The following is a 57,130-nucleotide window of genomic DNA, read 5'->3' as shown; positions in this document are numbered from 1 at the left end:
CACCACCCCCCTTTTAATGATATGTATTCTCATTAAGCTTATTTCTCTTTAATTGATCGTTAGTTATTATGTACTACTATCTCTGCTTTTTTGATCTGTGACAGTTCAGGGTGCGGAATGTGGGTTAAAACTACGTAAAGGCTATCATAGACGGTTCTTTGATAATTGACTGCAAACTGATAGGCATCTTTTAATAATTCATCAGCAGGAAATATTTTTAACTGTATTTGCTGAAATAAATCAAGTATCATCTCAGCTTCGTGATTAGTTAAACCTTGAAATCGCTGTATTTTCCAAACAATATTACCAATTTCTGCATAAATTAAGTCTGGTGCAATCAAGGTAATTTGTTGTGCTTGATAAGCATCAAGAATTTTATTTGCTTCTAATGAATAATCTTGAGCAATAAACCATTTAATGGCTACACTGCTATCAATGACAATTTTATCTGTGATCATCTCTCTCTATCTTCTCGTAATAATTCTGTCAAATCAGAAAATTCTCCATATTTTTGCTTTAAGTTTTCTTGCAGGGTATGTATTTTTTGAACAATTTCAGTTTTTTCTATGTTGTTGCGTTTACCAAGATTAACCTGATTAATTCTTTCATCAACAATTCTATTAATTAAGGATTCTAAATCCTGTAAAGTCATTTTGGCAATAGATTGGTTTAGCATTTTTGGTCAATCTCCAGTGGTAACACAAGGGTTTTCTTAACTACAATTTATATACTATACCAGTAGTTTATAGTTTACTCAATCAACTTAGCTTTATTATAGCATACATATTTACTAAGATGATTTGATTACAAAAATGAGACAGTTTATTCTTGATATTTGAATGGGCGTTTTTCTATTTCTTCAATGGGTAATAGTAGGGTTTCTTCGATATAAGAGCGAATTTCTGGGGAACTAAGATGTAAGCAATATGTAAGTAATAAATTAGCATCATAATAGTCCCTGAGTATATTAATATCTTTATACATTAATTTCCATTGTTCTTGTAAATATGGATTTTCATAAAAAACCAATCTCTTGCTTAATTCTGAAGATTTAACTTCTGATTTTTGACTACGAATACTTGAAATACAAATGTTACTATTTTCTTGATATTGACTTAAATCTCCAATTATTAAGTCTTTAAATTCATCTAATGTAAATGTAAGTCTGGATATTATGTTATTACCCATATTTAAGCATCTAAATTTTATTTCATCAAAACCTTTATTCTCAATAATATTGTTTATTTGCTCAAAAGATAATGATGATATAAATATTTCAAACTGCAAATTACATATTTTATCATTCAAAACATTTGTCTTCAAAAAACTTAGCATCTCAAGATAGTTCTCATAAACATCCAATATATGTTTATCTATAAAATTAGGTAGTAAAGGATAAATATCCTGGATTACAAAATTTAAAAATTTTGGGTGATACTTGATATTTTTTATCTTCATGGAAATACTAGGCATTGTTTTATTAATATAATCCCTAAGTCTACTAGCATAGTAGTTCTCTATTTCTTCAAAAAAAGAATTTACTACAAATTCAAGTCCTTTAAATAAAATCTTGAAAGATTTATCAATTCTAGAAGCAAGTTCATAATATTTATTGTTGTCTTGATTGTTAATGTTTTCATTAAATCTTAATAAATATGCTAAATGCACTGCTATAAATGCTGATTTTTTATAGCATTCAGAAACAAAAAATAATTTTTGATTAATGCTGTTCAAGAAAGATTGTATATTCTGATGATTGAGAATAATATCGTCAATTTTACTTTTTAAAATGAGTATATTGATATTATGGTTCTGAACCAATAAATTAAATTCATATATAGCCTGTATCCTGATAATAGTATGTAAATAATAACATTCATCTCGCTTTTTAATCAAACAGCTTGATAGTAAATCATTAATCACTCGCTTCTGTCTATTCTTAGGTACATCCCAAAGTAAACAAGATAACCATATCTCTGGTAAATTAATATCTTGATTAGGATAAACTCCTACACGACAGAGTAAATTATAAGCCTGTAAATTATCATTTTTGAGTTTATCAAACTGAGATTTTACAAGTTGTTCTAAAGAACGATGTCTTAATAAGTCCTCACTGTTATCTTGCCAGTAAGCCTTTAAATCTCCTTTTGACTCCTTTAAAATATCAGCAGCAAGCAAAGACATAGCCTCAGCATTACCGCCATAATTTCGCCATATTGCATTTAAATAATCATTATATATTATGATCTGTTTATTTTCAAAATACTCTTGCCATGTTTTTTCATTTAATCCCTCTAAATCATAATTATAAAAAGTTGACAACCTGAAAATTTTATGCTCATAAATCTGCTCACGACTTGTAATAATGGTAATCCCTTGAATATTTTGATTAGCAAGTATTTCCAATAAATCTACATAATTCTGATGTGGTTCTATAAATTTACCATTTTTAAGAGCAGGTTCAAGATTATCAATTAAAATACCAATTTTTTGCTTCTGTAGTTGCGTTGTCAGTTGATCCAACATATTACCAAAATTTTGTGCTGGTGTAATTTTAAAAGTTTCTTTTAATTGAGATATTAACCATTCTTCAAGTGATTTAATGGTTTGAGATGTTGTACCTACATTAAGTTTTAAATAATCGCAACGTTGAATTTTAAACCAATTTTCAGCCAAGGTTGTTTTACCGATACCACCCTCAGCTTTAATCAAAATAACTTTTTTACCTTCATTAACTAGGTTGTTGATATTTGCTATATCTTCCTCACGTCCTAAAAAATTAGGATCTTTAAATATAGGATTTTCAATTTCCTCAATTTCAGTTTCGTTTGCTGTTATATCAACAATATCTTGCCAGTCTAAACCTAGTTTTCTGCAAATTTCCTCAAAATTCCAGCGTTCAATTGGTATCTGACGAAAGAAATTAGTAACAGTTGAACGAGAAAGCTCTAACTCTATAGCTAAGGCTGTTTGATTTAAGCTATTACTTCGCAAAGCTTTTTTTGCTTTCTCGATACCCTCTATAGATGCAGTAAGCGATCGCCCAGTCATATTTTAACCACAGAACTTTTAATTATTATAGCTAGAGTATTATCAAAAGTCATACACTCTCATACACAAAGTCATACACCCTAGATAACTTACTCAGACGCTATCTCAGACACCAACCCTCGAAGCTAGTTGATGTAGTCACTCAACACGCACAAAGCTATGAAATCTACCTACATTAACAGCCAATGCTACTACCAAGGTAATAACGGCGTTCTCCTTCCTGCTGTCACCACAGTTCTCAAAGCCACACAAACCCAAGAGTCCCGAAATGGACTTTACTATTGGCGGAAAAAAGTTGGAGATGCAGAAGCAAATCGTATTACTAATACTAGTCGTATTCGGGGAAATGATTTACACAAAATGATTCAGCACCATTTCCAAACTAACTCACTGCAACCTATAAACAACTTTATTCAACCTTATTGGGATAGCATTCAGCCTTTACTTAAAGATATTAGCGACGTGCAACTAGTTGAGCAAGTTGTACCTAACTATGTGGAAACTTACGCAGGTAAAGTTGATTTTGTGGCGCGTTATCAAGGTATTCCCCATGTCATTGAATGGACAACAGCCGAAGAACCAAAGGAGAAACTAGGAAAGCTTTATGATAAACCTTTACAGCTAACTGCTTATACTGGTGCAATTAATAGACAATATCAAACTAATCTATTTGGTGATAAAATTAATAATGCTTTAATTGTTGTGGCTTTACCTGATCAAGAAGCAGAAGTTTTTCAGTTTGATCGTACAAAGTTAGTTTATCACTGGAATCAATGGTTAAATAGGCTGCAAAACTTCCAATCTGTAGCTGCGGCGTGATGCGTGCCATCGCTCATACTCTAGCAAAAATTGGTAAAACTTGCACAACAACTGTTATTTTTAGTGGTGTATTTCTAGCGTAGCGTTATCAGCGCTATCCTAGAAATAGCAAACTTCAAGGAGAGAGCAAATCATGGAAGAATTACTATAACTCAGACAATTAGTGGTTTCTGGCAACCTAAAAGCGGCTCTATCTTTAATTGATGAATTAGAAGAAATGAGCAAAGAAGATAAAATCAATAAAATTTATAGCTATTGTGTAGTGCTTTTAGTCCATTTAATTAAACAACAGGCATAAAAAAGGACAACTCATGCTTGGGATGTTTCCATTTGTAATGCTATTGACGCAATTGATCGGATCAACAAACGCAGAAAAGCTGGACGATATTACATGAACAAAAAAGAAATAGAAGAAATTTTACCAGCAGCTTATAATCGAGCTTTAGATAATGCTTCTTTAGAAGCTTTTGGCGGAATTTATGATGAATTAACCTTGAGAAATATGGTAGATCAAGAATTAATTATCAAACAGGCATTAAATTTTATTTAAAATTAAATAAAGCGCGAACTTAATTAATCAAAAAAATTCTTTTCCTATTAACTATCTACAATTAATAAACAAAATCAAGAGGAATAATATGGAACTACAAACTTGCATACATACTCATACACCTGGAGAATATTTAGAAGTTAGAGGAAAAAGCACTTTATATTGTTGCAGTTTTTATCATTTTATTAATTCAATCAAAAAAATTATTCAGTCTTGAGGTACAAATTTATCTACGGTTGACTTCCTGATTCCTATACCTAACTAAGATCGGAAATGCTATAAACTTTTCAATTATTCTCAGGGTTTGGGGTTTCTGTCGGGGTTTCTATGGGTGTAGGTTCTTCTGTGGGTGTTTCTGTGGGTATTGGCTCTGGTTCTGGGGGATTTTCTGCTATGATAGTTAGTTCATAATCTACGGTTTCTGAGGCTGTGGAAACAACCACAAATTCATAAAATCCTGTTTCTGGTAATGTATTAGATATACTTCTTTCTTGAGAATCTTCTAAAAATGCAGTTTTCCCAGTAGGAGAATAAATTGATATTAAAACTTTTGAATTTGCTTTTAGTTTAACTTCTAAATTTTGATTTTTGGCTAGTCCAGCAATGAAAACTTTACCTCTTCCTGGTTTGAGACTCCCACTCACTGTTTTACCGGTAGCACCTTCAGGAAAGACTAATCTTTGAAATGCGCTTCTGTCAAGAATGGCGTTAAGTTGATCGTTGACAAATCCATACCAAACTTGTCCAATGGGTTGTTTGATAAAATCTTTACTTCTTTTTTCAGGAAATTTACTGAAAAAAGCAACATCCCCCAAATCATACAAAGAACGACTAGCAACGTTAATTTTATTAACTTCGGCTTTCCAGTTAGTGAGGACTGATAATGTATAAGTTCCTAGTTGACTACGGGATTCAGAACTGAGTTCTGACAGTTGTTCTAGAACTTCAGCGGCGGTTTGATCCCATTTTGCGCGTAACTTCTCATCTTCTGGACTATCGCTGAGAATACGCCCTTTTAAACTGGGGTATTTTGCCCAAAATAGATCGTTTGTAATTTTAACATAGAAGTTATAATTTATGTCTAATTCTTCACGGCGATCGCTTAATTTTTGTTTACGTTGTTTTTCCGCTGGTGAAAAATTAACTTCTGGTTTTACTGATTCCCTAGAATTGGGGTTAGATGTAATTATTGAGTGACTCCCGTTTAAATTATGACTGCGGTTTTTGAATCCCCACGTAAGTAAGCCACCGCTGGTAATTACAGCAAAGGTAATTATAAAAACATTTGTTGCCGTCCAAATACTCGGTTGAGGAGCAGTGGGAGTAATTTTAGGTGGGGAAACTGGGGTTTTCGGGGGAGAAAAAGCGATAGTTGCGGCGGTGGGGGGTTGAGTTTGGGGATAGTTAATAGGTTGAGGATTAAGGGCTTGCAGAACTTGACTAGCTGTTTGATAGCGATTACTGGCAATTGGTGATAACATTTTATCAATAATTTGCCCCAATGTAACACTTAAGCTAACTTCCCTTCGCCACTGCCAACTCAGATTATAAGTATCAATTAATTCTTGTGGTTCTTTACCTGTCAATAATACTAACATAGTGGCAGCTAAAGCATATAAGTCACTTTGGGCAGAAACCATACCCGTTTGCATTTGTTCTGGCGGGGCAAATCCCATTTTTCCCAACAAAGTTTCACTGGGAGAAGGTGTTTTTGCCCCTGTTTGATAATATTGAGAAGCGACATTTGCGGCTACTTGTTTCACGCCACCAAAATCAATTAAAACAGGTAATTGATCACTATTTCTCAACATTAAATTATCAGGAGAAATATCACGATGAATAACACCAAGAGAGTGAATATATTCCAGAACTGGTAAAATTTGCTGTAATAGTTGACGAATTTCTGTTTCTGTAAATTTTAAACCGCGTTGTTGACGATGTTTTAATAAAGAATTAAAAGTTTCACCATCTACATAATCTTGAATTAAAAAAAGACTTTCTTTACCTTGTAAATTAATTGGTAATAATTCCCGAAATCTAGGAATTTGGGAATGTTGTAATTTATAAAGAACACTTGCTTCCCTTTGAAAAAGTTCCGCTGCTTTTTGGAGCAGGTCAGGAGTTTGTATTTGGGGAGAAAATTCTTTTAAAACACAATTTTCTTGAAAACGGTTAATATCTGCGGCTAAATAAGTCCGGCCAAATCCTCCTTGGCCAATTTGCCGAATTATAACATAGCGATCGCCTAAAATTTGACCTGGTTGAATATGGTGATTTACAGATGTTGGTATATTGGCAATTTTCTCTCCACATTGACGACAAAAGCTACTACCAGGGGGATTTTGATGTCCTTGAGAACAATAAAGATTAGTCATCTGTCATTTGTCATTTATCAATTGTCAACTTAGAGACTTAGCAATTAGAAGTCGCGGCTATACAAACAATGTCCGCAGCGGCGGACTCAGGAAAAATTAGGAATTTCAAACCGATTTAGGTGGTTTTTACCTGTGTAAAGCGGTTTTTAACCCCAATTTAACTAGCTATTTTATCAGATGCGATCGCATACCAAATCTGTAAAAAAGTTTTTTGATTCAGTTGACCGCGTTTTTGACCAGGAAACAAGGGTTCAAAGGTTCGATATGTGTCCGTACGTAAATCTCGGAAAGATTTATATTTACCCAATTTACCAGCTTTAGCCAGTTGTTCCCACCGTTGGGAATCTTGTTGACTATAATTACCTATTTTCCGTCTAGCTGTTTGACTTAAATTTGCCTTTTCCAAATTATTTAATAACTGATTAGCAATGTTGCTCCATTGTTCCCGTAAAGCAGCATCTTCTGGTTTTTCCGTTAATTTCCGTCCCCTCAGATTCGGATTTTGCATATAGAAAATCTCATTAACTGTATTGGCGAAAAATACCCCAGAAATTTCTAATTCTTTAAGACGACTCAAAACCTCTTGAATACTGCGTTTACTATTTTTTCCACCCCCAGAATTATTAATAGCAGGTATCTTGGGAACTGCAAATTCAGGAAATGTAATTGATGATATCTCCTTCACCGCAAAATTACTCAAAGCGAACATACCCACACCTGTTAATAACACCCCCGTTGTCATCATCAAGCTAACAGTAAAAGGACGTAACCATGCTGGCATAGGTATTTTCTGTACAAATAATGTCGTCTTATTGTGGAAGCTACCACCGATAGTACGGACTTTTTTGATACCTGGTGCGACTATTTGAGTTTTCAGCTTAGTCATATCAGGATGGGAATGATTGTGAGAATTTATCATAGTTTGCCCCCTAGATGCCATAGATGCCAAAGGTAAATCTTTAATAACTTGTTCAGCCTTTTGATAGCGATCGCTGGGCTTATGGGCTAACATCTTTCTTAACACAGTCTCTAACTTGGGACTCACCTTAATTTCCTTACCCCAAAGCCAAACCCCATTAAAACCATCATAAAGTAAATTTGGTTGTTTCCCCGTAATTAGCACTAAAGCTGTCACCGCTAAAGAATAAAAATCGCTACTTTTATATACCTTTCCTTGAAGTAACTGTTCTTCCGGTGCATAGCCTTTTTTACCTAATAAAGTTCCATTTCCCGCCAATTGCGTCCGCAAAAACCCTTGATAAGCTGGTAACTGTTTCACACCCCCAAAATCAATCAACACGGGTAAATTATCACTTTGGCGTAAAATCAAATTATCCGGGGAAATATCGCGGTGAACAATATCTAAACCATGAATATAAGCCAGCACCGGAAGAATATTGTGCAGTAAATTAATCACCTCCTCCTCACTAAAACACTTTCCCCGACTTTGACGCTGTGCCAATAATTGGTCGTAATTATCACCCTCAATATAATCTTGCACCAAAAAGAAAAGATCCTTAATTCCAATTTTTACCTGAAAAGCGGAGTGAAAAAACGGAATTTGGGAGTGTTGGATTTTTTTCAGAACACTCGCTTCCCGTACAAACAAGTCCTTGGCCTTTTGTAAATCCTGGGGTTTGACAACTTGGGGCGCAAATTCCTTTAAAACGCAGATTTTCCGAGATTTTTGCCTATCAATAGCCAAATAACTGCGTCCAAAGCCACCTTGTCCTAATATACGTCCAATTTCATAACGATTATCAATAACTTGCCCCACAGTCAAGGGTAGTGATTCACCGCAAAAAGTACAAAAACGGTGATTACTATTATTTGCGTGTTTTTGACTGCAATATACTTGCATAATACTACGAGATAAATTAAGTCTAATCAAGTTATACAACATCACCAGAAGGATTTACGCAATATTTGCTCACGGAGTATGAAAATAAAAATTCCATTATAAATATTAATAATTAGCAATATTCTGTAATTTTGAGTAAATATCTATTTTTAGGGTTGACATCTCAAGATTTTTGTTCTATTGTCATTATAATGATTAAGTCTAGCCTTTTAAATCTTAAAAACTTAATACTAATTAAAATTACCCGAAAATTACCCGCGTTCTTTGGTCTTTATTTAAAAATATAAATAAAATATATTGGAAATTTAAGATCAACGAACCACAGAGGACACAGAGGACACAGAGGACACAAAGACGGAAAAGAAAACTTTGAAAAAATTTGATGCAGTTTTACGGGAAAATGGTATGATTACCAGTCTATTTTCGACATGATAAACATAAATTAAATAAATCTAGTCAACAGCATAGTTTTTACCTGAGATAAATTATGAAATCCCCAACGGAAACCCAAAATATAATTCAAGAACTCACCAACTTTATATCTCTTCCTTTAAAGGAAAAACTTCAACGGTGTCCTGATGATGATCTAGAAATAACTGTGATCAAATTATTTCAGAAAGTCGCAGCCAATGTACCTGCATATCAAGAATTTTTAGCAAAAGCCGGAATTAAACCAGATACTATTCAAACTTTAGCAGATTTTCAGAAAATCCCGAAAATTAATAAGGAGAATTATCTAGCAAAATATCCTGTATCTCAATTGTGTTATCATGGAAAAATAGAAAACTGTGATTTTATAGCTGCTTCCTCCGGTTCTACAGGAAAATCAACATTTTGGCCGCGTTTTTTAACAGATGAATTACACATAGCCACCCGCTTTGAGCAAATTTTTCATAATAGTTTTTACGCAGATTCTCAAACTACTTTAGCAGTAATTTGTTTTTCCTTGGGAACTTGGGTAGGAGGAATGTTTACTACTAATTGTTGTCGTTATTTAGCTGCTAAAGGTTATCCCCTGACCGTCATTACTCCAGGTAATAATAAACCGGAAATTTTGCGAATTGTCCAGGAATTAGGAACTAACTTTCAGCAAGTTGTATTATTAGGATATCCACCATTTTTAAAAGATGTCATTGATACGGGTCTTGCTCAGGGAATGCAATGGAAACAATATAATATTAAATTGGTAATGGCCGGAGAAGTATTTAGTGAGGAATGGCGAAATTTAGTCGCTGAAAGAATGGGTTCTGAAAATCCCTGTGATGATTTTGCTTCTTTATATGGAACAGCAGACGCGGGAGTTTTAGGAAATGAAACCCCTTTAAGTATATGTATTCGACGGTTTTTAGCGCGTACTCCCGCAGCAGCCAAAGCATTATTTGGAGAGTCCCGTTTACCTACTTTAGTCCAATATGATCCTAGCAGTCGGTTTTTTGAAGTTGAAGAGGGAAATCTCCTATTTTCTGGGGATAATGGAGTTCCTTTAATTAGATATAGTATTCTTGATCATGGTGGTTTAATTTCCTATCCAGAAATGCTAGAATTTTTAGCAACTTGGGGTTTTAATCCTCTCATAGAATTAGAAAATCATCGCGGAATTAATCAGTTACCTTTTGTCTATGTTTTCGGACGTTCTAACTTTACAGTTTCCTATTTTGGCGCAAATATCTATCCAGAAAATATTACAGTAGGTTTAGAACAACCAATTATTAGAGAATGGGTAACGGGTAAATTTGTATTACAAGTAAAAGAAGATTTAGACAAAAACCGCTTTTTATCTGTAGTCGTCGAACTAGCACCAGGAATAGAAGATCAAGAACAGAAAAAATCATCTATTACTAACTCTATTCTGACCCAATTATTACGTCTGAATAGTGAATTTGCTAATTATGTTCCCCCCCAATATCAAACCCCCTTAGTAGAATTAAAACCCATTGGTGATCTTGAATATTTTCCCATAGGAGTCAAACACAGATATACTCGAAACAACACGAGTAAATAGGTAAGAATTGAATATCTCAAACTTTGTTTATTTGCGTATCTGCGCGAAACAACAATAATAATAACGCAACGCAACGCAATGTTTAAGACATTATCAAACTCCTACCTACAATCAAGTTATTTGCATACTGCTTACAAAGTTTGCCAACCAGTACCTTGATAACCATAATCAAAGATATCAGGATGCAATATTTCTGCTAATATCTCCACAGAATCTACCAATCGTGGACCAGGACGGTTAAAATAAGCATTACCATCGGTAATGAAAACCCTTCCACTTTGAACAGCGTGGAGTTTTTTCCATTCTGGACGTTGAGTTAATAATTCAGCTTGTTGCTGAGTCCGTTGCAAATCAAAGCCACAAGGCATGAAAATAATTACATCTGGGTTACTAGCTACTAGTGTTTCCCATTGTACATGAACAGCGGGTTTACCCATCAAACAAAACAATGATTGTCCCCCTGCTAAATTAATTAATTCAGGAACCCAATTTGCAGCAGCTATTAAAGGATCAGTCCATTCAATACAAGCTACCCTCGGCATTTCTGCATTAGAAAGCCCCTGTAGTTTGCGCTTGCAAATTTTAATACGGGCTTCTAAGTTATCCAGTATTTGTACTGAATCTACGCCGAAAGTGCGACTAACTCGTTCAATATCACCCCAAACATCTTGTAATGTGTTAGGCTGTAAAGATATAATTTGGGGTGAACTGTGGGTAAGTTGGGCAACTGCTGCTTCTACTTCTGGTAAAGTAACAGAAAAAGCATCACATTGGTCTTGAGTGACAATGTGGGTAGGGTGCAATTTCTCCAAAACATCAACTTTGATCTTGTGAATACTTAAAGCAGATTGTAGTACATCATTGACTTGATTATGAACAGAGTTCTTACTAGCATGACCATTAAAACGTGCTTGGGTACAAACTGGACGATTTACGATTTCTGGAGGATAGTCACATTCATGAGACCTGCCTACTATAGCATCAAATAAACCCAGTTTAGCGATAATTTCCGTAGCACTCGGAATTAAAGAAACAATTCTGATATCGTTATTTGTACTAATCATAGTTCCACCCCCTGCTAATAGGAGTTCAGGAGTTAAAAATAGAAAATGGTGTTAAGTTTTTTTAACAGACGTTTCTACTTTCATTGTGGCATATTTTCTGAGGGTGGGTATCTATCTTGAGGATGTTAGTATTTTTATTTTTCGCTAAGATGCTAAGGTACAAAGTTTTATTCTAGACACGAATACGCAGTTACCCATCTTAATTAGTAATTATATTAGTAATTATATTTCAATCTGGGGATTTTATCTGAATTTAGATATTCAGATCAATAAGGTTCATGAATTGATTTACATTCCCAAAACAGTCCGGGTCTTACTATTAAAATTTGCTCATTTGGCATCATTAATTCCCAATAAGCCAGCCCAGAATCATCTTCTAAATCTGGTTCTAAAATTAGTTCGTAATGATCCTCAAATGATAAAGTAAGTTTAAAATTATGATTACCACCAAGCGCAAAATTAGTTAGTTTTTTATTTTCTAAATACTGTAACGGTATTTTAGCAAGTTCGGCAGCGTTTTGATAATTTGCGTACATATATGAATGACTGAAAATATTATCTCCTAGCATTAAATACCAAGGTGTAGCCCTAGTGCTAAGTTGCCAGCTTCCTTTGCGTAAATGTGCTAATCTAGGATGATTGTAGGCAGTCATTTCACCAAAATCTAACAGTAATTCATCACCATAACTAAATGCAATTTGATGGCAAGTTTCGCCAATAATTGGTTGAGTAATTTGATTTAGATCTAGTATTGAATTAGCAAGAGATGTTTTAGGAGTCATAATTAATATCCTCTAAAAATTCTTTAGCCTTCTGACGGAGTTCTGGATAAGTAAAATAACCTCTATCATTTAAAGTTCCACCATAACCATTTGTTTTTTCTTGCTCCAGAAATCTACCAAAAGCTTTTCTTTCTTTCCCTAACATACCAAATTCTCTCGCAATTGCATCAAGGTTAAGATCACCTTTTTTACCCATAAATATAGATAAACCCTGATTTTATATTCTAACATCAAAATATCATAATTTGTCAGAAACAGGATATCTAGGATTTAAGGATTTACAGGATAGGGATATTAAAAACCTACAGATACCTTCATGTTCTTCGCTTCTATCCCTACGGGACGCTACGCAAACGTAGTTCATTTTTGACTAAGGGTAATTCATAAATTACCCCTGTAAGCGGGAAATTATACTGGTAAAATTAGGATCAATTTACATCAATTCTTAATAGTTGCAATTACTTTTGCTGAATCTGGTGAATTTGAGTCTTTGTTTAGTTGGGAAGAAGATCAATCTTGAGTTATTGAATATTACAGCACTTCCCGGTGTTATGAGGTACATATCTAGCGGGCAAGATGCCCGCACTACAAGAGTTTCATGATTCAACTTTGTACCTCATAAGAGCGGAAACCGCTGTAAATACTCAATAAATCCTTATTGTTTTGTAAAAGGCTAAGATATCAATGTATAGTTTTGAGATTGTAAAGTAATTGTAAGAAGGGTGTAAAACAAATTGACTACTATCGGAAGTTATCACGTAAAAGTTTTAATTGAATCCAACGCTGAGGAAGTTGCTTTTATTTCTCCAGCAACTATTGATGATATGCCCACAAATTGGTCTTGTAACTGGTTAAATATTTGCAATGAAACAGCCTTCTACTGTCAAAATATAGTTAAACTTGTTTATAATGATAAAATCTGGGGATTAATAAAATATAGTCTTTATCCATATACTTATCCTGATCCGAGTCCCCCTATATTTCTGGAAATAAATAATTTAGAAGCACACCCTACCAGTCGAGGAGATGTTGCTACAAGATTAATTGAACCTATTGGTAAATGGTTGATTTGGTATGCAATAAAGGTTGGTTTCGAGTTTTGTGAACCAAAACCAGAAGCACCGCTAATTATACTAGATGCTTTGGATAAAGCTGTGCCATACTATAGAGATAAGGTACAAATGGAGTATCTTGGTTTATCATGTAGCACACCTGGAGAAGATTTATATGGCTTCAGATTTTCACGAACCGCAGCAGCAGAATTTTGTCAGCGACATGAAACAATATGGGGAGAACCCAAGCGATATGAGTAGTGACGAAATAATGGCAGGGTCAAAAGAGATAATGACTCATGCTCAAAGACAAGCTTTTCTGAAAACATCTTATGCAGGAAAGTTATTTGGTGTTGCACATTTACTTCCCGAAGTGATAGAGGTAACAGAAGAAAGATCAGAAAATTTACCACACTTAAAAGAATTGTTTCTTGATTTTGCAACTACAGAAGCATTAAAAAATAACACATTACAACCTTACACCATAGAAATGTCGGAAACTGCTCATACTTTAGTTAAAGGTGTAGAATTAGATGATCAGTAAACGTCCTAAATACCTTGTGACTTTGGCACATACTAGATATAATAGGTTACAATTCAACATGAGGTTAAGATGATCAAGCTTAATACAGAGCAGATGTTATATCTGTTTTACGCTCATGCTTACTCTGAGGAAGCTACAGTTACTAAAGGTAACGTAAAATCTTACTTACCAACACAGTACAAAGGAGAATGTGAAAAAATATATGAATTTCTGCGAAGATTGGAACTAATACAACAAATCACAAAGGGACGTTTTTCTGTAACAGAACGAGGTAAAGAAGCATTGCTTCAAAATTTTAGTTGTACTGATTATCAGTTTGATTCTATCAAGGGTCCGAAGGTCTTAAATACTTTGGTCAAATTTATGCAACAAGCTACTCAGTCTCCTTTTTTGGAAGATATGACATTTGATGGATTTAAGGATAAATTTAAAACGCTGTACTTTGAAGAAAGAAAAGCAAAATCATTAAAAGGTTTTGCTATAGTTCACAAACAAGAAGTTTCTAAAAAATTCATAGATAAATATTCTATTTCTCAGGAAAAATTTGAAGAAAATTTTGAATTGCTGAAATCCGCAGGAGAAATCACAGAAGGAAGAGATGACGACCTTATTGAATGGGTGGAGTAGTTTATGGGTATAGGGGAAGACACAGGAAAGAAAGAGCAAATTAGAGAATTTCTTGCTCGTGTTAATCGTGGACTAGGATTTATTGAAGATATTTGGGTCGAACGTGAAGTAAAAACACCAGGAACAGAGGGACAGTATAATTTGGCAAGAGGATTATCTGGAAAACCTATATCTAATATTACTGATCTTCTTAAAGATGATATAAAACATACTTTTGATAATAGTCTGTTTACTTTTAGGTTTATAGCAGCCGATCCTGGTAGTGGGAAAACCACTTTACTTAACTATTTACGTGAATTGATCGAAATAGAACCTATTTATCGCAAGTATTCAGTTATTGTTTATTTTCCATTTAATGCGTTACTTGCTGATGCGAGTGGTGAAAGCTTTGGAGTAAAATTATATTCCTATATATTAACCAAAACTTTCTGGGTATTAATGAAAGATAATTCTAATTTATCTATAAATATTGGGAAAGCATCTGAAAGTTTTTTGTCCAGATTAATGGGTAAAGAAAAAGTTGCTCAGATAAAACTAAATAATGATAATGCAATACTTTTTGCGAATCAATTAAACATTTTTCTATCTGAGATTAAGGTAAATTTTAAAGATTTATTCTTTTCTGTTGTTCAAGAGATTTTAAAGTCTGAACCACAGGCAAATTTTGTATATCTAATGGACGAACTAGATTCACTGAAACCCGATTATTTAGATGATGCTAGAGCAATTATCAGAGATTTAATAAATGAGACTTGTAATATTAAAAAGCCACGTTTGATGGTTTATATAGTAGGTCAATCACGGCAAGTTGACTCTTTCATTGAAAAAGATGCAGGTTTATATAGCAGAGTTATTAATAATTTGATAACGCTTGTTCGTTTTCGTAAAGAGGAATGTTTAAAAATTAAAACACTAATAGAAGAACGAATTAAAGGTGCTTACTCTAGTTGTAAAGATTTTGATAAAGCCTGGAATGAATTAAAAAGTATAGCTTTAGAACCTACTAGTTATCAAAGTTTAAGAGAATTTTGTGAAGTATATTCTCAAAGAGTTATTACAATTCATGAAACATATTTTAAATTTTTCGATGAACCATTTAACCGCTTTGAAAGTAAAGCTAGGGAACTAGTTGAAACGGAATCTCGCAACAAATGGGTTAAATTTCTTGGTGATTCTTTAATTGAAGAGAAAATTTTTCCTGAAAAAACTGAAAATCATTTAGGTCATAACGGTTGGAGAAAATATAAAGGTAAAGGTGGATATTCATTACTAATTTCTGACAGTACAACACGCATTAAGAATCATAATGTTGATTGCTATGTAGAGTTAAGACACCATGATGATGCCGTAGCAAAGGCTTACGGAGAAGCTAAAAATTATTCATTGATAAAGGAACATCTAGATACTTTCCAGGAATGGTTAAAGGATTTTGATTTTTCTGTAGATAAAGATAACCTACCACCTGATCTTGCTTTTTTAATAGCTCCTGGTTGTACTGAATTACAAATAAGGAAATTAAAAAACAAAAATATTGAATTTCTTAAAACTGAGAGAATTGATGAAACTGATAGATCAGGATCATCATCGCATGAAAATGTAGATCCTGTATTATCATTTATTAATACTGCTGATAGAGAAAAAATGATCCAAATTTTGAGAGGTACGAGAATTCAACAAATAACTATTGATAAAATCATAAGAAATAGACCTTATTCTCAACTTGATGAGTTGGAGTCTAAAGCAAAAACCAGCAAGTCTATGAGAGACAAGATTGAAGATAAGATTGGAAAAGAAGATTGCAATTTATTTTGCACAACCACTTAATATCTATTAAGTCAGAAGTCTAAATGATCTGATCCCCGACTTCTTCAAGAAGTCGGGGATCTTTATAAACCCCTACAAATTAATTATTCATTACCCTCAATTGGCGCAAAACCTTGACGTTGGATGTTTTCTGTGATATGGCGTGGTTCTAAGAATTGCAAAAGATAATCTGGTCCTCCTGCTTTTGAACCGACTCCAGAAAGTTTAAATCCACCGAAAGGTTGACGAGATACTATTGCACCAGTTATATTCCGGTTAATGTATAAGTTCCCTACTTCAAATTCAGCTTGCGCTTGTTCAATGTGGGAAGGGGTACGGGAATAAAGACCACCTGTTAAAGCGTAATTTGTGTTATTTGCAACTTCTAAAGCTTCTTGAAAATCTTTAACTCTAATTACCGCTAAAACAGGTCCAAATATTTCCTGTTGTGCAATAACTCCATTTGCGGGTACTTCCGAAAAAATCACAGGACCGATAAAATATCCTTGGGTGGGTGCGGGTAAATCTAAAGCTAATTTAGCTTCTTTTTTGCCTTCTTCAATATATTCTAAAATGCGAGCTTGGGCATTAGCGTCAATTACCGGACCAACTTGGGTACTGGGTAACTCCGCTTCTCCAATATTTAAAGATTTTGTCGCTTCTACCAACCTTTCCACAAAAGCATCATAAATAGGTTCAAGCACAATTACCCGTGAACAAGCAGAACATTTTTGTCCACTATAACCAAAAGCAGATTGCACAACGCCGACAACAGCTTGGTCTAAATCAGCACTTTCATCAACAATGATCCCATTTTTGCCTCCCATTTCCGCAATTACTTTTTTGAGGTGCTTTTGACCAGGTTTTAAGATGGCGGCTTCTGCGTAAATTCTACAGCCTACTTCCTGAGAACCAGTAAAAGCAATAACATGAGTATCAGGATGATTTACCAAATAAGCACCCACTTGAGAACCCTTGCCTGGGACGTATTGAAAAACACCTTTAGGGATTCCTGCTTCTATTAATATTTCTGTAAATTTTGCTGTAATTACAGAAGAAGTTTCCGCAGGTTTGAGTAGAGTACAATTTCCTGAAACCAAAGCAGCGACGGTCATACCGCAAGCAATAGCTAGAGGGAAATTCCAGGGAGAAATTACAATTGCGATTCCTTTGGGCTGGTAAATATAACGATTAGTTTCGCCAAGAACATCGTAAATTATACCTTTATCCAGCCTTTCCATTTCCTCAGCGTAATAAAGACAAAAATCAATTGCTTCCGAAACTTCCGCGTCAGCTTCCTTAACGGGTTTTCCTACTTCCAAAACTATCCAAGCCGAAAGTTCAGCGCGTCTTTGTTCCATCAACTTCCCAGCTTGACGCAAAATATTAGCGCGTTGTTTAACGGGAGTTTTTTTCCAAGCGGGAAAAGCAGCTTTAGCAAATTTCATTGCTTCCTCAGCTTGTTCAACGCTAAGTAAACCTACTTTACCAACAACCTGACTAAAATTAGAAGGATTAAGAGAATCAACAAAAGTTGTCGTATTCACATATTCACCATTGATTAAAGGTAAATAAGTGTTACCCAACTGCGGACGCACACCCTCAAAAGCTAACCGCGACCTATTTCTGCTTTCCTCATTAGCAAAATCAGTATCCGCAACACCGCAGAACCCCCCCTTAGTCCCACCCGCAAGTGAGGAGGAAGTTAGAACTGGTATTGGTGGTGCTAACAACTCCTCAACGGGACGATTTTCCAGATTTTGGCGTAAAAAGGAGCTATTTGCGGTATTTTCCAACAACCTCCGAATTAAATAAGCCATTCCCGGTAATAAGTCACCGTAGGGACAATAGACCCGGACACGATAACCCTTATCTACCAAGGCTTTGGCTATTTTATCACCCATGCCGTAAAGCACTTGCATTTCAAAGCGACGACGGGGAACTTGAAGACTTTCCGCAATGGCTATGGCGCGAGATTGCGATCGCACATTATGACTACCTATGGCAGAATATACATACTGATGATTTTCTAACAATAACTGGGTAATAGCTTCAAAATTGGCATCTGTGGCGACTTTATCATGATAAACCGGTTGCGGCCAATGTTTTTGAGCGGCTTTGATAGTTTCCTGGTCCCAATACGCACCTTTAACCAAGCGAATAGTAAGAGGATAACCCCGCTGTTGTAACCAAGCAATGATCTTTCTAGCGTCCTGTTCACTGTCGCGGAGATATGCTTGAATGGTCATACCAATATCGGTACGTTGACGAAATTCCGCTTCCAGTAAAAGTTTTTTGAGAATGGTTAAAGTAATGTCTTTATAGGCGTATTGTTCCATATCAAAATGTACTGCTGTACCCAATTCTTTGGCACGACGGAGTAAAGTCCGAATATGTTCGCTTACTCTCGCTTCACTACCTTCAGCATCTAAAGGGTCAAATTGGGAATAAAACGCCGTTAATTTGACAGAAACCTGGACTTTAGGGACATTTTCGCCGTCTGCTTCGTCAATAGCTGGAATTTTCGCCCAATTTTGCGATGCTTCGACCAACTGCTGCATCAATTCCAGGTATTTTTCTAAATAAGATTGTGCCTCTATTTCCGTAATTACCGCTTCACCAAGTAAGTCAATGGTGAAAGCCATTTTATCTTTTCTCAGTCTTTCAACGGTTTTGATAACTTGCTTGATATTTTCCCCAGAAATATATTTATGTGCTAAAGTTTGCACAGCATTTCCCACTGTTGTCGCTGCTACCTGTGCAGGCATAGAATCCGGGTTAGCAAAGTTTAAAATTGCTTTTAAAGCCGCTGGTAATTCTACGGATTCATCTCCCAAATATTCTTGTAAATGGGACGCAATTTCTGATTTACTATGTAAAGCGGGTAAAGTATCTATGAACCGAAATAATTGTACTCGTAAACCGGGGTTACTCATAGCCCAGTCGAGTAATTTATCGTCCCAGCGCATTTGGTCGCGTAAAGCAGCTAAAAATGAGCGATTTTCCTGGGTAACAGCCAAAACCTGTCTAGCAATTTCTTGGGTTTTCTCTTCGTATCTGTTGCTTTCTACTTGTAATACCATAAAATTTGTTTTTTGAAGTAATTTTAAATGATGGTTATGGTCTTATTTCTAACTTAGTTAACGCCATTTTGTAAACTTTACCAGTGGGTTTGAATGTGGTTTTAGCGAATATCTGAGAAAATGGGGGTTGAGTATCCTTGTACAGGACTTACGCAAAACAAAATAAAACCTGTTTCCCATTTCTAGGTCACCTAGTCTTAGGGACTTACCTGAATATGCCTATCCCTCACGGGACGCTCCCCGTTAGCGCGGCTTTCGCTTTAGCGATACTTAGTTGATCACTCCATGAATTGTACCTAAGTTCTATTTGTAGTTAAGTGTAGTTGCACAAAAAAACGACTAATATACGATTGCAAGTATGGCTTAAATAAACAAGCTATTGTAATGGGGAAATTCTAGCAGATAAAACCAAAAAAAAACTCCTAGTATGGGTAGAATTTAATCATGGTGAGACGACAAATACTAAATCCCTAAAATCCTCAATAATTTTGAAACATCTTGATACAACTTCTTATTTCCCTGCTGTACAGATAGGTTTACTGCTGTTTTCAGGTCAGCTATAGCCCCTGGCTTATCTCCCAAGTCATAGCGGGCAATGCCTCGGACTGTGTAAGCCCTAGGGTCATTGGGATTAATCTTGATAACTTCATTAAAATCACCTATTGCTCCCTGTTTATCTCCCAATTTATACCGAGCAATGCCTCTGACTGCGTAGGCTTTGGCATCTTGAGGATTAATCCTAATAGCCTCATTGAAATCAGCCATTGCAGCCTGCGTGTTTCCGAGAGCATAGTAACTAGAACCACGATCACGATATAATAAGGCTTCAGTATAGTTAGGATCAAGGCGAATTACTTCATTATAAGCTAATATAGCCCCGCTATAGTCTTTTCTATGAAATCTATAGTCCGCTTCAACTAAATAATCATCCGCTTGTCTTATCTTACCATTCTCCACATCGGGCAGACTAATTCCCAAATTTACACCAACTCCTGCGGACCATCTAATGAATGTGTTGATGGGTATACTATAGTTTCTACCTGTTGTTCTCTCGGTCTGAAAAGAAGGATTTTCACCTTTACCGAAAATCCCTATCACTTCCCCCTGTTCATTAAAAACCGCCCCACCACTCATCCCCGGCTGTGCAGAACTTTTATGAAACAAAGTATAGCCTTCCTCTGTAATTGTCTCAGTAGCATTAGCAATAACTTGTCCGTCACGGCAATCATAAACAGGAGGTACTCTCGTCCCTCCTCTCTTGCCCGGAAAACCCGCTAGATAAATATTTGTCAGTCTTTTAACTGCATCAGAATTACCGATTTTAGCGACTGGATAATTTTGATTGCTGGTAAATTGTAAAACCGCTGAGTCCATATTATTAGTCGGCTGTTTCACGGTCTGATAATTGACTTGATAATATTGACCGTCAGGTGTGACTATTTGATATTGAGAATTAGGGTCTTTGACGACATGATAGGCAGTGAGAACCGTATAAGTATTGTTGTTACGCTGAATAATTACGCCGGAACCAGAACCATTTACCGCACCACGAATTAATACTAACACCGTGATTTTTTTCGCAATGGCATCTACTTGATTATTACTACATATTGCTGTGACTGCTTGGGGCTGAACTAAGGCTATTGATACCCCCATTAGTAACCATGGTAGTCTATAATACCATTTCATAGTGAAATTTCCTGTTAACTTGTTTGCATTGTGTAAAAGTTGTGAGTGCGAATTTCTGTTATATCCAACATTTTACACAAAATATGGTAATTTTTCACGAATCGTGACAACGACTTAGGTAGTGAACAATATAACTACATAAGTAACTACATAATCAGATAGTTATATTTAAGATAACCAATGATACCACCTCCTAAAATCAAGTAAATGCTATTAATGTGGTAGCGAATGACTAAAATTGCGGAAATAACAGCAATTCCTAAACTTAAAAAATCTATGGAATCAGTTTTAGGTGATATTAAAGTAGCTATTCCTACTTGTATTGTAGTTAGTGTCATTAAGGCTACAGCACTAACATTAACAGCATCTAAAAATGGTCTTGTCCAAGATGATTTACGAAAGGTATCCATAAAAGGATTTAAAATAGCAACAAACAAAAATGAAGGGAGAAAAATCCCCACAGTTGCTACAATTGCTCCCGGAAAACCAGCAATTATATAACCAATAAATGTTGCAGTGGAAAGCACTGGACCTGGTGTAAATTGTCCAATAGCAATACTATCTAATAACTGTTGTTGTGTTAACCAGCCATATTCTTCTACTAGTCCTCTTTGTAAAAATGCTATTAGTAAATAACCACCTCCAAAAAGGACACTACCGATTTTAAGAAAGAATAAACCCAATTTCCATAAAGATGCAGATACATGATTATTTATATTATTTGTCGCTGTACTTATTACGGTTGTCTGTAAAAATGTTTCTGCGGTTAAACCCATAATAATTAAGTTGGTTTGATTACTACTGCGTAACCAAATCATTCCTAATATTCCTCCCATTAATAATGCCACTATTTCATCAATTTTAGTAAATTGATTTATTAATCCCACAACTATAGAAATTATCAATAATTTTCGCGTTTTTACTGCTTTTTTTCCTAAACCCCAAACAGCATTAATAATAATTGCTAAAACAACCGGTTTTATTCCATAAAGTAAAGGTGGAATTTGCGGTAATGTCCCAAAACTAACATATATCCAGGCCAAGAAACCAGTAATTAAAACCGCAGGTAAAATAAAGCAAACTCCAGCGACAATTAATCCTAACCACCCTGCATAAATGTATCCTATATGAATAGCCATTTCTGTGGAATTAGGACCGGGAATTAAGTTTGTTGCACCTAATAAATCTAGAAAATGTTCTTGTGTTAACCATTGACGACGTTTCACTATTTCATCTTCTATCATGGCTATATGGGCTACTGGTCCACCAAAGCCAATTATACCCAATTTGAGAAATATTTGGGCAATTTCAGTTAAGCGATTTAATGATGATTTATTCATGGTTTTTGACTAAGGGTTAAGAATAATTAAATGCAGATAAATACAGATAAGGATGGATCAAGATGGATAAAGATGGATAAATTTTAGGATTTTGATAAGGGATAGATTCATTATTTATTTTTGATTAAGGTAGCAATATTTCTGCTTGACAGCTATATCTGGATAATCCGTAAATACACCATTTACTCCTAAATTAAAAAATATTTTATATTCTTTTTCAGGATTTCCTTGTAAGTCTAAAGGTAAGAAAAAATCTTCATTTCTAAATGTCCAAGCATGAACTTGTAAATTAGCTGCATGAGCATCTATAATTAAGGATGTTGGTGATAATAATTTACCATGAATATCTCTGGGAATTAATAAGTTTTTATGTACCCCTATTGCTTCTGCATATTCGGCAATTTCTTTTAACCCTTTTGGTGTTAATAAATCTCTATATGTACGCTGATCATTGTCTATAACAAAATCATAGGGTTTACCAATATCATTAATTAATTGTACTAATGGTAAATCTGTTTTCTGAGATAATTCTTTGAGGTTACTCACTGCAAATGATTGAATAAATACAGGTAAATTAATCCCCTGCAAATTCCATAATAAAGTTGCTTCTAATGGTAAACCAATCTCTTGAAAATAAATCGGATGTTTGGTTTCTGGATAAATACCAATATTGCGACCAATTTTTTCACTTTTATCCTTGACTAAATCAATGATTTCTGCAAAAGTGGGAATCGTAAACATTCCGTTATAAGCTGTATTGTGGGGACGAATTTGGGGAATACGTTCTTTAGCCGTTAAAGTTTTGATTTCTGCTATGGTAAGATCTTCTGTAAACCAACCTGTTTTAATTTCACTATCAATGATTTTAGTAGTTCTTAAATAAGCAAATTCAGCATGATCAACAATATCCGTAGTTTCTGATATTTCATTTTCATGACGGGCAATTAAAATACCATCTTTAGTCATTACTAAATCTGGTTCAATATAATCAGCACCTAAATCAATTGCTAACTCATAACTCTCTAAAGTATGTTCAGGACGGTAGCCACTCGCACCTCGATGAGCGATAATAATAGGAGACTGATTTGTGAAAGTTTGAATCATGGTTTTTCTCTATAATTAACGTTCTGCTACTGCTTTATTCTTCCTTCCTGTCCTTTGCGTCTTTGTGGTTCATTCATATCAGTATTCTTCCCCCGAAAAAGGAGTATAATTCTTTCATTATGAAACTTATGATCTCAACTCAACCCGAATTAAAACGTATAGAAGAATTACGATCTTTGTTACAAAAAGCTAGTTATGCTTATTATGTTTTAGATGCACCAATAATGGAAGATACAGTTTATGATCGGCTATATCGAGAATTACAAGAATTAGAAACGAAAAATCCAGAATTAATTACTCCCGATAGTCCTACCCAGCGTGTTGGAGAAAGACCTGCAACCCATTTTACCTCAGTCCGCCATAATATTCCTCTATACAGTCTGGAAAATGCTTTTAATATTGAAGAATTGCAAAATTGGGATCAACGTTGGCGGCGACATCTACCAAATCAATATAATACCGTAGAAATAGAATATGTATCTGAATTGAAAATTGATGGTGCGGCTTTGGCCTTAACTTACGAAAATGGAGTTTTAGTCAGAGGTGTAACTAGGGGAGATGGCATAATGGGTGAAGATATTACCCAAAATGTCAGAACTATCCGCTCAATTCCCCTACGTTTGAATTTTGACGGCTTGGAAAATATCGCCAAAGTGGAAGTAAGAGGAGAAGTGTTTCTACCTTTACAGGTATTTAAAGAAATTAACGAAAAAAGACAAAAAGCTGGTGAACAAGTATTTGCTAACCCGCGCAATGCTGTAGCTGGTACGCTAAGACAATTAGACTCCCGTATTGTCGCCCAACGACAGTTAGATTTTTTCGCTTATACACTACATATTACCGGGTTAGATGATTCCAGTATTGCCAATACTCAATGGGAGGCTTTGGAATTATTGCAAAAAATGGGTTTCCGCATTGATACTAATCATAAACTCTGTTATTCTATTCCTGAAGTCGCTGCATATTATCAATATTGGGATACTGAACGGCTCAACTCTCCCTATATGACTGATGGAGTTGTAGTTAAATTAAATACTTTCAAACTCCAGGAGCAATTGGGTTTTACACAGAAATTTCCCCGCTGGGCTATAGCCTTAAAATATCCCGCCGAAGAAGCCCCAACCCGTGTAGTAAAAATTACAGTTAATGTCGGCAGAACCGGCGCATTAACTCCCTTGGCGGAAATGTTACCAGTACAATTAGCGGGAACAACTGTTTCCCGTGCTACCTTGCATAATAGCGATCGCATTGAACAGTTAGATATTCGCATTGGTGACACCGTAATTGTGCGTAAAGCCGGAGAAATCATTCCCGAAGTAGTCCGAGTAATCAAAGAATTGCGTCCCCCTGACACCCAACCTTTTATTATGCCTTCCCATTGTCCCGTCTGTGGACAACTGGTAGTCAGAGAAACTGGCGAAGCTGTTACTAGATGTGTAAATGCCTCCTGTCCCGCCATTCTCAAAGGTGAAATCGAACATTGGGTAAGTCGTGACGCTTTGGATATTAAAGGTGTAGGGGAAAAACTGGTGTATCAATTAGTAGAAAAAGGTTTAATACATTCCGTGGCTGATTTATACGAGTTGACAAAAGATCAATTATGTGAATTAGAACGCATGGGAGAAAAATCAGCGGAAAAATTGATCAAAGCGATCGCCCAATCAAAAATTCAACCTTGGTCTAGGGTATTATATGGTTTAGGCATTCGTCATGTAGGTAGCGTCAACGCCCAATTATTAACCCAAAGGTTTACCACCGTCGCCGAATTAACAGCCGCCAGACAATCAGATATTGCCGGCGTTTATGGTATCGGTGCAGAAATCGCCCAATCAGTGTATCAATGGTTTCATACAGTAGCAAATCAAACTTTAATTTTCCGTCTTCAATCCATGGGGTTACAATTAGCAAACAGCCCGCAAACCAAAGCTGTGGGCGAGATTAATCAAAAATTTGCCGGGAAAATCTTTGTAATTACTGGCACATTACCAACCTTAAAAAGGGAGGAAGCAAAAGCTTTAATTCAAAAATCTGGTGGTAAAATTACTGATTCAATTAGTAAAAAAACAGATTTTTTGGTAGTAGGAGCAGAAGCCGGTTCTAAATTAGAGAAAGCGCAGAATTTGGGAATTAGCCAATTGACTGAGGCGGAGCTATTGGCAATGCTGGCAGAATAGTTGTAAACAGACACTTGTTAAATTCTGTTACAGTTCTAATAGTCAAGTGAAAGTGGCCGCAATTTGGAGTATAAACCATGAATTCCCTATTCAGTAAAACAGTTAGTATTGCCATAGCTACAACCACCCTTCTGGTCAGCGCCCCTAGCTTCGCAGAAACTAAGTCTCCTGCTAATCATACTACACCTGTTACCACTACACACACCGTAGGCACAATTGTCGAAGTTGCCAGCGCCAACAGTTCCTTGAAAACCCTAGTCACAGCTATCAAAGCTGCAGGTTTGGTAGAAACCCTCTCTGGCAAAGAACCACTCACTGTATTTGCGCCTACAGACGCAGCATTTAAAGCTTTACCAAAAGGAACTTTAGCAAAACTCCTCAAACCAGAAAACCAAGACACCTTAGTTAAAATATTAACCTATCATGTAGTTCCTGGGGCAATTACCTCTAAAGATATCAAAGCTGGTGAGGTCAAAACAGTTGAAGGTGCTGTAGTTAAGGTTCAAGTAAGAAAAGGTCGAGTTACTGTAAATAACGCCAGAGTAACAAGAGCAGACGTTAAAGCCAGTAACGGAGTGATTCATGTAATTAATAAAGTCCTACTTCCTCCCGATGTAAAATTGTAGGATTTTTGCTCAACCAAGATTCCCAAATTCTTGAGGAATGCTTGAGGAATGGGGGAATCTTTTGGTTGACAACCCATTTACAATAAAAATTAGTAATTCCAACTTTGAAACAAACCTTAATCACGGGTATTATATATTTGATTAGTAGTACAAACTGCGATTTTTGATTTCTGGAGCTATTCAATGTCAATTTATGCCGGTAATTTATCCTATAACGTTACGGAAGAAGCCCTGAAAGAGGTTTTTCAAGAGTATGGAAATGTTAAGAGAGTCCAAATACCCACAGACAGAGACACTGGTCGTGTTAGGGGCTTTGCATTTGTCGAAATGTCATCAGACGCAGAGGAACAAGCCGCAATTGCTGCTCTTGACGGCGCTGAATGGATGGGACGCGTCTTAAAAGTTAACAAAGCTAAACCCAAAGAAGAGCGTGGTGGCAGAGGAGGGGGTGGTTACGGCGGTGAACGCAACCGTTACTAAGTTTTACCACTAAAATGTTGTTAGGAAAGTTTTGGATCGTGATTTTAGATACTTGCAGATCCCCCTAACCCCCTTAACAAAAGGGGTAATTAAAGTCCGAGTCCCCCTTTCTCCGAGGGATTTAAGGGGATATGAAAATATTTGATACGCTATGAGCGACTTTTCAAACATCCCCTAAGACTCTAAAATATCATATTTTCAGGACAGGGTAAATCTCTGTCTTTTTTTTTATGAGGACTTACCCAAGAGGTAACTTCTCTCTCCTAAGAGTTTGATGGTAAATTTTGCGACTTACTAAACAACCTCTTATACATAAACATCAAAACCAGTTCACTTTCGACTTTTTCTATATTACCCGGACTAGCCACCAACAGCCAGAAGTATTTAACTATTCCTGGTACTTGGCTATTATGTAAAAATAATTTAAAAAAAAATTTATTCCATTTAGTCATTATTAATAATGCCTAAAAGTTGCCGTTGATTAGTAATTTTTCAGGAGCGTTATCCATGATATCAATAACTGGGTGTAGCTTTATTAAATTCTGGTTTGGTACTATTGCAAAAACAACTATTACTATCTTTAACTTCCACTTAAAAACAAGATCAAAAGAGAATAGATAACAGGCAATATTTTTTTTAAACTTACTTTTTTATCCCTCAATTCAGATAAAAAGTCACTTGGATTAATAGGATTTATTGGCATTATTTAAATTTTATTAATCAGTCAAAATACATAATCAATACTGATGTTGATAAATCAGTCATGTATTATGATCTTCAAAGAAATGCTGGTATTAGAACTTGAATATAAGTCCTTTTATCCCATTTCTGATTTCACTCATAAATATGCCTGAGAATCAGAATACAGCATAAATTTATCAGGGTGTCCAAATAACTACCAAAATTGAGCCGCGCTCAACAACATCACCATAAAAGTTAAGCGATCAATATGTTTGGTAATTGTGGCAAGAACCTGAGAACAAATTTCCTATTACTGATTTTATCAATGTTGCTGCCAACATTGGGAATAAGTAACTCTGCAATGGCAGCAGCACAAATTCATGCAGCTTATTCAGCATTAGAGATTTCTATCCCCATTAGTGTTTTAGAAAACTATGCTAAACATGGTATTGTTAATACAAACTTTGCCCAATATTATCAATATATTCCTACAAGTACACTACAAGAATTAAGGAAAATTTTAATTCAATCAGTCAAAATTAGTCCTGCTGTAGCTTCTCAATTTCTCGACACTCAACAGGGTAAATTTATCTTAAAAAGGTTGACAGAATTAATTAAAACTAAATCCCATTCTCCAGAATCAGAATTTCAGAATTTACGCACAGCTTTAATTTCCGCTGCTGCTGAACCAGAAGGATTAAATTTATTAAATTTATTACGTAAATATCCTCAAGATAGTATTAGTATTGATGTGGTTTATGGTTGGAGAATTGCTAGGGAATTAGAGCAAATGATCAGCGCAACTCAAAAAGCGATCGCTACATTAACACAAGTATCAAATTCAGAAGCAGCGACCATTTCCCTAGAGAATTTATCTAAATTACCGCAGCAGCCAAATTTCCCAATTCAAAAACAAACATTAAAGTTATTCGACTCATTACGTAATCGGCATTTATCCACTGATATCTATATTCCTAATACCCAAAATTCTGCCCCTGTAATTGTCATTTCTCACGGTTTAGGTTTAAACAGTAGTAACTTTCGTTATTTAGGAAAATACCTAGCTAATTATGGTTTTGCTGTCGTCATTCCCAATCATCCAAGTAGTTATGAAGAAAAAGTAAAATCCTTAATAAATAGTAATCAAGTCATACAAGCTCATGAATTTAAAGATAGACCTTTAGATATAAAATATATTTTAGATCAATTGGAATCAGATTCACAATTTCAGAAGCGGCTTAATTTCCAACAAGTAGGAGTATTTGGCCAATCTTTAGGAGGTTATACTGCATTAGCTTTAGCTGGAGCAAAAATTAACTTTCAACAACTAGAAAAAGACTGTGATTTAAACAAATTAAGAAATACCTGGAATATGTCCTTACTCTTGCAATGTCGGGCTTTAGAATTACCAAATCAATCGGAAAAAGAATATGATTTACAAGATAAAAGAGTCAAAGCTGCTATCGCTGTTAATCCTATTACCAGTTCCATTTTTGGACAAGTCGGTTTCAGCAAAATTCACACCCCAATTATGATTATTGGTAGTAGTGAAGATACTGTTGCCCCTGCTTTATATGAGCAGATTTTGCCTTTTTCTTGGCTTACTTATCCCCACAAATATTTAGTCATGCTACTTGGTGCTACTCATTTTTCTACCATTGGTAATAGTAACCTTGAGAGTACACAAATAGCATTACCTAAAGATATGGTAGGTGATGCTTCTCAAGCCCGTCGTTATATGAATGCTTTAAGTTTACCTTTCTTTCAAACTTATGTAGCTAAAAAACCAGAATATATTTCCTATCTTAACGCCGCTTATTTTCAGACTATTTCTAGTCAGTCCCTTGGTTTAAATCTTGTTCAGTCCCTTGATCATATTAAATTAGCGCCAGTTTTAGATAATCACTTCCATAAAAACCAAATTCGTAAAAAAAAACTTTCTCATATCATAGTCCGCTTTGGATTTTGGATACTGGGTATTGGTGTTTCCTTACTTCACTTATTGATATTTTCCTCCTAATTCAGATTCCCAACTTCTTTAAGGAGTCGGATATCTTATTCTTGACAATTTGTGTAAAAATACAAAGACATCAAATCTTAAATCTAAAATTGTGCAAGGTTTTCTTAATTTAAACAAACCATTTGACTGGACTTCTCATGACTGTGTAGCCAAAGTGCGAAAACTGCTGAAAATGAAACGAGTAGGACACGCAGGAACTTTAGACCCCGCAGCTACTGGAGTATTACCTATAGCTTTGGGTAAAGCCACAAGATTGTTACAATATTTACCAGGAGAAAAAGCCTATCAAGCCACTATTCGTCTAGGTGTACAGACTACTACTGATGATTTACAAGGTGAAATTATTACCTCCAAACCTTGTCCCGGCTTGGATTTAGAAAATGTAAAAACTGCACTTTCCCAGTTTATTGGTAAAATAGAGCAAATTCCCCCTAATTATAGCGCCATTCAAGTTGATGGCAAACGCCTGTATGATTTAGCACGTAAAGGGGAAATGGTCGCAGTTCCAGTGCGAACAGTAGAAATTTCTCAAATTCAGGTATTAGACTGGCGAGACAGTGATTTCCCAGAATTAGATATAGCTATATCTTGCGGTGCGGGAACTTATATTCGGGCGATCGCTCGTGATTTGGGTAGTATATTAAGCATAGGTGGTACTCTATCCGCCCTCATGCGTACAGAAAGCAGCGGTTTTCAAATCCCAGACAGTCTCACATTCACAGATTTAGAAAACCAACTACAAACAGGTAGATTTCAACCTCTAGCCCCAGACGCACCATTACAACATTTAGCATTTGTAACTTTACCAACAGTATCAGCTAAAAAATGGTGTCAAGGTCAAAAAATTGCCCTCAATCTTGATATTCCCGACTTTGTGCGGGTTTACGAAACAGAAAACAATTTTTTAGGAATCGGAAAATTACAAGATGACTTATTAATTCCCCAAATGGTATTTTCTGATCTGACAATTCCCTCTCTACAATTATAAAATCTTTAACCAAACTTTATTAAACCATTAAGTTTGTAAACTCTTCCGCAAGATTTCCTGATCAATTTACTTTTCGCCCTGATATTTCCAACCTAAATGGTATTTTATTGGTGATTTGTTTCGCATAGCAGTCTTATTTTCATACTGAAAAGCGAAATATAATTCTCAGGAGTAAGAGTTTGCAGAAAGCCATAATTTTATTTATGATGGTGCGAAGGCAACTGTTGCAGTTTAAGGGTATAACACTCTTCAGTTGTATTTGTTTCGCCAATTTTATTTCAGTTAATCTTGCATTGGCAGCAGATAATATAGTTGCTAAAAAACAGGGTAGTGAATTAATCACTAATAAATTTCCTGATCACAAAGAAGTGACAGTGAAAAAAGCAGAATCTACTTTTGAAAAACAACCACAGATAACTGCTCAAACAGATCCTTCTGTACCTAATAATAGCACTCCAATTGATGCTGATAAATTACGGCAGGATTTATTAATTCAACCTGTTTTCAAAGTAGTTCCCAAAAAACGGACTTACCAACCTTCACTTACTTTTGCTACTCCCAGCGCCTTCGGGGCTACTTGGGGTGACGTGTTTTTTGGAGGATCAGGAGCAACCACCGGTAAAGCTAGAAATCAACCAGACGGGAGTTTGAGTATGGGTTTTGGCTTAGGAGATGCCCGGCAAATTGGTTTAGAGCTTGGCTACAATATTGGTAGTATCAAAAATTTTGGGTACAACGGCACATTTGACCTCAAAGCTAACCACATTGTCTATGCTCAAGGTAATACTCAAATAGCTGCTGCGGCCGGCTGGAAGTCCTTTGCCCAGCACGTTAAGAGGGAAACAGTTAGACCTTCCAGTGGCTATGGTGTAGTTACAACTTACTCCCTATTGAAGCCTAATGATCCAGTCAATCAAATGCCTATCTCCTTTTCTTTAGGAGCCGGTGGTGGCGATTTCCGAAAAGACCCTGCTACTACTGGAGTATTTACTGGAGTAGGCCTACAAGTTCACCCCCAAGTAGGTATCGGTATGGGTTGGAGTGGAGTTGGTTTCAACATTGGTGCTTCCTTCGTTCCTATCCCTACCATTCCCATGATCATTAATGCCGTGGGTGCAGACCTGACAGATAATAGTCTAGGCGGTACAGTATTCGTTCTAAGTGTAGGCTATGGTTTCAATTTCTTACCTAAATAAACACTTCAATTCTGAGAAAATTCCCATGTTAAAAATCAGAACCTTGATTCTAGTCCTCAGTCTCACACCCCTTTTGTCGCTCAATTGGCAGCTACCAAGCCAAGCCCAAAAATCATCTAGTTTAGGTACAGGAGGCAGTCGAAGTGGTGGTGGCACAACTGGCAGCAGTGTTACTCCTTATTCCAATCCTAATCTTTCTAATCCTTCTATTTTACTTCCACCTCAAGCGCAGGTTTCCCCAGAATCAGTAGCGGCACTCACAAATGCCTTACTTGAGTTGAATACACCAGGATCTGTAAACACTGCTAAAGTGAACATTGCTATTCAAGCCTATAATGACATTATCCAACAAAGCAGTCCAGAAACTCTGCAAGCACTCTCACAAAATAAAGATTTCCTAGACACTGGTGCAATGCTCAAGGGATTAGCGCGTAACCTCTAAGCAGCTAATCGCTAACTTTCAGATACTTCAAACCTCATAGCTATTTAGAAAAATAACGGGGAGACAAAAAGAGCCTCTTCGTTATTTTTTCAATTTGAGAAAGTTCTTTGACACTTATTGATGAGTTGTGTGTATTATTAATTACAGTAAGTTAAGAAGATACTAAGTATAGCCAGAAAGAATAAAAATATGATATCGTCATGAAAGCATATTTAACCTATCTCCGATACTGTACTTCATAACAACGGGAAGTGCTGCATCTTTATCATGACAGTTACAAAATGTACTCTACCAAAACTTGTTCTAGAAAGACGGGTTTATGAACCCAAATTTTTGATAAAAAAGTTAACTTAAGAGAAAATAGGCCAAGAAAACGGGGAAACAAAAGTGAGTCCTGGATTTGATTACGATTTAGTGATTATCGGCGCTGGTGTAGGTGGACATGGTGCTGCCTTACACGGTATCAGTTGCGGTCAGAAAACGGCAATTATTGAAGCTGGGGATATGGGAGGCACTTGTGTAAACAGGGGTTGTATCCCTTCTAAGGCATTGCTGGCGGCTTCAGGAAAAGTGAGAGAATTACGTAACGCTCATCACCTCAAGTCATTGGGAATACAAATTGGTAGTGTTGAGTTTGAACGAGAAGCGATCGCTAATCATGCTAACAATCTCGTCTCTAAAATTCAAGGAGACTTAACCAACAGTCTCAAACGCTTGGGAGTTGATATTATCCGGGGTTGGGGTAAGGTAGCAGGTACACAAAAAGTCACCATTGCCACAGATAAAGGTGAGAAAACCATCACCGCCCAAAATATCATCCTTTCCCCCGGTTCTGTCCCCTTTGTTCCCCCTGGAATTGAAGTAGACGGGAAAACAGTCTTTACCAGCGACCAAGGCGTTAAATTAGAAACTCTCCCCAAATGGGTGGCGATTATTGGTAGTGGTTACATTGGGTTAGAATTTTCTGATGTTTACTCAGCTTTGGGTTGTGAAATTACCTTAATTGAAGCCCTAAATGAGTTAATGCCGGGATTTGACCGGGATATTGCTAAACTGGCAGAACGGGTCTTAATTAACCCCCGCGATATTGAAACCAAAGTCGGTATTTACGCCAAAAAAGTCATACCGGGTTCACCAGTAATCATTGAATTGGCTAACTTTGAAACTAAAGAAGATTTAGAAGTTCTCGAAGTTGATGCTTGTTTAGTCGCTACAGGCCGTGTTCCCGCTACCCAAAATCTTGGTCTAGAATCCGTTGGTGTTGACCTTGACCGCCGTAATTTTATTCCTGTTAATGATAATATGGCCGTATTAGCCAACGGGGAAGTTGTCCCACACCTCTGGGCTATTGGTGATGCTACCGGGAAAATGATGTTAGCTCATGCGGCATCGGCTCAAGGTATCATTGCTGTAGAAAATATTATGGGTCGTCAGAAAACTGTTGACTATCGCAGCATTCCCGCCGCTGCCTTTACTCACCCAGAAATTAGTTATGTGGGCTTGACAGAAACCGCCGCCCATGCTTTGGGTTTAAATGAAGGTTTTGAAGTTGCCACCACCAAGAGTTATTTTAAAGGTAATTCTAAAGCATTGGCGGAAAATGATACTGACGGCATGACAAAGGTGATTTATCGCAAAGATACTGGCGAGGTTTTAGGTGTACATATCTTTGGTCCCCACGCCTCAGATTTAATTCACGAAGCCGCAGCCGCTGTTGCTAATCGTCAATCTATCCAAACTTTGGCCTACCTAGTTCACGCCCACCCTACCCTTTCAGAAGTCCTAGATGAAGCTTATAAACGGGCGTTAGTTAGTTAATCGTTAGTTAATTAATCGTTAGTCAGTTGTCAATTGTCAATTGAATAAATGGCGAAATCCAACTTCGAGAATTTGCAAGTTTACCAATTAGCAGAAAAACTAGCTGATGATATTTGGAACATTGTTCTTCATTGGGAGGAATTTCCTAAAGCAACAATTGGTAAGCAAATAGTACGTTCTGTTGATAGTATTGGCGCAAATATTGCAGAAGGTTTTGGTAGGTATAACTTTCAGGATAATCGCCGTTTCGTCAGAATAGCGAGAGGTTCTTTAAATGAAACTAGACATTGGTTAAGACGGGCTTATAAACGAAATCTGTTAACAAATTAAGAAGTAAATAGGCTTAAACCAATTATTGAAGAACTTTCTCCTAAGTTAAACCCTTATCTTAACTCCATTGGCAATCTTTCAGGAAAAAAATCTGACAACTGACAACTGACAACGGACAACTAACAAGTAACAACTAACAAGTAACAACTGACAAGTAACAACCAACAACTGACAAGTAACAACCAACTAATATGCAAATTCGTCGTCGTTCACCTAGCCCCGTTATCAATATTTCTATAATCCAATATAAATCCGCTATAGAGGGTGCAGCACCAAATAATATTTTAGAAGAAATTGTTTGGTATAAAGAAACAGAAGTTGAAAAAATGCGGGAAAAGCTCCCTTTACGGGAATTGCAAACACAAGCCCTAGCTGCACCACCAACTCGTGATTTTGTCGCTGCTTTGCGTTATGGTAAAACTAATCCCGCTTTAATCGCCGAAATCAAAAAGGCTTCTCCGAGTAAAGGAGTATTGAGGACAGATTTTGACCCAGTAGCTATTGCTCAATCTTATCAAATAGGTGGCGCTAGTTGTCTTTCGGTGCTGACAGATGTTAAATTTTTCCAAGGTAGTTTTGAAAATCTGTCTTTAGTCCGTTCTACAGTGGATTTACCCCTACTATGTAAGGATTTTATTATCTATCCCTACCAAATGTATTGGGCGAGAATTAATGGCGCAGATGCAGTTTTATTAATAGCAGCAATTCTCAATGATCAAGATATACAATACTTTATTAAAATTGCTAATAACTTGAAAATGGCAGCTTTAATAGAAGTGCATAATTTAGAAGAATTAGATCGGGTTTTAGCTTTAGATGGTGTTTCTTTAATCGGAATTAATAATCGTAATTTAGAGGATTTTACTGTTGATTTACAAACAACTTCTGAATTAATGACAGCTAGAGGTGAGCAATTACAAGCAAAAAATATTCTGGTCGTCAGTGAATCAGGATTGCATCATCCAGAGGATTTAAATGTAGTTAAAACAGCAGGTGTATCCGCTGTACTAATTGGTGAATCATTAGTGAAACAACCAGATCCTCAAGTAGCAATTGTGAATCTGTTTGCTTAATTACAGACCATGATCTGCAATTATTTATTTTCTGTGTAACAACTAGTTAAGGATTAGCTAAACTTTGACTAAAAGAAAATTAAAAAATCCCTAAATTGCAACTTCACAATAAACTACATGGAGCCAATTCCTTTACCCTCTCCTATCCATTACGAACTGATACTTCAACTTTTGGAAAAGCAAACCATGACTTCTTTAGGTCAAAATCAAGACCTTCGCAATCAAGTCAATCAACTGATTATTACCATGCGAAAAGCTGCATCCCAACAAAAACGGTTAGAAGAAATTTTTCAGTCTTCCTCTATGGTGATTGATCACCGTTGGTCTATCAATCATTTTGCAGATAAAGTTGATTGCTCCTGAAGGTTTTTAACTACTATCCCTATAAAAGGATTCTAGTAGATTTTTTTTGTGTTTTTATCCCCTTTAAGGGTTAATTTGGATCGTATTGAAATTTTCAACTAGGACATAACACACAGATGGATAATAAATTGATGCTGATGATTCCAGGACCGACTCCAGTTCCAGAAGCAGCTTTACTAGCATTAGCCAAACACCCCATTGGCCACCGTAGCGGTGAATTTAGTAGTATGATGGGGGAGGTGACAGAAAACCTTAAATGGCTACATCAAACTACAAGTGATGTATTAATGTTAAATGTCAGTGGTACTGGTGCTGTAGAAGCGGGGATAATTAATTTCCTTTCCCCAGGCGATCGCATTTTAGTTGGTTCTAATGGTAAATTTGGTGAACGTTGGGTAGAAGTCGGTCAAGCTTTTGGTTTAAATGTGGAAACTGTCAGCGCAGAATGGGGACAACCTTTAGACCCAGACCAATTTGCAGCTAAACTACAAGCAGACACCAACAAGGAAATTAAAGCTGTAATTATTACCCACAGTGAAACCTCCACCGGGGTGATTAATGATTTAGAAACTATTAACCGCCACGTTAAAGAACATGGACAGGCCCTAATTATTGTTGATGCTGTCACCAGTTTAGGCGCTTACAACGTACCTGTAGACGCTTGGGGTTTAGATGTAGTCGCTTCCGGCTCTCAAAAAGGTTATATGATTCCTCCTGGTTTAGGATTTGTTTCCGTCAGTCCCAAAGCCTGGGAAGCTTACAAAACCGCAAAATTACCTAAATATTATTTAGATTTAGGTAAATATCGCAAAGCCACCGCCAAAAATACCACCCCCTTTACTCCCCCGGTTAACTTAATAGTAGCCCTACACACCACCCTGGGAATGATGAAAAAGGAAGGATTGGAATCCATCTTTACCCGTCATGAACGCCAAAAAAATGCCACCCGTGCGGCTATAAAAGCCTTAAATTTATCTTTGTTTGCGGCCGACGAATGTGCTAGTCCGGCCATTACCGCTGTAGCCACTCCAGGCATCGAAAGCGATAAAATTCGCTCTTTGATGAAAAAACGGTTTGATATCGCTCTAGCAGGTGGACAAGACCATCTGAGTAATAAAATTTTCCGCATTGGTCACTTGGGTTTTGTCAGCGATCGTGATATCCTTAGCTGTATCGCTTCCCTAGAGGTTGTCCTCCCGCAAGTTGGTCATGAAAACTTCACCCCCGGTGCCGGTATAGCAGCAGCAGCGCAAGTTTTTGGTCAATAGTCATTAGGCTGGTACTGGTACTGGGTAATGGGTAATGGGTAATGGGTAATGGGTAATGGGTAATGGGTAATGGGTAATGGGTAATGGGTAATGGGTAATGGGTAATGGGTAATGGGTAATGGGTAATGGGTAATGGGTAATGGGTAATTGTTCTCTCTGAACTGTTACCTTTCACCTGTTACCTGTGACCTCTTCCTTATGCTGTTTCCAGCCAATCATAAATTTGTTCTAACTGTTCTAGAGTAATTAAACCATATTGCCAAAGAGTCATTGTTAAAGAACCAGGATCTTGATCACGGTTACGCAATGCTACAGCCAGGGAAGCAGAGGAAATTGCTAAATCTTCCTGGAGAAAATTAATCAGCCGAGAATATCTTGATATTACCATTTGTATCTCACATGGGGGAAATGTATAATTATAGATTGTTTATCTATTTTGCGGGTATTATGTAGCCAGTATTTTATTTGTCACCCTGCTGCAAGTAGATCAACATTGTTAGGTTATATAGAAGGAAAATATTGCATTCTTCTCCATAACCATTTTTTAAAGTTTTATATCAAAAGAGAGATTTTTGCTACTTATATCTAATGTGGTAATTTTAACTAGGAAAACCTAAAATTTGATCTTATTTAGGCTAATGCTAATCCACAAACTGACACGGTAGAACTTACCGCCATTTCCGAATAATCCGGGACAAAAATCCCTTCAAACCATCGTTCTATCTTTTTTACTGCATTTAAGTCTCCGTCTTCTGTGTGTCCACACTCAGGACATAGATAAATGCGGTTTTCTAATGGCATTTTGCCAGGATGATTGCCGCGATTATAACATATCTGTGAACTAACAGTAATTTACATTCACGTCCTGCATGGTGATAGAGTAATGGAGGTATAAAATTGGAAAATTAAAAATCTCTTTTCCTTTGCGCCTTGGTGCGAAACATAACTCATAGGTCATTATGTAACGCCAGAAACGCTATAATCAGCAATTAAATACTGTTTACTGAGAGGTTCCAGGACTAACGAAATCAATTTTGATATGATCTCCTCTTTTTAATTTTAATTCTGCTGCTCGTCCTGACCTGAGTTCAATTACTTGATTGATAGGTACAGGAGGACCATAAGTAGGACAAGGCTCTCCATTACAAGGAGGAGCAGATTTTTGTATATACTCAACTACACCTTTTTTGATAAAGACCATATCTAAAGCCACGGGGACATTTTTCATCCAAAATCTTACTGGTTGTGATGACGGAAAAACAAACAGCATTCCTCGGTTATCTGCTAAAGTTGGTCTATACATTAAACCCATCATTTGCTGTTCCGGTGTTTCTGCTACTTCCAACTCAATTTTTACATCTTTAGGGAAAGTCGCAATTGCTGAAATTGGCAGATTTTGACCAGCATTTACTGGTATTTGGGCTTGAGATTCTGATATCACAGGAGGAGATTTAGCTGTGGTGGGTGGTGAACAGCCCGTTAGTAAAATACTAAGTAATACTGAAAATAAACTGAGCCAATGAATCATAATTGATATACGGAAGAGGGAATGGGTAATTAGTAATTAATTATTGACAGTTGACAATTAGTTTATTTACTGCAATTTAGATTCTAACTATCCTACTTAATTTCTGCCAAATCGCCCACAAATTTAGATTTTATTTGTGATTATTTCTCGGTTTATGGATTTTAGGAGTCTCTGAGTACGTAACCTACACCGCGTACAGTTTGAATCAGGCGTTTTTTACCCTCTTCTTCAATTTTGAGGCGAAGATAACGAATATAGACCTCAATCACATTAGATTCACCCATAAAGTCGTAACCCCAAACATTCTCTAAAATTTGTTCGCGGCTTAATACTTCGCGGGGATGTTCCATTAAGAACTTTAATAGTTCAAATTCCTTCATGGTTAAGTCAATAGCTTTGCTATTGTAAATAGCGCGACGCGTTCCTATATCCAAAACCAAATCTCCAAAGCGCAATTGCTCTATATTCTCAAGATCCGGTTTAAGATACAGATGAATCAGCTTGAGAAAATCTTCCGAACGGTAAGGCTTCAGAATATAATCATTAGCACCAGCGTCTAAACAAGCTATCCGATCATCTATTGTATCTCTGGCCATTAAAATCAGTACAGGAGAACGATTACCCATATTTCTGAGATTTTTACATAAAGATAATCCAGATTCTCCAATCAGCATCCGGTCTATAACAATTAAAGCTGGTTGGTTAAGGCTTTGACCGCCACAGGTATCGCCGCAGTATTCTAATCCATTGACTGCATCATGAGTTACAATTGCATCATAACCAGCTTCTTGTAAATCAAAAGCTAACTGATTAGCTAGAGTTTCATCTGGTTCAATCACCAAAACAAAAACAGAGGAATTGTGAATAGCTATCATTTGCTGGGAATTGTTAATCAATATGAGTTATAAGCTGTTACTGTGCTACTGGCATTTCACACAATACTAACTCAAGTTACCAATTTTCTGGTGACATCTCTAGAGAAAGTTTCCCAACGCAATTAAAACAATAATAATTTTAGTGAAGTGCTGTCATACATATAGATGTTTTGTAAATAGAGAGACTAGACAAGCACTACAAAATCTTTTACAGTGCATTTTGGGTTGATAGATAATCCTGTCATTAAAAGAGCGATCGCAGTATGTAAATTTTATCAAACCAATTCGTTTTACTAAACACGCTTTATTGCAATGCTTAGAGCGTGGTACAAATGAGATAGAAGTCACTGAAGCAATTCTTAATGGTAGTCACAAGCAAGCCAAACAAGGCAGACTTGAATATCGTTACGACTTTCAGTTTAATGGAGAATGGCAAGGGCGCTCCTATTCTATTAAACGAGTTTCACCAATTATTGCCGAAAGTGAGATGGAGATTGTAGTAATTACTGTATATACATTTTATTTTTGAGGAAAGTAATGCTATGAAAATTAGTTATGATCAAGAAACTGATTCACTTTATATTCGCCTAGTTGATGGAGATCATGAATGTCGTACTTTACGATTAAGTGATGAAATAGCACTAAACATTGGTGCTGGTGAAGTTTTAGTTGGTGTGGAAATTCTTGATGCCAAAGAGGTGCTTGGATCGGGTCAATTACCGGAAATTGTTCTAGAGAATATCCCATTTCAGATTGTATCAACGGCAGCTTGCAACCAGAGGAACTAGATTCCCGACTTCTCAAAGAAGTCGGGGATCTGAATACTAGGATCGCCCAAAATCATCCTCTTATCGAAAAGAGCGATGGCAGTGATATCGCCATAACCGAAGTATATTGAGTTTGGAAATAATTATTAGACTACAATTATCTGAGCAAACTTGCGATTTTCAGGTTTAGGTTTAACTGTAATCTCTACATCACTACCTAACTTGTTTAGATAGTCCATCAACCTATCAGTTGAGAAGCCACTTAATCTACCTCTAATTAGTAGAGAAACTTTTGGTTGATCTATGCCTAGAATTTCGGCTGCTTGAACTTGTGTTAAATTTAGATTAGTAATGATTTCACTGATTTTACGGACTAACTCAGCTTTCAATAATCTTTCTTCAGGATTAGATAAACCTAAGTCAGCAAATACATTTCCGCTACTAACCTCAACTTGATTTTCTTCTGGCATTTTTTTACTCCATTTTTTCGGTAGTTTGTTGTAAATAATTTTCTTGAGCGATTTTCAATCTTTTTTTAACTAATTCTATATCTTGTTTTGGTGTAGCAATACCATGTTTTGATTTCTTTTGAAAGGAATGTAGTAAGTAGATAACACCCTCAAATTTAACAGTATAAATTGCCCTATATGTATCCCCATCCAAATCATCTACAATTTCTAAAACACCTGCTCCAGAGAACCCGCGTAGAGGTTTTGCATCAGGGTGTTTTTGTCCATGTTGTGCCAAATCAAGAGCGTAACCCATGACATCCTGTACATCTTCAGGAAACTTCTTTAAATCATTAAGGGCGCTTGCAATCCATCTGAGAGGCTTTTCTTGTTTTTCATTCATGTAATGTTAAGTATGCTAAAACTAGCATATTATGTCAATAAGTAATTATATGGTATTAAATATAATTTTGTTAAAATAGATACCCGACTCCTCTAAGAAGTCAGAGATCTGAATACTAAGATAGGATCGCCCATAATCATCATGTTATGAAAAAGCGATCGCAAACCGCAACATAGGAATCGCCTAAAATCATCCTCTTATCAAAAGAGCTTATTAATTTTATTAACAGTTTGGGAGAGCCTTAATCAGTTAGCTCAAAAGAGTTATCATCTTCAGTTGTAACTGGAATTGAACGAAATCCCGCCATACCACGATTAGTAACTCTGCAGCGATTAGGATTCTCAGAATCTCCAATTCGATAATTCTTTTGTTGTTGATAATAAATTATACATCTTAAACTTGAACCTGTAGTAATTTCACCTCCAGAAACAGTTTGTGCATGAATGAGCATCTTTTTATTACTAACTGATCAATAATAAACTGTAGCGCAGTTATTAGAGTCTATTAAAAACCAACCTTCAGTAAACCATCGATTATCTTGTTTGTAAGAAACAGCAGTACAAGCGGTTTCACTGCCTTGATTACACACTTTAAAATCAGCTTTTGCTTCTTGAGATTTAGCTAATAAAAATCCCACAGCTAAAAGCGGGATGGTGAACACAGAAAGCAACTTACTCATGATGAATTCTCCCTAGAAATAATCAAAAATCAAATTTGCACAAAAAGAGTTATTGTGTATAGCGGTGTATAGCGATCGCTACTCCAGAGTTATGTTGAGTTAGTGCTATTCCTGCGGAGCGCAACGCTTACGCTCTTTAAAATTAACCTTTCACCGATAGTATTTTTACTCACAAAAAAAATCAATGTGTATCCCCGCAGATAAATGTACTTTAGTAATAGCAAATGATGGAGCTATTTTAGCATCTACTTATAGACCCAAAAAAGGCGGCTATGGTACTAAAATCATGGATACTATAGCCAACGAACTTCTAGATGGTGTATGGGAAATATCAGTTTTACCGAATGGAGAAGTGCGAGTTACACTAAGTTGGCATTTACCTAACTGAACAACTGACAACTAAGGCAATTCTACAGAAGAAGGTTTAGCAATATGTGGTAAACCCCAACCTAGTTTTTCCCGGAGAACACGGAAAAATTCCGGTGACTGGAGACGAATAAACCGGGCGCTATAGGGCGATCGCTCTAAATATACCCGATCTTCTGCTAAAATATAACATCCACCATTACCATCTACCACCATCACCAATCGGGGAATATTCACCGGATAGATATTAATCGGTTCATGATCGGGAAATACCAAAGCCCTAGAAGCTAAGGAATGGGGACAAATGGGTACTAATTGTAAAACGGGGACACCAGGAGTAATTACTGGCCCCCCCGCGCTTAATGAATAAGCTGTAGAACCTGTGGGAGTAGAAACAATAATACCATCTGCCGCAATATCCACTGGAGAATGTCGCCCCACTGCTATTTCAAAATGGCACATACAAGTTAGAGGTTCTCGATGTAACACCATTTCATTTAAGCAGAGAGCTTCCCATGTCACCGTATCTCCCCGGAGAACTTTGACGGTGAGCATGACCCTATCTTCAACTTCATATTTATCAGCCATTACCTGTTCTATGGCTTCAGGCAACTGGTTGAGATAAGTTTCCGTCAAAAATCCCATGTGACCCGTATTGACCGTCAACATGGGGATACCAGAGGGGGCGACTAAGCGAGATGCTGCTAACACCGTACCATCTCCCCCCAACACCACTGCAAATTTCATATCTGAGTCAAAGCCAGGGGGCGTAAGACCTTCGATAGGTGTGTGAAAGACAAGGCTATCCGGTTGGGAATAACCCAATATACCACCGATACTCGCAGTGATGTAAACATCCCAACCAGCAGCGGTGAGCTTGTCTTTTAGTTGAATAGCGACACTACTCGCTATCGGTTTCACGTCGTTATAGATAATGCCTGCTTTCGGCACACTCAAATATCCAAGTTTAAGGGATGCTTTTTCTGTATCTAATGGTTACACATTTTTGACCAATATAACCATTAGTCTCACATTTGTTGAAAAAGTCTTTTTGTTAGGGATAGAAATCAGGAAGAACTCCAAAATCCAAAATCCAATTTATTGACTATTGGCCTTGGAAGATTGTTTAAAAGGAGTCTTTTGGCTTTTGAGCTTTTTGACCTTAGCTTTTTCGTAATCTAACTCTTTTAGCTTCTTCATAATCCGGCTGAAGTATTCTTGTAAGTAAACTTCCAGGGTGGTTGTTTGTTCTTTGTCCAACCCAAAGACAGTATATACTTCCTCCATATTTTCTGCATTTAAAGCTTTACCACTGGCTAAAACCTCTGTAAAAGCCAATCTATCTGCAACATTCCATCCCCATTGAAAAAAGCGGAGGAAATTTTGGACAGTCCGTAGTAAAGCCAGGGGCATTCGTGTAACTTTTGCGTCTCTATCAGATAAGTTTTCACAAAGATCAATAATTTCCTCAGCACCCCAAGCCCGAGTTCCCACCACAGGGAAAGACTGCTTTTCCGTTTCTGGCACACTCAAAGCACGAATAGCGAATTTAGCAATATCCTGGGTATCCATGTAGGCGATTTGTGAAGACTTACCTGTTACCCATACAGGTTGTTTTTCCAAAATAGGTATACCATATTGACCAATTAAACCTTGCATAAAACCAGCTAGACGTAAAATTGTATAGTTTAAGCCAGATTCTGCCAAAAACACTTCGGTACAGCGTTTAATTTCCATCAGCGGAACATTGGGGTATTGATCAGCATCTAAAATCGAAAAAAAGATAAACCTTTCCACACCCGCAACTTTAGCAGCTTTAATTAAAGCTACTTTCCCATCCCAGTCTACCTCCTTAATAGTCAGAGAATCCGTGGCACGAGATGTGGCGGCATCAATAACTGCGGTTACACCAGTCAAGGCTTCTGCAAGGGTTTGAGGATTACATAAGTTTCCGCGTACCAGTTCAGCGCCCCATTCCTTGAGAAAAGCTGCTTTTTTAGGACTGCGAACTAAACAGCGGACTTTGTATCCTTCATCAATTGCGCGACGGGCTACTTGTCTTCCCAATGTGCCAGTTGCACCGACTATTAATAATGTCATGGGGTTGGTTATATATTTTAATGTTTATGAAAAGAATCTTAACAGAATTAGCTCTCTAAATAAAACTTTACAAATTTTTCAGCAAACTCGATTTAGGATTTACACGGGTGTCACAAAAACCTATCACGTATTATCTGTAGTCAGGGCTTTAGCCCTGATTTTGCTTATAGTTTCTCTATGAGAGGACTAAAGTCCTCACTACCAAATATTTAGGCATTAATTCGGAGGCATTTTTCGGGACTGGTGCAAAATGTAAATATACTCAAATTCAAGTTTTTACATACTTACATAAGAATTTTTCCAGTCCTTCGACGCTGAGACGAGGAGAGGGACGAGGTATGGCTTGTTCCTTACCATCATCAGTGACAAAATAGAGTACAGGTATTTCATATTGAAACATCGCAAACCAATTTTTATCAGTGGTAATATCCCGAATTTCTAGCTCAAAACTGAGAGTTTTGATTTGGGCTAATTTTTCCTGCAATCCTTCACAAAGGTGACAACCGGGCTTGCTGTAGAGAATTAATCGCATAAAATCATACTTAGAGAACTATCTAACATCCACTCAGATCCCCGAATTTTTTAATAGGTCAGGAATCGCCAGGAGATAACCTGTATTCTGACCATAATCCACTATAATGGCTAATAACGTCAGAATTAGGATCTCCGAAATATGGCTAATCCTTTCTTCGCCAATATACCAGTTCCTCCAGAATATTTTATCGGTCGCACATCTGAAATCACAGCCGCTTTTGACATAATTCATGCTCGCAGTCATTTAGCTATTTGGGGTGGTCCAGGAATGGGGAAAACTTCTTACTTAGACAAAGTTGCTTGTCCCCAAACCTGGAAAGAATATGGACTAGATTCATCTCCCGCTGTAATTGTATTATTCAGTTGTCAGAGTTTACACCCCTTTACTCCGGGTAAGTTTTGGGCAGAAATTTTGACGATTATGGATGATAAATTAGAAAATGAGCCAGAACTACAAGCAGAAATTAGAAACTTAAGAGGGAATAATATTACAAATGATACTCTACGTCAAGCTATAACAAAGTTAGGTAGAAAAAATAAATTCCTGGTTTTGTTGGTAGATGACTTTGACGCGGCCTTAGAAACCAATGGGGAATATACGGAATCTGATAGAGAAACATTTTTAGCTCAATGTCGTAGTTTAGCCGTTCATGGTGCTAACAGGAAACTTACCATGATTGTCACCTCACTTCAGCGCCTCAATGAAATTGGTCCACCACTGCGGCCAAATGCTTCCCCTTGGTATAATCACTATATGTATCAATCTTTGAAAAAATTTGATTACCAGGAAACAGAGCAATTATTATCAATATCAGTATTTCCACCAGAATTAAGAACTGGAATTAGAAATATTACTGGTAGTCACCCGACTTTAATACAAATTGCCGGTTTTTTACTAAACATAGCAAGACAACAAGGAGAAGAAGTTGATATCAATAAATTTAATAGTGATTTTGAAAGGGATACTAAACAGATTTTTGAAACAGTTTGGAAAAGATGTAATGACCAACAAAAAACCTTGTTAATGCTGATTGTTTTGTTAGATCTAGACGGTCATTTAGAGCAGAAAGACTTTGATTTAAAAGGTATGGGTCGCATTTTGAATCAAAATGAACGCAGTTTAACTGAATTAGAAGAACAGGGGGTAATTGTTTCGGAAATCAGGCCAAAACCAAAATTACCAAAAGAACAGGAAAAGATATATTTATTCACTTCTTCAATTATGAAAAAGTGGGTAATTCAGGAGATTTGGAATACAAAAGCTAGTGAAATCAGAAAACGCGAGAGAGTATTTCTTAATCTGATGAGTCATGGACAAGTTGAGGAGATGAAAAAAGCAATTACTTGGTCAGGTCAGCATCAAGATACGGTTGTATCCCTCCTTAAATTTGGTCGTGAGATATTATTTGGATAGGACTTATCTAAATCTCAAAAAATCTCAGGTGCGTTACGCTGAGGCTAACATACCCTACTGCTTATCCAAATCTCATAAAATTTCAGGTGCGTTACGCTGAGGCTAACACACCCTACTGCTGTAAAATACAAAGTAGGGGTAATTCATGAATTACCCGTACACAAAAATAAACCAAAATAAACCAAAATAAACCAAAATAAACCAAAATAAAATTTTCAGTAATATATTGCGTAAATTATACAGAAAATGGATAATATCAATATCCCATTTTTATTTAAAACCAAGTGTATAATCGGTGAGGAGTACAAATAATATGATTAATCCACAACAGCAGAGAAATCCTTACATTATAGGTTCTGTTATTGACAAACCAGACCAATTTTTTGGTAGACAAAGTTTATTTGAGTTTATTAAAGATACTTTAGAACAAAATACTCCACTAATTCTCTTATATGGTCAAAGACGGATTGGTAAATCCTCTGTACTCAAACAAATTCCTCAAAAGATCAGTGAGGATCAATTTGTTTTTATTGATTTTGATCTCCAGGTTTTTGTCGGTGATAATCGGAAACATCCCATCAATCAAATTCTACACTATCTAGCACAGAGAATTGGAGAAGAAATAGGAAATAGTCTTACTCCTACAGCAGAAGATATAGAAGATGATCCTACAATTTTCCATGAGGATTTTTTAACTCAAATATACAATATATTAGGTGAAAAAAAGCTAGTTTTATTGTTAGATGAGTTCGATGTTTTAAGTGAAGAAAATAACGAAGGTAATGTAGAATTTTTCAGATTAATCAATAACTGGTTGTCAAAATGGACAGAACGATTATTTATTATTCCCGTAGTGGGACGACATCTTAAAGAACTACCACATCTACTTTCTTTGCTGGGTGGATCACCCTATAAAGAAATCAGTTTTCTGGACAAAGATAGTGCTGTAATGCTTATTACCAGACCTGCTCGAGGAGTTGTTACCTATCAGCCAAATGCAATAGAAGAGATATTGAGTTTATCAGCAGGTCATCCTTATTTCACTCAATTAATTTGCCATGAGCTTTTCAATTTAGCGCGGGAACGTCAGATATGGACAATAAATGCAGAAGATGTTAAAACTATCATAGATAAAGCAATTGAAACAGGGGAACCTGGTTTAGCATGGTTTTGGAATGGTTTATATCCTCAAGCAAAAGTTGTTTTTTCAGCAGCAGCAGAAGCCCAACATAGAGAAGAGCAAGATGACCAAGTTTCCTATAGCCCCAAGCTACTACTAAGGAATTATGGCATATTAACAGATTCCTTAACTCAGGTAGCCAAAGAAATGGCTGACTATGGTTTTTTAAATGAGTTCAAAAGAGTCAAAATTGAGTTAGTCCGGCTTTGGTTATTGCAGAAACATCAGCTAAAAGATGAGATTAGTAATTTAGCAGAAGTTAATCAGCAAGACGTTGAGAATCTTTGTTCGGTAGCACAAAATCAACCGCAAATAGCATTACAACTTTATGAAGAAGCATTAGGAATTAATCCTAATAATTTTCAAACTGTAACCTCTCTGGCGAAAGAATATTTACAGGTAGAAAAATTCGACCAAGCTTTTGAACTTTACAGTCGAGCTTACAAATTTTACTCTATTAATGATCAACAGGAAAGGGTCTTACAACCTGTATTTGATCTAGTTACAGAATATTCCCAAGCAAGCAATTTAGATAAAGCTTTAGAACTGTATGCACAAGCCCGTAAAATTGCTCCAGAAGAGAGAAAAGACGGTTTTATACAAACATTAGAACAATACGCACATAACCTGACCATTAATGAAGACTTTGCTCGCGCCAGAAAACAGTATGAGCAAGTTTTACAAATTGATCCCAATAGACAATTATCTCAGGATAGGTTGGAGGAAATTAGGGCTTTTGAATCTAAGTTAAAAGGTGTAGAAAACCTAAACTCACAACCACAAATCATAGCAAATCAAACTACAGTATTAAAAGGTGTAGAAACCCTAAGCTCACAACCACAAATCATAGCAAATCAAACTACAGTAAAACCGAACCCATTCACAACAGTAAAACCGAACCCATTCACACAAATCATGAAAAGGCCTGTTACATTTGTTGCATTAGCTACGGTTGTATCTGTTTTCGGTTTTGGTATTTATCAGCAGCTTTCTAGAACCTGTCCACCAGGTGAAAAGAAAGAATTAGGTGTTTTTTGTGTGGTAGATAATAGCAAAATTAGCCGAGGTGAAAGAACATTATTTCCTAATAATAATAATCCCTCCCGTGACCAAGGTATTGCAGCTTTCAAAAATGGTAATTATCAAGCAGCGGCTAAGTTATTTCAACAGTCCATAGAAGCAAAGCAAAAGGATCCAGAACTAGTAATTTACTATAATAATGCCCGTGCTCGTCAACAGGGTTCTCCCTTTACATTGGCTGTCGTTGTACCCATAGTTCAAGGTACTCAGATAAACGACGCTCAAGAAATCTTACGTGGTGTGGCACAAGCTCAAAACCAATTTAACGATAATCAAGGTTTAAATAATAGGTTTCTTGAAATTGTCATTGCTAACGATGATAACAAGGAATCAACGCAACAATTAGCACAACAATTGGTTAAAGATAATTCCATATTAGGTGTAATTGGACATAATTCTAGTGATGCTACACAAGCAGCATTACCGGAATATGAAAAAGCTGGTTTAGCAATTATTTCTCCCACCGCGACTAGTGTTTTCCTCAAAAGATCTGTTTTCTTTAGAACAGTTATTTCTGATGCAAGTGCTGGAAAAAAACTAGCCGAATACACTTTCAATAATTTGAAATTAAAAAGGGCAGTCATTTTTGCTAATCCTAACAGCCCTTATAGTAATAGTATCAGAGAAGTATTTACTAATCGCTTTGAAAAATTAGGCGGTGAGGTGGTTCGTAAACCCCTAATTGATTTAACTGATATCAATTTTGATGCGAGGAGAGAAATTTCTGCCACTGTCTATAGTAGAGATAAATTTGCACAAGCTGCTATGTTGTTTCCAGATACACAAAGCACTCCTACTGCCATCAATATTGCTAAAGAAATTACCCGTAGGAATGCCAGACTCAAGGATAACCCCCAAGACGGACGAGTAAAAGAGTTAAAAATGTTAGGTGGAGACAGTCTTTATAGCGATAAAACCTCAAAGAATGTAGAGGGTTTAATTGTTGCTACACCCTGGTTTAGAGAATCATCTCCAGCAAGACCATTTGCTGAAAGGTCTGAGCAAGAATGGGGTGGAGGTATTAGTTGGCGCACTGCAACTAGCTTTGATGCTACCCAGGCATTTATCAAAGCTCTATCTAACAATGTCACACGAACTAATTTGTTAGAAAAATTACCAAGTATCAAACTTGATAGGAATGAAACATCAGGTTATCAACTCAAGTTTACAGAAGAAAGAGAACGCGAAGGGCAATCTATTCTTGTTCAAGTTAAAGATGGTAAATTTGTTCCCATTGAATTGAATGGGTTATAATAGGAGATTAGATGTATGATTAGAGCATGATTACTTCCAACCTTCACAGAAACCCATACATTATCGGTCGTCCCATTGGCTACCGAGAGTCCCTGTTTGGCCGAAAAAGTATATTTCAGCTTATTCAAAAGAATCTTCAACAGTCTCAAAAATTACTATTGTTATACGGACAAAGACGTATTGGTAAATCATCTATTATCCTTAGTATTCCCCAACAATTGGCGGAAGTGAATGGGTTTGTTTTTGTTACCTTTGATTTATCATTTTACAGTCAGCAGCCCTGGAGTAGTATTTTAGCAGCACTAGCTCAAGCAATCGTAGATAATTTAGAGCTAGAAACTAGCATATCACCACCCACAACCACAGAATTAGAATTAGAAATTAATATCTTTGAACGTCAGTTCTTACCCCAAGTTTATCAACAATTAGAAAACAAAAATTTAGTTTTACTGCTCGATGAATTTGATGCTTTAATTGGTCAAGATTTAGAATCATCGGCCATAGAAACATTTACAAAAAAGATTTTCCGCCGATTATCTGATATCACTAAAAGAAATAATAAATTATTTATAGTTATATCCATAGGAGAACATTTAGCAAGTACACTTAATATCCTGAAAATATTTGAAGATGTACCTAAGATAAAAATTGGGTTATTGGATAAAGATAGTACGAAGGAATTAATTACGAAACCAGCCCAAGGTGTACTTGAATATGAAGAAGAAGCTATCAAAGCGATTTTCAATCTATCCGCAGGACATCCATATTGTACACAAATAATATGCTTTGCTATTTTCAGCAGAGCGCGAGAAAAGAATAGTTTTAAAATTACTAGTGCAGACGTAGAAAGAATTGTAGATACAGCGATTGAAATCGGTGAAGCTGGTTTATCCTGGTTTTGGTATGCTTTTTCCATTCCCGAACAAGTCGTTTTTTCCGCAATTGCACAAGCTCAAGAAACTGGAAAAAACTACTTAAAATTACTAGAAATTCAGGGAATTGACGCAAAAAATCAACTGATTAATCAAGCGCGAAAACAACTGGTAGACAATGGTTTTTTAGATGCAACCGGAGAGAAAATCAAAGTAGAATTGGTGCGTCGCTGGATTATAAAACGTTATCCTCTGCAAGATCAAATCGGTCAATTCCATGAATTTGAGCAAAAAAAAATTCCTAACCAGAAAGAGATGATCCAACTACCAGAGATAGTTGAGAATAATCACATAAGCAACATGAACATATATGGTGATTCAGATTCTTCATATTTCCTAAAACCTACCATATCTTCTGCGTCGTCAATAACAGCTAATAGCAATAGTTATACTAATATTTCTGCAAATACTTCCGCAAAACGACCGATAATGGTTTTAACAGCAGTTGCAACTACCATGACAATTGCGGCTAGTATTTTCGTAGCTAGTTTAAGTTTACGTTCTAATTCCCTTTATACACCCTCTTATGCACCGGATAATAATACAATTAGTCAAGGTGATAAAACATTATTTTCTAATATTAATAATCGCTTTCGTGACCAGGGTATTGCAGCCTTTAAAAATGGTAATTATCAAGAAGCAGCTAATTTATTTCAACAAGCTGTCAAAGCAAATCCCTACGACCCAGAAGTATTAATTTACTACAATAACGCTCGCGCTAGTCAAAATAGTTCTTCCGTGAGTTTAGCAGTGGTTGTACCTATAGACAGCAAAACTAATAATGATAATGCTCAAGAAATATTACGTGGTGTAGCTCAAGCACAAAATCAATTTAATGATAATCAAGGCTCAAACGGGTTATTATTGAAAGTTGTCATTGTTAATGATAGTAATAACCCAGAGGAAGCAAAACAAGTAGTCCAGGAAATAGTCAAAGATAATTCTATATTAGGAGTAATTGGACATAATTCTAGCGATGTTACTAAAGCTGTAATACCAGCATATAAAAAAGCTGGTTTAGCAATTATTTCCTCTACTGCTACTAGTAATTTATTAAAAAGCTCAGTTTTCTTTAGAGTAGTTGATTCTGATGAAATTGCTGGAAAAAAATTAGCTCAATATACTAATAGTCTAGGGTTTAAAAAAGTCGTGATTTTTAATAATCCTAACAGCCCCTATAGCAAGAGTATCACAGAGGCATTTACAGATGAATTTGAAAAAATGGGTGGTAAGGTAGTTCATACAATTGATTTAAGTGACAAAGAATTTGATCCAAGAGAAGAAGTTAATTTCAATAAATTTAAAGCGGAAGCTGCTATCTTATTTCCAGATACAGAACACACTAATACTACAATTGAGATTGCTAAAGCGAACAAAGATGATAATTCACCTTTAAGTTTATTAGGTGGACACACTCTTTATAGCAATGATACCTTAATCAAAGGTGGAAAGGCTGTAGAAGGAATGATTTTATCAGTTCCTTGGTTTAGAGAAACTTCACCAGCAAGGGCTTTTGCTGAAAAATATGGAAAAAAATGGGGCGGAGGTATTAGTTGGCGGACTGCAACCAGTTTTGATGCGACCCAGGCTTTTATTCAAGCTTTATCAAAAGATAATACCCAAGATAATAACCGGGCTAAGGTATTAGAAAGATTGAAAAATGTTGACCTTAACAATAAAGAAACATCAGGTTATCCACTCCAGTTCACCAAAGAAAGAGAGCGTCAAGGACAGTCTGTACTTATAGAGGTTAAGGACGGGAAATTTACTATGATTCCATAGGACTTAGGTAAAATAGATATTCGTTACCAAAATTGTAACCGTTGAGGATTGATCAAATTGGACATGAGATAGTGAACAAATAGTACATTATCAACGTCTGACTAGATAAAGACGCAAAAATCAAAGCACAATGGAGGTAAAACATGAACCATAAGAAAATCAATCCTATCAAAAGCAATTTTTTACAACGACGCTATGGCGTAAGTTTAGGAAGACGGTATGTTTTGGCGGCCGCTGGTGTGATGTTGTTAAGTGTATTTAGTTACTCCTCGGCTAACATAAGAAATTGAACCCTTCTCACCTTGATTTTTGCGTCTTTGCGTTTTTGGGTGAAACCTATTCATATCTTTGATCAACAACAGCGATAAAATAAGTTAACCTACTATTTTCGCAAATTTTGCTGGTGTTATGGGTGTAGCTATTACGGACTAGTAAAAGATTTTTCTGTATCAAGATTCATAACTGGGGGACGAATGGCGCTGATAATGCTTTTAATGACCACAGCACAGGGAACTGCGAGAATTACCCCCAAGAGTCCGCCAATTCTCGCTCCAGTCAAGACAGAAATTAAAATCCAAACGGGATTTAAACCAGTAAAACTACCTAAAATCCGCGGTGCGATCAGATTTTCTAGGATTTGCTGTACAATTACCGCTGCTATTAATACTCTTATCCCCATACTCACATCTTGAAGTGAGACTAAAGAAGTTGTCAGGGCGATACCCACAGAACCACCAAAGGGGATAAGTGCCATAAGTCCAATCGTCAATCCAAATAATAACCCAAAAGGGACTTTCAACCACAAAAAGGCGGGAATGAGAGCAGAAGCCATACAGGTGGATAAGATTAATTGGGTAATAAAAAAATTTTGAAAGCTTAAACGGACTGTATTGGAAAAAGGATCACGAAATTTAGAAGGTAGCCATTGTACTAAGCTTTCCCAAAGTTCGCTCCCATGTTGTAATAAATAAAAAGTTAATACTACTGTCAGCAAAAAATCTAATAAACTGGTAACAGTGACTACGGCTAGGTTTAGTGCCTGTCCGGCTATAGATTGTAATTGTCCCTTAACGCGATCATTAATTTGTGTTGCTAAAGCATCCAAATTAATTGGCAAACCCGCGCTTTCTGCTTTATCATTGAGTATCATTAATTGAGAACGTCCTGAATCAATTAATTCTGGTAAACGGGCTACCAGTTGTTGTGCTTGAGTCAGTGCCAGGGGAAACAGGGTGATACCTAGGGCTAATAAAATGGATAATGCTAATAAAAACACTAAGATAGCCACTTGTTCTCGTTTAGCTCCGTGGTTTTCCATCCAACTGACTGGGTAGTTGAGGAGAAAGGCTAGTACCGAAGCTCCGACTAAAATAACAATCAGGGAGTGAAAATAATCGAAAATTGTGGCAATAGCCCAACCATTGAGAACTAATAGGGGTGCAAGTAGGGCAATTGCTAAAAATCTTGCTATGGGTGTCAGTGTTTGCCACCAATTAAGTAGCTTTCGTGTCTGCATTTTTAGATAATTACACTATAGAACTCAGGTGATTTCTTCTTTACAGAATATGATCTGCTATATAAAACCTAGACAAAGCTAGACTTTACTTTCTACTTTAGCAGGAGCATCGGAGCGGTTATCCCTCAGTAGACTCACACGCTGTAGCCCAACGCGTTTATCTGTCTTCGACGGCGCAGCCATCTTTCTTTTGTGAAAGTTTTGAAAAAAACTACCACTATCATTGCTGGGTTTTCGTGTCGGCAATAGTCTTAATTTAATACTTGATACTTGATATCTTAGGATTATATATCAAGTAGTTGATTTTTTTAACTAAAATATATTGATTTTTGTCCGCAGAACTATAGCTTTGTCTTGAAAATTGTCAGATTAGGACTAGCTCTAGCTTAATGACTTTTATTCACCATCTTTAGTTTATGATCACATCAACCACTATGGATAGCCAGCCAGCAAAAGATACAGATGTCCCGAAAACACAACTAATTTTCTGTTTGATTCCCATTATCGGCTTTTTTTCCGTCTCTGTGGACTCTCTACAAAGGTCGGAGTAGTCGAGAACAACTAACGGTGAGCCGTTTGTCTACCGCTTTAGCTTTGATATGGATGTTCGGGAATAAGCAAAGGCCAAGAAAGAACTACTGAACTTTTCAATAAAAATGAAGTTAGTTGAAGATTATTGTATTTAGTCCTTCCCCATAGCAAACTTAATCAAAAATTAGCTATCATAGTCTGATTTGTTTTAGATCTATTGAGTCGGCAAATTTACGTTATTCAAAATCGTAGGTGAGAGGAAGTCTGTGACTAGTCAAAAAACATCAGCCGCACAAAAAAGAGCCGCAAAAGCTAAATATAGGGGGAAAATTTCTCGCCCGTCAAAATCGGGACGGTGGCTATGGTTTACGGTGGGCATGGGAGGGATTGCTATAGTATCAGGACTTGCAGGAGCGCTGTTGGCTGTTTCTTGGGAAAGTACACCTTTGCAACAAGCTCAACTTAGTCCCCAGGAAGAAGCAGTATTTGATGGCGATCGCATCTCTGGAAATGGGTTACAATTTTCTCAATTAACTCGTCCTGTAAATATCCTACTCATGGGTATGAGTGTACTACCCCCAGACATACAGAACCCCCCCGTTGATAGCAAAAGTCTCGGTTATTTACCCCAAATTAATTCTTTTGACGGTCTTTCTGATGTCATGTTGTTGATCAAATTTGATCCAGAGACAAACAAAATAGTCATGCTTTCTGTTCCTAGAGATACCCGCACAGAAATTGAAGGCCATGGAATGAAAAAAATTAATGCTGCTAATGTGGAGGGAGGTCCGGCTTTAACAGCGAAAACCGTTAGTAATCTTTTGGGCGGAGTTGGGGTAGATCGCTATGTACGCATTAATGTTTTAGGAGTTAGTAAGTTAATTGAAGCTTTGGGTGGGGTCAATATCTATGTCCCCAAAGATATGAAATATCGGGATGATTCTCAGCATTTATATATTAATTTAAAAGCAGGTCAACAACATCTTAACGGTGAACAAGCGTTACAATTATTACGTTATCGTCATGATGAGTTGGGCGATATTGGTCGGATTCAGCGTCAGCAAATGGTGTTACGTTCGTTAATTGAACAAACTCTCAACCCGAAAACTCTCACGCGAGTACCGGAAATTCTCAATGTTGTTAAGGAAAATATTGATACAAACTTATCCGTTGAAGAATTAATAGCACTGGTGGGTTTTGGCTCAAAAACCAGTCGCTCAAATATGCAAATGTTAATGTTACCTGGGCGCTTTAGTGAAAACCGTGAGTTTGATGCCAGCTACTGGGTACCAGATCGACGAGCTATTGGTAAATTAGTATCCCAGCATTTTGATTTAGAAGGGAAAACAGAACTACAGTCCAGTGATCCTAGTCATTTGCGTGTGGCTATTCAAGACAGTACAGGGAGCGATCGCTCACAATTGCGTCCCCTAATTAGAACATTGGAAAAAGCCGGATATACCAATGTTTTTATCTCTAAACCCTGGGGACAACCCTTAGAGGTAACTCACATTGTAGCACAACAAGGAGATGGAAATAGTGCGGAATCATTACGTAGTCTTTTGGGATTTGGGGAAGTGCGCGTAGAAAGCACTGGTAATATTGGTTCAGATATTAGTATCCAGGTGGGTAAGGATTGGTTTCAAAACCAAGCCATTTTCCAAAATTCTCCTCATCCTTAATCACATTTATCACATTTATCTCGTTCCCAGCCGGAGTCTGGGAACGTAATTTTGAGGCTCTGCCTCAATTATAATGGAATCTACCTGCTGTAAGCTATTACGCATCTAAATTTTTTTCTCACGCAGAGGCGCCCAGAGGAATAAGCATACATTTTATCAGAAAACGTCGTAATACCCCATCCCTCTACAGGGTGAGGATGTAATGCGGGCAAAAATTAAACACCCTTCAAGGGATATTAAGCGCAGCTTAATCATGAGAGAGGGTAGTTTCATTTTTACCAATCTTAGAGGTTGGTGAATTTCCTAAAGTATACTATACTGAAAACAGGTCGAATTAGTAATAAAAAAATGATTGTTTTTGAATTTAAAGCCAAAGGCACAAAGCAGCAATATCAAAAAATTGATGAAGCTATACGGATAACCCAATTCATCCGTAATAAGTGCTTGCGCTTTTGGATGGACAATCAATCAAAATGTTAAATATTACGACCTGAATAAATACACTGCGGTATTAGCTAATGAATTTGATTTTGCAGATAAATTAAACTCAATGGCTAGACAAGCAGCAGCCGAGAGAGCGGCATTTGCAATTAAAAGATTTTTTGATAATTGCAAAGCAAAAGTTCCAGGTAAGAAGGGTTATCCCAGATTTCAAAAAAATAACCGTTCAGTTGAATATAAAACTGGATGGAAACTATTAGAAGACCGTAAGCACATTACTTTCAAAGATAAATGTGGTATTGGTCAGTTAAAATTAATTGGAACTTGGGATTTACATTTTTACCAGATTAAGCAAATAAAGAGAGTTAGGATAGTTAAACGTTCTGACGGTTACTAGATCCAGTTTTGTGTA

The 57,130-nt window shown here is 36.5% G+C and carries 52 protein-coding genes and 2 pseudogenes; 29 read left to right on the top strand and 25 right to left on the bottom strand.

Going from position 1 to position 57,130, the window contains the following annotated elements:
* Nucleotides 1-59: 59 nt before the first annotated feature.
* The 3 genes from FFO06_RS13035 to FFO06_RS13025 all read right to left on the bottom strand — a co-directional run bounded on the left by FFO06_RS13035 (nt 60) and on the right by FFO06_RS13025 (nt 3,051).
* Nucleotides 60-458 (bottom strand): type II toxin-antitoxin system VapC family toxin, encoded by a 399-nt coding sequence (locus tag FFO06_RS13035; RefSeq protein ID WP_236097143.1) that lies wholly within the window; start codon nt 456-458, stop codon nt 60-62.
* Nucleotides 455-676 (bottom strand): hypothetical protein, encoded by a 222-nt coding sequence (locus FFO06_RS13030; RefSeq protein WP_137908429.1) that lies wholly within the window; start codon nt 674-676, stop codon nt 455-457. The genes FFO06_RS13035 and FFO06_RS13030 overlap by 4 nt, the downstream gene beginning before the upstream one ends.
* Nucleotides 677-822: 146 nt before the next feature.
* The gene (locus tag FFO06_RS13025; RefSeq protein ID WP_137908428.1) at nt 823-3,051 is read right to left on the bottom strand and encodes an NACHT C-terminal helical domain 2-containing protein; all 2,229 of its coding nucleotides are present in this window, start codon (nt 3,049-3,051) and stop codon (nt 823-825) included.
* A 159-nt stretch (nt 3,052-3,210) separates the two neighbouring features.
* Between FFO06_RS13025 and FFO06_RS13020 the strand changes: the two genes are divergently transcribed.
* A complete protein-coding gene (locus FFO06_RS13020) occupies nt 3,211-3,870 on the top strand; it encodes an exonuclease (RefSeq protein WP_137908427.1) in 660 nt (219 codons plus the stop codon).
* A gap of 163 nt (nt 3,871-4,033) precedes the next feature.
* Nucleotides 4,034-4,420: pseudogene (locus FFO06_RS13015) on the top strand (DUF29 family protein).
* A 287-nt stretch (nt 4,421-4,707) separates the two neighbouring features.
* Here FFO06_RS13015 and FFO06_RS13010 read toward each other — a convergent pair.
* Both FFO06_RS13010 and FFO06_RS13005 read right to left on the bottom strand, forming a co-directional pair.
* Nucleotides 4,708-6,795, bottom strand: a complete 2,088-nt coding sequence (locus FFO06_RS13010; protein WP_137908426.1) for a serine/threonine-protein kinase — start codon at nt 6,793-6,795, stop codon at nt 4,708-4,710.
* 157 nt (nt 6,796-6,952) lie between these two features.
* Entirely contained in the window at nt 6,953-8,656 is a 1,704-nt protein-coding gene (locus FFO06_RS13005; protein ID WP_137908425.1) for a serine/threonine-protein kinase, read from the bottom strand.
* A 487-nt stretch (nt 8,657-9,143) separates the two neighbouring features.
* Between FFO06_RS13005 and FFO06_RS13000 the strand changes: the two genes are divergently transcribed.
* Complete coding sequence (locus tag FFO06_RS13000; protein WP_137908424.1) at nt 9,144-10,658, top strand: phenylacetate--CoA ligase family protein; 1,515 nt, start codon at nt 9,144-9,146, stop codon at nt 10,656-10,658.
* 131 nt (nt 10,659-10,789) lie between these two features.
* On the opposite strand, the gene FFO06_RS12995 is transcribed toward FFO06_RS13000, so the two are convergent.
* The 3 genes from FFO06_RS12995 to FFO06_RS12985 form a co-directional block, all read right to left on the bottom strand.
* The gene (locus FFO06_RS12995) at nt 10,790-11,722 is read right to left on the bottom strand and encodes a cobalamin-binding protein (protein ID WP_137908423.1); all 933 of its coding nucleotides are present in this window, start codon (nt 11,720-11,722) and stop codon (nt 10,790-10,792) included.
* Between the two features lie 266 nt (nt 11,723-11,988).
* Nucleotides 11,989-12,504, bottom strand: a complete 516-nt coding sequence (locus tag FFO06_RS12990) for a hypothetical protein (RefSeq protein WP_137908422.1) — start codon at nt 12,502-12,504, stop codon at nt 11,989-11,991.
* The gene (locus tag FFO06_RS12985) at nt 12,494-12,700 is read right to left on the bottom strand and encodes a hypothetical protein (RefSeq protein ID WP_137908421.1); all 207 of its coding nucleotides are present in this window, start codon (nt 12,698-12,700) and stop codon (nt 12,494-12,496) included. The genes FFO06_RS12990 and FFO06_RS12985 overlap by 11 nt, the downstream gene beginning before the upstream one ends.
* 538 nt (nt 12,701-13,238) lie before the next feature.
* Between FFO06_RS12985 and FFO06_RS12980 the strand changes: the two genes are divergently transcribed.
* From FFO06_RS12980 to FFO06_RS12965, 4 genes are all read left to right on the top strand, one after another.
* On the top strand, nt 13,239-13,817 hold the full coding sequence (locus tag FFO06_RS12980; protein WP_137908420.1) for a hypothetical protein: 579 nt from the start codon (nt 13,239-13,241) through the stop codon (nt 13,815-13,817).
* Nucleotides 13,810-14,100, top strand: coding sequence for a protochlorophyllide oxidoreductase (locus FFO06_RS21555; RefSeq protein WP_201275455.1), 291 nt, complete (start codon nt 13,810-13,812; stop codon nt 14,098-14,100). Before FFO06_RS12980 ends, FFO06_RS21555 begins: the two co-directional genes overlap by 8 nt.
* 69 nt (nt 14,101-14,169) lie before the next feature.
* The gene (locus FFO06_RS12970) at nt 14,170-14,727 is read left to right on the top strand and encodes a hypothetical protein (protein WP_137908419.1); all 558 of its coding nucleotides are present in this window, start codon (nt 14,170-14,172) and stop codon (nt 14,725-14,727) included.
* A gap of 3 nt (nt 14,728-14,730) precedes the next feature.
* Nucleotides 14,731-16,551: a P-loop NTPase fold protein gene (locus tag FFO06_RS12965; RefSeq protein ID WP_137908418.1), complete on the top strand. Its 1,821-nt coding sequence runs from the start codon at nt 14,731-14,733 to the stop codon at nt 16,549-16,551.
* An 83-nt stretch (nt 16,552-16,634) separates the two neighbouring features.
* Here the strand turns inward: FFO06_RS12965 and pruA are convergent, their stop codons facing one another.
* The 4 genes from pruA to FFO06_RS12945 all read right to left on the bottom strand — a co-directional run bounded on the left by pruA (nt 16,635) and on the right by FFO06_RS12945 (nt 23,746).
* The gene (pruA, locus tag FFO06_RS12960) at nt 16,635-19,613 is read right to left on the bottom strand and encodes an L-glutamate gamma-semialdehyde dehydrogenase (RefSeq protein ID WP_137908417.1); all 2,979 of its coding nucleotides are present in this window, start codon (nt 19,611-19,613) and stop codon (nt 16,635-16,637) included.
* A 462-nt stretch (nt 19,614-20,075) separates the two neighbouring features.
* Nucleotides 20,076-21,302 (bottom strand): S1 family peptidase, encoded by a 1,227-nt coding sequence (locus tag FFO06_RS12955; RefSeq protein ID WP_137908416.1) that lies wholly within the window; start codon nt 21,300-21,302, stop codon nt 20,076-20,078.
* Between the two features lie 146 nt (nt 21,303-21,448).
* On the bottom strand, nt 21,449-22,642 hold the full coding sequence (gene chrA, locus FFO06_RS12950) for a chromate efflux transporter (RefSeq protein ID WP_137908415.1): 1,194 nt from the start codon (nt 22,640-22,642) through the stop codon (nt 21,449-21,451).
* Between the two features lie 114 nt (nt 22,643-22,756).
* Entirely contained in the window at nt 22,757-23,746 is a 990-nt protein-coding gene (locus tag FFO06_RS12945; RefSeq protein WP_137908414.1) for a glycerophosphodiester phosphodiesterase, read from the bottom strand.
* 128 nt (nt 23,747-23,874) lie between these two features.
* On the opposite strand from FFO06_RS12945, the gene ligA reads away from it, so the two are divergent.
* From ligA to FFO06_RS12885, 12 genes are all read left to right on the top strand, one after another.
* Nucleotides 23,875-25,920 carry an NAD-dependent DNA ligase LigA gene (gene ligA, locus FFO06_RS12940; RefSeq protein WP_137908432.1) on the top strand — a complete coding sequence of 682 codons (2,046 nt, stop codon included), beginning with the start codon at nt 23,875-23,877 and terminating at the stop codon, nt 25,918-25,920.
* A gap of 77 nt (nt 25,921-25,997) precedes the next feature.
* On the top strand, nt 25,998-26,546 hold the full coding sequence (locus tag FFO06_RS12935; RefSeq protein WP_137908413.1) for a fasciclin domain-containing protein: 549 nt from the start codon (nt 25,998-26,000) through the stop codon (nt 26,544-26,546).
* A gap of 183 nt (nt 26,547-26,729) precedes the next feature.
* The gene (gene rbp / locus FFO06_RS12930) at nt 26,730-27,026 is read left to right on the top strand and encodes an RNA-binding regulator (RefSeq protein ID WP_137908412.1); all 297 of its coding nucleotides are present in this window, start codon (nt 26,730-26,732) and stop codon (nt 27,024-27,026) included.
* A gap of 1,006 nt (nt 27,027-28,032) precedes the next feature.
* A complete protein-coding gene (locus FFO06_RS12925) occupies nt 28,033-29,727 on the top strand; it encodes an alpha/beta hydrolase (RefSeq protein ID WP_137908411.1) in 1,695 nt (564 codons plus the stop codon).
* A gap of 91 nt (nt 29,728-29,818) precedes the next feature.
* A complete protein-coding gene (gene truB / locus FFO06_RS12920) occupies nt 29,819-30,715 on the top strand; it encodes a tRNA pseudouridine(55) synthase TruB (RefSeq protein ID WP_137908410.1) in 897 nt (298 codons plus the stop codon).
* A 179-nt stretch (nt 30,716-30,894) separates the two neighbouring features.
* Nucleotides 30,895-31,911: a hypothetical protein gene (locus tag FFO06_RS12915; RefSeq protein ID WP_236097142.1), complete on the top strand. Its 1,017-nt coding sequence runs from the start codon at nt 30,895-30,897 to the stop codon at nt 31,909-31,911.
* 25 nt (nt 31,912-31,936) lie between these two features.
* The gene (locus FFO06_RS12910) at nt 31,937-32,353 is read left to right on the top strand and encodes a hypothetical protein (protein ID WP_137908409.1); all 417 of its coding nucleotides are present in this window, start codon (nt 31,937-31,939) and stop codon (nt 32,351-32,353) included.
* A 387-nt stretch (nt 32,354-32,740) separates the two neighbouring features.
* Nucleotides 32,741-34,171: a dihydrolipoyl dehydrogenase gene (gene lpdA / locus FFO06_RS12905; RefSeq protein WP_137908408.1), complete on the top strand. Its 1,431-nt coding sequence runs from the start codon at nt 32,741-32,743 to the stop codon at nt 34,169-34,171.
* Nucleotides 34,172-34,219: 48 nt separating this feature from the next.
* Nucleotides 34,220-34,501, top strand: coding sequence for a four helix bundle protein (locus FFO06_RS12900; protein WP_199290849.1), 282 nt, complete (start codon nt 34,220-34,222; stop codon nt 34,499-34,501).
* 191 nt (nt 34,502-34,692) lie between these two features.
* Nucleotides 34,693-35,574, top strand: a complete 882-nt coding sequence (gene trpC / locus FFO06_RS12895; protein ID WP_137908407.1) for an indole-3-glycerol phosphate synthase TrpC — start codon at nt 34,693-34,695, stop codon at nt 35,572-35,574.
* Between the two features lie 117 nt (nt 35,575-35,691).
* Nucleotides 35,692-35,937: a DUF5340 domain-containing protein gene (locus tag FFO06_RS12890; protein WP_137908406.1), complete on the top strand. Its 246-nt coding sequence runs from the start codon at nt 35,692-35,694 to the stop codon at nt 35,935-35,937.
* A gap of 116 nt (nt 35,938-36,053) precedes the next feature.
* Nucleotides 36,054-37,205: a pyridoxal-phosphate-dependent aminotransferase family protein gene (locus tag FFO06_RS12885; RefSeq protein WP_137908405.1), complete on the top strand. Its 1,152-nt coding sequence runs from the start codon at nt 36,054-36,056 to the stop codon at nt 37,203-37,205.
* Here FFO06_RS12885 and FFO06_RS21995 read toward each other — a convergent pair.
* From FFO06_RS21995 to nblR, 5 genes are all read right to left on the bottom strand, one after another.
* On the bottom strand, nt 37,156-37,380 hold the full coding sequence (locus FFO06_RS21995; RefSeq protein WP_137908404.1) for a hypothetical protein: 225 nt from the start codon (nt 37,378-37,380) through the stop codon (nt 37,156-37,158). The two genes, FFO06_RS12885 and FFO06_RS21995, sit on opposite strands and share 50 nt — an antisense overlap.
* Nucleotides 37,381-37,401: 21 nt before the next feature.
* On the bottom strand, nt 37,402-37,593 hold the full coding sequence (locus tag FFO06_RS12875; protein WP_137908403.1) for a DUF2949 domain-containing protein: 192 nt from the start codon (nt 37,591-37,593) through the stop codon (nt 37,402-37,404).
* Nucleotides 37,594-37,835: 242 nt separating this feature from the next.
* On the bottom strand, nt 37,836-38,039 hold the full coding sequence (locus FFO06_RS12870) for a hypothetical protein (protein ID WP_442341971.1): 204 nt from the start codon (nt 38,037-38,039) through the stop codon (nt 37,836-37,838).
* A 166-nt stretch (nt 38,040-38,205) separates the two neighbouring features.
* Nucleotides 38,206-38,733 (bottom strand): DUF192 domain-containing protein, encoded by a 528-nt coding sequence (locus FFO06_RS12865; RefSeq protein WP_137908402.1) that lies wholly within the window; start codon nt 38,731-38,733, stop codon nt 38,206-38,208.
* A 161-nt stretch (nt 38,734-38,894) separates the two neighbouring features.
* Nucleotides 38,895-39,608 carry a response regulator transcription factor NblR gene (gene nblR, locus FFO06_RS12860; RefSeq protein ID WP_137908430.1) on the bottom strand — a complete coding sequence of 238 codons (714 nt, stop codon included), beginning with the start codon at nt 39,606-39,608 and terminating at the stop codon, nt 38,895-38,897.
* Nucleotides 39,609-39,915: 307 nt separating this feature from the next.
* Here nblR and FFO06_RS12855 point away from each other — a divergent pair, with 307 nt between their 5' ends.
* Together FFO06_RS12855 and FFO06_RS12850 are read left to right on the top strand one after the other, a co-directional pair.
* Complete coding sequence (locus FFO06_RS12855) at nt 39,916-40,137, top strand: hypothetical protein (protein ID WP_137908401.1); 222 nt, start codon at nt 39,916-39,918, stop codon at nt 40,135-40,137.
* A 13-nt stretch (nt 40,138-40,150) separates the two neighbouring features.
* On the top strand, nt 40,151-40,396 hold the full coding sequence (locus FFO06_RS12850; protein ID WP_137908400.1) for a DUF2283 domain-containing protein: 246 nt from the start codon (nt 40,151-40,153) through the stop codon (nt 40,394-40,396).
* Between the two features lie 125 nt (nt 40,397-40,521).
* On the opposite strand, the gene FFO06_RS12845 is transcribed toward FFO06_RS12850, so the two are convergent.
* The 4 genes from FFO06_RS12845 to FFO06_RS12830 form a co-directional block, all read right to left on the bottom strand.
* On the bottom strand, nt 40,522-40,845 hold the full coding sequence (locus FFO06_RS12845) for a helix-turn-helix domain-containing protein (protein ID WP_137908399.1): 324 nt from the start codon (nt 40,843-40,845) through the stop codon (nt 40,522-40,524).
* A gap of 4 nt (nt 40,846-40,849) precedes the next feature.
* Nucleotides 40,850-41,227 carry a type II toxin-antitoxin system RelE/ParE family toxin gene (locus tag FFO06_RS12840; RefSeq protein ID WP_137908398.1) on the bottom strand — a complete coding sequence of 126 codons (378 nt, stop codon included), beginning with the start codon at nt 41,225-41,227 and terminating at the stop codon, nt 40,850-40,852.
* A gap of 241 nt (nt 41,228-41,468) precedes the next feature.
* Nucleotides 41,469-41,678, bottom strand: a complete 210-nt coding sequence (locus FFO06_RS12835) for a hypothetical protein (RefSeq protein WP_137908397.1) — start codon at nt 41,676-41,678, stop codon at nt 41,469-41,471.
* Between the two features lie 18 nt (nt 41,679-41,696).
* Entirely contained in the window at nt 41,697-41,906 is a 210-nt protein-coding gene (locus tag FFO06_RS12830; protein ID WP_137908396.1) for a DUF1036 domain-containing protein, read from the bottom strand.
* A 184-nt stretch (nt 41,907-42,090) separates the two neighbouring features.
* Between FFO06_RS12830 and FFO06_RS12825 the strand changes: the two genes are divergently transcribed.
* Entirely contained in the window at nt 42,091-42,294 is a 204-nt protein-coding gene (locus tag FFO06_RS12825) for a hypothetical protein (protein WP_137908395.1), read from the top strand.
* A gap of 11 nt (nt 42,295-42,305) precedes the next feature.
* Here FFO06_RS12825 and FFO06_RS12820 read toward each other — a convergent pair whose 3' ends face one another.
* From FFO06_RS12820 to FFO06_RS12810, 3 genes are all read right to left on the bottom strand, one after another.
* The gene (locus FFO06_RS12820; protein ID WP_137908394.1) at nt 42,306-43,223 is read right to left on the bottom strand and encodes an NAD(+) kinase; all 918 of its coding nucleotides are present in this window, start codon (nt 43,221-43,223) and stop codon (nt 42,306-42,308) included.
* A 147-nt stretch (nt 43,224-43,370) separates the two neighbouring features.
* A complete protein-coding gene (locus FFO06_RS12815; RefSeq protein ID WP_137908393.1) occupies nt 43,371-44,372 on the bottom strand; it encodes an SDR family oxidoreductase in 1,002 nt (333 codons plus the stop codon).
* 268 nt (nt 44,373-44,640) lie between these two features.
* Complete coding sequence (locus FFO06_RS12810) at nt 44,641-44,904, bottom strand: glutaredoxin family protein (RefSeq protein ID WP_137908392.1); 264 nt, start codon at nt 44,902-44,904, stop codon at nt 44,641-44,643.
* Nucleotides 44,905-45,045: 141 nt separating this feature from the next.
* Between FFO06_RS12810 and FFO06_RS12805 the strand changes: the two genes are divergently transcribed.
* The 4 genes from FFO06_RS12805 (at nt 45,046) to FFO06_RS12790 (ending at nt 52,838) form a co-directional block, all read left to right on the top strand.
* On the top strand, nt 45,046-46,320 hold the full coding sequence (locus FFO06_RS12805) for an AAA family ATPase (protein ID WP_137908391.1): 1,275 nt from the start codon (nt 45,046-45,048) through the stop codon (nt 46,318-46,320).
* 313 nt (nt 46,321-46,633) lie between these two features.
* On the top strand, nt 46,634-49,834 hold the full coding sequence (locus tag FFO06_RS12800) for an ABC transporter substrate-binding protein (protein WP_137908390.1): 3,201 nt from the start codon (nt 46,634-46,636) through the stop codon (nt 49,832-49,834).
* Between the two features lie 26 nt (nt 49,835-49,860).
* Entirely contained in the window at nt 49,861-52,548 is a 2,688-nt protein-coding gene (locus tag FFO06_RS12795; RefSeq protein ID WP_137908389.1) for an ABC transporter substrate-binding protein, read from the top strand.
* Between the two features lie 143 nt (nt 52,549-52,691).
* Entirely contained in the window at nt 52,692-52,838 is a 147-nt protein-coding gene (locus FFO06_RS12790) for a hypothetical protein (protein ID WP_236097140.1), read from the top strand.
* 131 nt (nt 52,839-52,969) lie between these two features.
* On the opposite strand, the gene FFO06_RS12785 is transcribed toward FFO06_RS12790, so the two are convergent.
* Nucleotides 52,970-54,064, bottom strand: coding sequence for an AI-2E family transporter (locus FFO06_RS12785; protein WP_236097139.1), 1,095 nt, complete (start codon nt 54,062-54,064; stop codon nt 52,970-52,972).
* A 416-nt stretch (nt 54,065-54,480) separates the two neighbouring features.
* On the opposite strand from FFO06_RS12785, the gene FFO06_RS22330 reads away from it, so the two are divergent.
* The 3 genes and pseudogenes from FFO06_RS22330 to FFO06_RS12775 form a co-directional block, all read left to right on the top strand.
* On the top strand, nt 54,481-54,615 hold the full coding sequence (locus FFO06_RS22330) for a hypothetical protein (protein WP_268904601.1): 135 nt from the start codon (nt 54,481-54,483) through the stop codon (nt 54,613-54,615).
* 246 nt (nt 54,616-54,861) lie between these two features.
* Complete coding sequence (locus FFO06_RS12780) at nt 54,862-56,277, top strand: LCP family protein (RefSeq protein WP_137908388.1); 1,416 nt, start codon at nt 54,862-54,864, stop codon at nt 56,275-56,277.
* Nucleotides 56,278-56,625: 348 nt separating this feature from the next.
* Nucleotides 56,626-57,112, top strand: a pseudogene (locus FFO06_RS12775) (nuclease/transposase family protein); the annotation flags it as partial.
* Between the last annotated feature and the right edge of the window lie 18 nt (nt 57,113-57,130).

Source organism: Dolichospermum planctonicum (genome assembly GCF_005402965.1).
Classification (GTDB): domain Bacteria; phylum Cyanobacteriota; class Cyanobacteriia; order Cyanobacteriales; family Nostocaceae; genus Dolichospermum; species Dolichospermum planctonicum.
The sequence above is the reverse complement of the archived record's forward strand: the minus strand, read 5'-3'. Positions and strand labels throughout refer to the sequence as shown.

Excerpts from the sequence above, each read along its gene's own strand:
- FFO06_RS13035 (WP_236097143.1), bottom strand. The coding sequence starts at position 458 with ATGATCACAGATAAAATTGTCATTGATAGCAGTGTAGCCATTAAATGG.
- FFO06_RS13030 (WP_137908429.1), bottom strand. The coding sequence starts at position 676 with ATGCTAAACCAATCTATTGCCAAAATGACTTTACAGGATTTAGAATCC.
- FFO06_RS13025 (WP_137908428.1), bottom strand. The coding sequence starts at position 3,051 with ATGACTGGGCGATCGCTTACTGCATCTATAGAGGGTATCGAGAAAGCA.
- FFO06_RS13020 (WP_137908427.1), top strand. The coding sequence starts at position 3,211 with ATGAAATCTACCTACATTAACAGCCAATGCTACTACCAAGGTAATAAC.
- FFO06_RS13010 (WP_137908426.1), bottom strand. The coding sequence starts at position 6,795 with ATGACTAATCTTTATTGTTCTCAAGGACATCAAAATCCCCCTGGTAGT.
- FFO06_RS13005 (WP_137908425.1), bottom strand. The coding sequence starts at position 8,656 with ATGCAAGTATATTGCAGTCAAAAACACGCAAATAATAGTAATCACCGT.
- FFO06_RS13000 (WP_137908424.1), top strand. The coding sequence starts at position 9,144 with ATGAAATCCCCAACGGAAACCCAAAATATAATTCAAGAACTCACCAAC.
- FFO06_RS12995 (WP_137908423.1), bottom strand. The coding sequence starts at position 11,722 with ATGATTAGTACAAATAACGATATCAGAATTGTTTCTTTAATTCCGAGT.
- FFO06_RS12990 (WP_137908422.1), bottom strand. The coding sequence starts at position 12,504 with ATGACTCCTAAAACATCTCTTGCTAATTCAATACTAGATCTAAATCAA.
- FFO06_RS12985 (WP_137908421.1), bottom strand. The coding sequence starts at position 12,700 with ATGGGTAAAAAAGGTGATCTTAACCTTGATGCAATTGCGAGAGAATTT.
- FFO06_RS21555 (WP_201275455.1), top strand. The coding sequence starts at position 13,810 with ATGAGTAGTGACGAAATAATGGCAGGGTCAAAAGAGATAATGACTCAT.
- FFO06_RS12970 (WP_137908419.1), top strand. The coding sequence starts at position 14,170 with ATGATCAAGCTTAATACAGAGCAGATGTTATATCTGTTTTACGCTCAT.
- FFO06_RS12965 (WP_137908418.1), top strand. The coding sequence starts at position 14,731 with ATGGGTATAGGGGAAGACACAGGAAAGAAAGAGCAAATTAGAGAATTT.
- pruA (WP_137908417.1), bottom strand. The coding sequence starts at position 19,613 with ATGGTATTACAAGTAGAAAGCAACAGATACGAAGAGAAAACCCAAGAA.
- FFO06_RS12955 (WP_137908416.1), bottom strand. The coding sequence starts at position 21,302 with ATGAAATGGTATTATAGACTACCATGGTTACTAATGGGGGTATCAATA.
- chrA (WP_137908415.1), bottom strand. The coding sequence starts at position 22,642 with ATGAATAAATCATCATTAAATCGCTTAACTGAAATTGCCCAAATATTT.
- FFO06_RS12945 (WP_137908414.1), bottom strand. The coding sequence starts at position 23,746 with ATGATTCAAACTTTCACAAATCAGTCTCCTATTATTATCGCTCATCGA.
- ligA (WP_137908432.1), top strand. The coding sequence starts at position 23,875 with ATGATCTCAACTCAACCCGAATTAAAACGTATAGAAGAATTACGATCT.
- FFO06_RS12935 (WP_137908413.1), top strand. The coding sequence starts at position 25,998 with ATGAATTCCCTATTCAGTAAAACAGTTAGTATTGCCATAGCTACAACC.
- rbp (WP_137908412.1), top strand. The coding sequence starts at position 26,730 with ATGTCAATTTATGCCGGTAATTTATCCTATAACGTTACGGAAGAAGCC.
- FFO06_RS12925 (WP_137908411.1), top strand. The coding sequence starts at position 28,033 with ATGTTGCTGCCAACATTGGGAATAAGTAACTCTGCAATGGCAGCAGCA.
- FFO06_RS12910 (WP_137908409.1), top strand. The coding sequence starts at position 31,937 with ATGTTAAAAATCAGAACCTTGATTCTAGTCCTCAGTCTCACACCCCTT.
- FFO06_RS12900 (WP_199290849.1), top strand. The coding sequence starts at position 34,220 with ATGGCGAAATCCAACTTCGAGAATTTGCAAGTTTACCAATTAGCAGAA.
- trpC (WP_137908407.1), top strand. The coding sequence starts at position 34,693 with ATGCAAATTCGTCGTCGTTCACCTAGCCCCGTTATCAATATTTCTATA.
- FFO06_RS12890 (WP_137908406.1), top strand. The coding sequence starts at position 35,692 with ATGGAGCCAATTCCTTTACCCTCTCCTATCCATTACGAACTGATACTT.
- FFO06_RS12885 (WP_137908405.1), top strand. The coding sequence starts at position 36,054 with ATGGATAATAAATTGATGCTGATGATTCCAGGACCGACTCCAGTTCCA.
- FFO06_RS12875 (WP_137908403.1), bottom strand. The coding sequence starts at position 37,593 with ATGGTAATATCAAGATATTCTCGGCTGATTAATTTTCTCCAGGAAGAT.
- FFO06_RS12865 (WP_137908402.1), bottom strand. The coding sequence starts at position 38,733 with ATGATTCATTGGCTCAGTTTATTTTCAGTATTACTTAGTATTTTACTA.
- nblR (WP_137908430.1), bottom strand. The coding sequence starts at position 39,608 with ATGATAGCTATTCACAATTCCTCTGTTTTTGTTTTGGTGATTGAACCA.
- FFO06_RS12850 (WP_137908400.1), top strand. The coding sequence starts at position 40,151 with ATGAAAATTAGTTATGATCAAGAAACTGATTCACTTTATATTCGCCTA.
- FFO06_RS12845 (WP_137908399.1), bottom strand. The coding sequence starts at position 40,845 with ATGCCAGAAGAAAATCAAGTTGAGGTTAGTAGCGGAAATGTATTTGCT.
- FFO06_RS12840 (WP_137908398.1), bottom strand. The coding sequence starts at position 41,227 with ATGAATGAAAAACAAGAAAAGCCTCTCAGATGGATTGCAAGCGCCCTT.
- FFO06_RS12835 (WP_137908397.1), bottom strand. The coding sequence starts at position 41,678 with ATGCTCATTCATGCACAAACTGTTTCTGGAGGTGAAATTACTACAGGT.
- FFO06_RS12830 (WP_137908396.1), bottom strand. The coding sequence starts at position 41,906 with ATGAGTAAGTTGCTTTCTGTGTTCACCATCCCGCTTTTAGCTGTGGGA.
- FFO06_RS12825 (WP_137908395.1), top strand. The coding sequence starts at position 42,091 with ATGTGTATCCCCGCAGATAAATGTACTTTAGTAATAGCAAATGATGGA.
- FFO06_RS12815 (WP_137908393.1), bottom strand. The coding sequence starts at position 44,372 with ATGACATTATTAATAGTCGGTGCAACTGGCACATTGGGAAGACAAGTA.
- FFO06_RS12810 (WP_137908392.1), bottom strand. The coding sequence starts at position 44,904 with ATGCGATTAATTCTCTACAGCAAGCCCGGTTGTCACCTTTGTGAAGGA.
- FFO06_RS12805 (WP_137908391.1), top strand. The coding sequence starts at position 45,046 with ATGGCTAATCCTTTCTTCGCCAATATACCAGTTCCTCCAGAATATTTT.
- FFO06_RS12800 (WP_137908390.1), top strand. The coding sequence starts at position 46,634 with ATGATTAATCCACAACAGCAGAGAAATCCTTACATTATAGGTTCTGTT.
- FFO06_RS12795 (WP_137908389.1), top strand. The coding sequence starts at position 49,861 with ATGATTACTTCCAACCTTCACAGAAACCCATACATTATCGGTCGTCCC.
- FFO06_RS12790 (WP_236097140.1), top strand. The coding sequence starts at position 52,692 with ATGAACCATAAGAAAATCAATCCTATCAAAAGCAATTTTTTACAACGA.
- FFO06_RS12785 (WP_236097139.1), bottom strand. The coding sequence starts at position 54,064 with ATGCAGACACGAAAGCTACTTAATTGGTGGCAAACACTGACACCCATA.
- FFO06_RS22330 (WP_268904601.1), top strand. The coding sequence starts at position 54,481 with ATGATCACATCAACCACTATGGATAGCCAGCCAGCAAAAGATACAGAT.